Below are 57671 nucleotides of genomic sequence, written 5' to 3' on the forward strand. Positions count from 1 at the left end.
GTCCGATCTGCTCCGCCCGCAGCGCCGGTTCCGGCCGCGCCGGCGGCACGGGGCGCGGCAGCGCTCCCGGCCGCGGCCGACGGGCAGCGTGACCCCGGGGTGCGGTGCCCGGTTCCGCCGGTCACCGCACCCCGTGCCCGTCCTCACAGCCCGGGCGCACCCCCGCGGGGAAGACCCCGGACGTGCCGGTGATCCGGCCGGGGACGATCCGGCGATCCTGAGTGGTACCGCCACCGGCACGTGGCTGCCGCACGGCACGACGAACAGGCCGCAGCGAGCACGGCGCCGTCGAAAACCGCCGGTCGGGCTCAGGCCACGCCGGGGCTCCCGCTGTCCGTCCCGTCCCTCTCGTACTGGGCGAGCGCCCGCGCCGCCGCGTCGGCCGGCGCCGGGGCCGCGGACCGGGTCAGCTCCCGCAGCAGCGGGACCGCCCGGTCGGCGAACGGTCTGCCGCCGGTACGGAAACCGAGCCGCGCCAGGACGTCCACGCCGAACACCTGCCGCAGCGGATCCTCACCCGCCGTCCAGGCGGCCGCCGCCTGGAACGTCTCCTCGTCGCCCCGCAGCCAGAGCGTCCCCACCGCCACCAGCCAGTTGTCCAGCGCCGGGTCACCGCCCCGCAGCGCCCGGACGGCCAGTTCCTCGAACGGGGCCCGCAGGCCCATCTCGTTCTCCAGGAGCGTGGCGATCGCCCCGTGCCCCGTCTGCAGGTCCTGGGCCGCGAACGGCTGCCCGTCCCGGAGCAGTTCGACCGTGACCGTCACCCCGCCGTCCACCGGGTCGCGGCGCACCTCACACTCGTGACCGTCGTCCCCGTGCGAGCGCCGCAGCGACCCCCGCAACTCCTGCTCCACGTCCAGCGTGAGCATGCGCCTGGCCTCGTCCAGCGCGGGGGAGAGGCCGCGGGCCCCGTGCCGGAGCAGGGCCCGCACCGTGTGCACCGATCCCCTCCGGGCCGCAACCACCAGCGGCACCTCACCCCGAGGGCCCGTCAGGTCCGGATCCGCACCATGGGCGAGCAGGGTCTCCGCGACCCGCGCATGGCCGAGGCCCGCCGCCCAGCGCAGCGCCGTGAAGCCGAACTCCTCGCTCAGATCCGGCTCGGCCCCTGCGGACAGAAGCGCCTCGACGGCCTCCGCATGGCCGCCGCACGCCGCCCCGCACAGCGGAAGATCGCCCGCCTCGAGGCCACTCGCGCGGTTCGGGTCCGCGCCCGCGGCCAGGAGCAGCCGGACCGCGCCGGGAAGGTCCTGCACGGACGCCAGATACAGCGCGGTCGTCCCCTCCTCGTCGGCCGACTCGGCGGACGCGCCCGCACGGAGCGCCCGTACGACGGCGTTCTCATCGTCGTACAACGCCTCGAAGAGGCTGCGCGCACCCCCAACCGGACCCTTGGTCATACACCGACCCTACGGCCACCCCGGTCAGGGACGATTCCTCAGGTGTCGCACTCCAGGACCGTGCGGCACAGCCCGCACCGGGCGCGTGTCCGGCCCCGGACCGGGACCCGTACGCGCTGGTGGCAGGTGGGGCAGGCGAAGGAGACCCGTAGCGCGTCCGCCGCCCCCTCGAAGGCGTACGGAACGGAAGGGGCGGGGGTGCTGCCCGGGTGGTCCCCGGCGTAGCGGCGGTCCTTGGCGTAACGGCGCCTGCCCGCCCACCCCGCGGCCGTCAGCGGCGGCCGCTGCAGGTCGCGCAGGGCCTCGGCGCGGCCCTTGGTGTACGCCGTGTACGCCTGGGGGCTGGTGAACCACACGGACGGGTCCTCCCCGAAGGCCAGCGCACGCTTGGCGAGCACGTAACCGAACTCCTCGGGTGTGAGATAGCCGAGCTTCTGACTGGAGACCGCGTCCTGGCGGAAGGCGTCCAGCAGCAGCCAGCCCGCGCCGAGGTAGGCCGTCACCGTGTCCGTGAGGATCTCGTTGTCGCGGGTGCCGGGAAGCTCCAGTCCCAGCCGGTGCAGCAGCACATGGGTGATCTCGTGCGCCAGCGCGGCCCCGATGTCCCTGCGGTGCGTGCGGAAACGGTCGTTCAGCTCGATGAAGTACTCGGGTCCTGCGGTGAGTTCGACGCTCGCGGCGTGCTCCATCCGCCGGAAGCCCACGACGATACGGGCCTGCGGCAGCCGCAGGTGCTGGACCAGGGCGCCGGCCACCCGCTGGGCACCGAGATACAGGTCGTCCACGTCGGAGAAGGCGGCGTCGGCCGGGGCGAGGCTCGTGGCGTAGGCGTGCACACCGTCGGGGGAGATGCGCCGGTAGAGCGAGGTGATCGCGGACCGGACCGCGTCGAGATGCGGGAAGCCATGGACGACCGGACCGCCGCCGCTGCCGTTACTGCCGTCACTCACGTCCGAACCCCCATCAATGGCGCTCAACGGACCTTCACTCTAGGCCGGTCGGAGTGAATTCGGCCGATCGCCGGGAGGTGATCTTGGCCGGAAACCCTGCCTTGTGACAGCGGTGAACGCCTCCCGATAATCGGATCGTTCTTGTCGGGAGCATGCCCAGAATTGCTCGGTCCGTGCCCCTGACCAGCACACGCACGCCCGCACGCCTGCAGCAGCCCCCATGCCGGCCCCCACACGAAAGCAGGCACAACCCGTGAAGCAGCTTCTGCGCACGCTCAAGAGATGCTCCGTCATAGCCGCGGTGGCCCTCGCCACCATCAGCCTCCAGCCGTCGAACGCCTCCGCCGCCCCCGCACCCGTCGTCGGCGGCACCCGCGCGGCCCAGGGCGAATTCCCCTTCATGGTCCGGCTCTCCATGGGCTGCGGCGGTGCCCTCTACAGCCAGACCATCGTGCTCACCGCCGCCCACTGCGTCAGCGGCTCCGGCAACAACACCTCCATCACCGCCACCGCCGGAGCCGTCGACCTCCAGTCGTCCTCCGCCGTCAAGGTCCGCTCCACCAAGGTCCTCCAGGCACCCGGCTACAACGGCGTCGGCAAGGACTGGGCACTGATCAAGCTCGCCCAGCCCATCAACCAGCCCACCCTGAAGATCGCCACCACCACCGCCTACGACACCGGCACCTTCACCATCGCCGGCTGGGGCGCTGCCACCGAGGGCGGCGGCCAGCAGCGCTACCTGCTCAAGGCCAACGTGCCGTTCGTCTCCGACGCCACCTGCCAACAGGCCTACGGCAGCGACCTCGTACCCAGCCAGGAGATCTGCGCCGGATACGTCAGCACCGGCGGCGTCGACACCTGCCAGGGCGACTCCGGCGGCCCCATGTTCCGCAAGGACAACGCCGGAGCCTGGACCCAGGTCGGCATCGTCAGCTGGGGCGAGGGCTGCGCACGGCCCGGCTACCCCGGCGTCTACACCCAGGTGTCGACCTTCGCCTCCGCCATCGCCTCGGCCGCCGCCACCCTCTGACCCGCCCCGCCACACACCCCCGGGGGCGCCCTCCTGACGGGCGCCCCCGGACCCACCCCGCCGACCGGACCCACCCCGCCGACGCCCACCCCACGACCGTTGCGTCTAGGCTCGCTGACCATGACCACGAGCAACACCGACGAGTACGTCACCGCCGAACTGAACCGGCTCCGCGAGAGCATCGACAACATCGATGCCGCAGTCGTCCACATGCTCGCCGAGCGTTTCAAGGCCACCCAGCAGGTCGGACACCTCAAAGCCGAACACCACCTGCCGCCCGCAGACCCGGCCCGCGAGGCCCGCCAGATCACCCGGCTCCGCCAGCTCGCCGAGAGCGCCAGGCTGGACCCCGCCTTCGCCGAGAAACTGCTGAACTTCATCGTGGCCGAGGTCATCCGCCACCACGAGCGCATCGCCGAGGAAACCGCCGGCCCCGACGCCTGACCCACCGCCGCCGTGCCCGACCCGGCGGCCCGCCCGTCCCGGACGCGCGCCCGACCGCCTGCACCGGCCCTGCGCACCGGACCGGGCCCGACGCACCCCCGGCCCGGCGCACCCCACCCCCGCAAGAGAGCGCCGACACCCGGCGAGCGGACACCCCGCCCCCCGCCGTCAGCCCTGCGAGAACCCCGCTGCACAGCCCCCAACCCGTACGGCAGCATGGGCGCCATGTCCGTACTGACGCGCAACGAAGCGCAGACCCGCGCCCAGCTCCTCGACGTACACCGCTACACGGTCGACCTCGACCTCACCACGGGCGACGAGACCTTCGACTCCAGGACAGCCATCCGGTTCACCGCCCACACGGCCGGAGACACCTTCGTCGAGATCAAGCCGGAGACCCTGCGCTCACTCAGCCTCGACGGACAACCCCTCGACCCCGAACGCCTCGACGACAACCGCTACCCCCTGGACCGCCTCACCGCAGGCCCCCACGAACTCACCGTCGACGCCACCATGCACTACTCCCGCACCGGCGAAGGCATGCACCGCTTCACCGACCCCGCCGACGGCGAAACCTACGTCTACACCCAGCTCTTCATGGACGACGTCCAACGCGTCTTCGCCGCCTTCGACCAGCCCGACCTCAAATCCGTATTCGACCTCACCGTCACCGCACCCACCGGCTGGACCGTCCTCGGCAACGGCACCACCACCCGCACCACCGACGGCCGCTGGACCATCGCCCCCACACCACCCATCTCCACCTATCTCGTCGCCGTCGCCGCAGGCCCCTGGCACTCCGTCACCACCCACCACGCCGGCCTCCCCTTCGGCATCCACTGCCGCCGCTCCCTCGCCCCCCACCTCGACGCCGACGCCGACGAGATCCTCGACATCACCCGCGCCTGCTACGACCGATACCACCAGAAATTCGACGAGCCCTACCCCTTCGACTCCTACGACCAGGCATTCGTACCCGAATTCAACGCCGGCGCCATGGAGAACCCCGGACTCGTCACCTTCCGCGACGAATTCATCTACCGCTCCGCAGTCACCGACACCGAACGCCAGACCCGCGCCGTCGTCATCGCCCACGAAATGGCACACATGTGGTTCGGCGACCTCGTCACCCTCACCTGGTGGGACGACATCTGGCTCAACGAGTCCTTCGCCGAATACATGGGCTACCAGACCCTCACCGAAGCCACCCTTCCCCAAGGGGAGGCCCCATTCCCCGACACCTGGGTCGACTTCGGCGTCGCCCGCAAGGGATGGGGCTACGACGCCGACCAACGCCCCACCACCCACCCCGTCGCACCCGACCCCGACGCCGTCCCCGACACCGCCTCCGCCCTCCTCAACTTCGACGGCATCTCCTACGCCAAGGGCGCCTCCGCACTACGCCAACTCGTCGCCTGGCTCGGCGAGAAGGACTTCCTCGCCGGCATCAACACCCACTTCGCCCGGCACAAATTCGCCAACGCCACCCTCGCCGACTTCATCGACAACCTCGCCACCGCCACCGACCGTGACGTCCACACCTGGGCCGCCACCTGGCTCCGCACCACCGGCATCGACACCCTCACCGCCCACGTCGAGAACACCGGTAACAGCTGGAACCTCACCGTCGACCACGCCGGAAACCGCCCCCACCGCATCACCGTCGGCACCTACGACCACAGCCTCGACACCCAGACCGGGGCCGACCACCTCACCCTGCGCGACCGCTTCGACCTCGACATCCCCCAGAACGGCAACGGCACACCCACCACCCAGCCCGGCCGACGCCCCGACCTCGTCGTCCCCAACGACAACGACCTCACCTACGCCAAGATCCGCCTCGACCCCGACTCCTGGAACACCGCCCTCACCCACCTCTCCGGCATCCCCGACGCCCTCACCCGCGCCCTCCTGTGGAACACCGCCCGCGACATGGTCCGCGACGGCGAACTCCACCCCACCGTCCACCTCACCGCCGCCCGCACCCACCTCCCCTACGAAACCGACCTCGCCCTCGTCCAAGGCGTCCTCGGCTTCGCCGCCACCCACATCGCCGACCGCTACCTCCCACCCCAGGACCGGCCCACCGCCCTGACCACCCTCACCTCACTCAGCCGCGACCTCCTGCGCCGCACCGAAGGACTCACCCCCGCGGACTGGGAACCCCACCAGGACGGCACCCGCCCCGACAGCCCGGACCCCGGCCTCCGCCTCACCGCCGTACGCCACTTCATCGACGCCGCCACCCAGCCCGACGCCATCCAGGACTGGCTCCGCGAAGGCACCGTCCCCGGCGGACCCGAACTCGACCCCGAACTCCGCTGGCGCATCCTCACCCGCCTCGCCGTCCTCGGCGCCACCGACGAAACCGCCATCACCCACGAACTCGACAAGGACCCCAGCGCCACCGGCCAGGAAGGCGCCGCCCGATGCCGCGCCGCCCTCCCCACCCCCGAAGCCAAAACCGCCGCCTGGCAAGCCATGTTCACCGACGACACCCTGTCCAACTACCTCTTCACCGCCACCGCGCAAGGCTTCTGGCAACCCGAACAGGCCGAACTCCTCCACCCCTACGTCGCCCGCTACTACCCCGACGTCATCGCACTCGCCGCACGCCGCGGCCCCGCCATCGCCGAAGCCGCCGGGCGCTACGCCTTCCCCGCCCACGCCGTCGACCCCGACAGCATCCGCCTCGGCGACCAAGCCCTCGACAACCCGGCGATCACCCCCGCCCTGCGCCGCAAACTCACCGACCAGCTCGACGACCTCCGCCGCGCCCTCGCCGTACGCAACGCCCACTGACCGAAGCCCACCCACACCCCAACCCACCACCCACCGCCCCGCCACAACCTCCGAAACAACCGAGCACCACCCGCCACCGTGCCCGGCCCCCCACCCACAGGGGCCGGGCACAGCCATGCGAACAACAAACGCCCATACCAGCCCCGCACCCCCCGACACCGCCACACCAGACCCCAATACCCCATTCGGGTCGAGATCGTTGGGCTCTTCGGCCGCACCCTCCGCAATCCGGACAAGCTGGCACCACCGCCCCGCGCACCCGAAGGACCACACCACCCATGCCCACCCCACCCCTCGCCGGAGGCACCGCAGGCCCCACCCACCTGCGCCCCCTCCTCGACACCGTCCTCACCGCACTCCACGACGGAGCCACCCGCCGCAACGGCCCCCTCCCCGCCGGCGGCCCCCACACCGTCACCCAAAACCTCCACCGCACCACCGGCCCCCTCATCCCCGACCACGGCACCGGCGCCCACCACGCCCTCCGCACCCTCGTGACCGCACTCACCGAAGGCGCCGCCGACCCCGCACACCCCCACTGCGCAGCCCACCTCCACACCCCACCCCTCGCACTCGCCGCCGCAGCCGACCTCGCCGCCTCCGCCCTCAACCCCTCCATGGACTCCTGGGACCAGGCCCCCGCCGCCTCCGCCCTCGAAACCGCCCTCACCACCGCCCTCGCCACCGAGATCTACCCCCACACCCCGAAACCCGACGCCCTCGTCACCACCGGTGGCACCGAAGCCAACCAACTCGCCCTCCTCCTCGCCCGCGAACGCCACGGCCCCGTCCAGACCATCTGCGCCGCCAACGCCCACCACAGCATCACCCGCGCCGCCTGGCTCCTCGGCCTACCCCGACCCGTCGTCATCCCCGCCCCCCACGGCGTCATGAACCTGACCGCACTCCGCGACGCCCTCATCCACCACCAAGGCCCCCTCCTCGTCACCGCCACCGCAGGCACCACCGACACCGGACAGATCGACCCCCTCACCGACATCGCCGACCTCACCACCACCCACGGCGCCGAACTCCACATCGACGCCGCATACGGCGGCCCCCTCCTCTTCAGCCCCACCCACCGCCACGCCCTACGCAGCCTCCACCGCGCCCACAGCGTCACCCTCGACCTGCACAAACTCGGCTGGCAACCCGCATCCGCCGGCATCCTCGCCGTCCCCCACCACCACCACCTCGACGCACTCCACCACCACGCCCCCTACCTCAACGCCGACGACGACACCGACGCCGGACTCCCCGACCTCCTCGGCCGCTCCCTCCGCACCACCCGCCGACCCGACGCCCTCAAGATCGCCGTCACCCTCCAGGCACTCGGCCGCGACGGACTCGCCGACCTCATCGACCGCACCATCGCCACCGCCCACCACCTCGCCGACCTCATCGAGAACAACCCCACACTCGAGCTCTACGACCGCCCCACCATCAGCACCGTCCTCTTCCGCCCCACCCACACCGACGACACCACCGTCGCCACCATCCGCCGCACCCTCCTCGACCAAGGCCACGCCGTCCTCGGCCGCGCCCACACCGACCAGGGCCTCTGGCTCAAAGCCACCCTCCTCAACCCCCACACCACCCCCGACGACCTCCGAAGCCTCCTCACCCTCGTCACCCACGCCCACACCGGCGCCACCAAGGAAGGCAGCACCCCCCGATGACCGACCGGACCACCCCCGAAGGCGACCGGCCCCACGACCTCATCGGCATCGGCCTCGGCCCCTTCAACCTCTCCCTCGCCGCACTCGCCCACGGCATCCCCACCACCCCCGGCAGCAGCCCCCTCACCACCGCCTTCTACGAACAACGCCCCGCCTTCCACTGGCACCCCGGCCTCCTCATCGACGGCGCCACCCTCCAGGTCCCCTTCCTCGCCGACCTCACCACCCTCGCCGACCCCACCAGCCCCTGGACCTTCCTCAACTACCTCCGCACCCGCGAACGCCTCTACCCCTTCTACTTCGCCGAGCAATTCCACATCCACCGAGCCGAATACGACGCCTACTGCCGCTGGGTCAGCGAACAGCTCCCCACCATCCACTTCGACCACCGGGTCGACGCCATCCACTGGAACCCCGGCCACTCCCACTACGAAGTCGACTACACCCACCTCGGCCCCGACGGCGAAGCCCAGTCACAAGGACACACCCACACCCGCCACATCGCCCTCGGAGTCGGCACCGCACCCTTCATCCCCGAACCCCTGCGCCCCCTCGCAGAAGCCCCCGCCACCCCCGTCATCCACTCCGCCGACTACCTCCACCACCGCGAGGAACTCCTCCGGGCCGACCACATCACCGTCATCGGCTCAGGCCAGTCCGGCGCCGAAATCTTCCTCGACCTCCTCCGCGCCCGCCCCCGCGGCATCGAGAAGATCCACTGGCTCGCCCGCACCCAGGCCTTCGCCCCCATGGAGTACTCAAAACTCGGCCTCGAACACTTCACCCCCGACTACACCCACTACTTCCACGCACTCCCCGAACACGTACGCGACAACCTCGTCCCCCAGCAATGGCAACTCCACAAAGGCATCGACACCGACACCATCTCCGCCATCCACGACGAGCTCTACCGACGCACCCTCCACGGCGGCTGGCCCGACGCCACCCTCACCCCAGGAGTCAGCGTCCGCACCGCAGGCCGCCTCTCCGGCAACGGCAACCGCATCGAACTCCACCTCGAACACACCCAGCAGACCACCCGCAGCCGCCTCACCACCGACGCCGTCGTCCTCGCCACCGGCTACCGCGAACGCCCCCTCGACACCCTCCTCACCGGCATCGCCCCCCACATCCGCCGCGACACCCAAGGACGCCCCCGCATCCACACCGACTTCCGCCTCGACCTCGACCCCACCCTCACCGGCAACATCTACGTACAGAACGCCGAACGCCACACCCACGGAGTCGGCGCCCCCGACCTCGGACTCGCCGCCTGGCGCAGCGCCACCATCCTCAACCACCTCACCGGCACCACCCCCTACCCCCTCCCACAACGCACCGCCTTCACCACTTTCGGCCTCACCCCCCGCCCCAACCCCGCCATCCCCGGACAGGGCAGCACGGTCACCCCCCTCACACAGGACCACTGACACACGAAGGCGGCCGCTCCCCGACGAGAACGGCCGCCTCGCACCGACCGGCCAGAACAACCAACCGGCCAGAACAACCCACCGGCTAGAACACCGGCACACCATCCCGCGTCAGACGCCAGTCCACCGACGCGAACTCCGCCGGATCCACCGACCCCTTCGCCTGAACCCACCCGATGATCGTGTTCCGGATCTCATCCGAATTCGCCCACAACTGCTTCGAACCCGGCACGTGCGGGAAGTTGCCCCCACCACTCGCCCGATAGTTGTTCACCGCAAACACGAACTGCGCCGCCGCATCCACCGGAGCCCCCTCGAACGACAACCCCACGATCCGCGAACCCGCCGGCTTCGCGATATCAATGTCGTACGACACCCCCGACACCACGTCATAGTTGTAATCCGGAATGTTCTCCGCATTCGTCAGCTTCGACGTATCCACCGGCGCCCCCGCAGCCGTCTGCACGTAGTACCTCGCTGAATACTCCAGATAATCCTTCAGCTGCGCACCCGTCAGAAGCCGCGCCTCCAGCGTGTTCTCGAACGGATACAGCCCCGCCGCATCCTTGATCGTCACCTCACCCGCAGGAATCGCCGCCGTACGCGAGAAGCACGCCGCCTGCGACAGCACCGGCAACGCCGCATACTCCCCGCCCGCCAGCGCCGCCTTCACCGTCTCCGCCTGCACCAGATTGATCAAATCGATGACAGGCTCGTCCTTCCACGGCGCATCCGCGGTCGACATCGCCGCCACCGACGTACCGATCACCTGGTTCACATACGCCACGACCTTCTTGTGCTCGTCCCCGAGCATCGACGTGATCCGCGGGTCCTCCGGCACGGCGTTCGAGTTCAGCACCGAAGCGCCGACCTTCTCGACCACCCAACGCCCCTTCTCCCACACCAGATCGAAGTCGAACAGCGTCAGCCGCTGCCCCCACTTCAACGGCTCCGAAAGAACGACCTGCTTCCCCGTCTCCTTGTTCGTCACGAAATACTCAGGAATCTCCGAGTGCGCGTGACCCACCAGAATCGCGTCGATCCCCGGCACCTGCTCCGCCACCAGACCCGCCGCGTTCTCCACGTACGGCAACTGATCCCCGTACGACGACGTACCCGACGAACCCGAATGCGCCGAGACGACCACCACATCCGCACCCATCGAACGAAGCTTCGGCACCCACTTCGCCGCCTGCTCCTCAAGGCCCGGGAACACCATCTTCCCGCCCACATTCGCCTTGTCCCAGATCGCGATACCGGGATTCGTCAGCCCCAGCACCGCCACCCGGACGTCACGGCCGTGCGGCGTACGCACCCGCTTCATCACATACGGCGCGAAAGCCGGCCGCAACGTCTTCGCGTCCAGCGCATTCGCACCCAGCAGCGGAAAGTCGCACTGCTCCTCGAACTTCCGCAGCACCGGAATGCCGTAGTTGAACTCATGATTCCCGAGCGCCGCCGCGTCATAGCCGATCCTGTTCATCGCCTGCGCCATCGGATGAACCGGGCCACGCTTCGCCGTGATCGGATCGATCTTCGCGTAGTAGTACGACAACTGAGTGCCCTGAATCGTGTCACCCGCATCGATCAGCAGCGTGTTCCGGCGCCCACGCTCCTCACGGATCTGATTCACCAGCGTCGAGATCTTCGCCAGACCGACGTCGTTGTGCGCCTTGTCGTCGAACTCCTTGTCCGTGAAGTAGTCCCAGTTGAAGACGTTCCCGTGCAGATCCGTCGTCCCCATCACCGTGAACGAGTACCGCTTCGGCGGGCGCCCGTGACCATGCCCCTTCGCCTCCGAGGCCACCGCCGGCCCCGATCCGACCCCGCCGGCCAGCGCCACACCCGCACCGGCCACGGCCGAACGGCCCAGAAACGTCCTACGGTTCAACGGCATCCTTGACTCCTCGTGTCTGCGAACAACGCGCGTAGATTCTGGCCCAGCGACCCCCACGCGCAACACCCCACGCAGGTTTCGATCTGATGACCGGCAGCCACCCCCGCCCCACCGGACCACCCCGCACACGCTCATCGGAGCACCCGGCCGCACAATTCAACAGTTAGCAATAACCGTTCACCAAAAGGCCGTTGGACAGTCCCGCAGGGACAAATACCTACCCGCAGGTAAGGTCTAGGCTCGAACCATGCGCCGAGCAAAAATCGTTTGTACCCTGGGACCCGCAACCGACACGTACGAGCAGATCAAGGCACTCGTCGAAGCGGGAATGGACATCGCCCGCCTCAACCTCAGCCACGGCAGCTACGCCGAACACGAAGAGCGCTACCACCACGTACGCAAAGCATCCGAGGAGACCGGCCGCAGCGTAGGAATCCTCGCCGACCTTCAAGGCCCGAAGATCCGCCTCGGCCGCTTCGCCGAAGGCCCCGTACTCCTTGAACGCGGCGACGACTTCACCATCACCGTGGAACCCATGGAAGGCGACCGCACCACCTGCGGCACCACCTACGACGGCCTCGCCGCCGACGTCACCACCGGCGAACGCATCCTCATCGACGACGGCCGCGTCACCCTCGAAGTCACCGAAGTCGACGGACCCCGCGTCCACACCACCGTCATCGAAGGCGGCATGGTCTCCGACCACAAGGGACTCAACCTCCCCGGAGTCGCCGTCTCCGTCCCCGCCCTCTCCGAGAAGGACATCGAAGACCTCCGCTGGGCCCTCCGCACAGGCGCCGACATCATCGCCCTCTCCTTCGTGCGCACCGGACGCGACATCGACGACGTCCACCGCATCATGGACGAGGAGGAACGCCGCCTCCCCGTCATCGCCAAGGTCGAGAAGCCCCAGGCCGTCGACAACATCGACGACATCGTCGCCGCCTTCGACGGCATCATGGTCGCCCGCGGCGACCTCGGCGTCGAAATGCCCCTGGAACAGGTCCCGATCGTCCAGAAGCGCGCCATCAAACTCGCCAGGCGCAACGCCAAGCCGGTCATCGTCGCCACCCAGATGCTCGACTCGATGATCGACAACTCCCGCCCCACCCGCGCCGAAGCCTCCGATGTCGCGAACGCCGTCATCGACGGCACGGACGCCGTGATGCTCTCCGGCGAGACCAGCGTCGGCAAGTACCCCGTCGAGACCGTCCGCACCATGGCCCGCATCGTCGAAGCGGCCGAGGAGGACATCCTCGCCAAGGGCCTGCCGCCCCTCACCGACCGCAACAAGCCCCGCACCCAGGGCGGCGCGGTCGCCCGCGCGGCAGCCGAGATGGGCGACTTCCTCGGCGCCAAGTTCTTGGTGGCCTTCACCCAGAGCGGCGACACGGTCAAGCGCCTCTCCCGCTACCGCTCCCCGATCCCGCTCCTCGCCTTCACCCCGGACGAGGCGACCCGCGCGCAGCTGAACCTGACATGGGGCGTGGAGACGTTCCTCGGACCCCACGTCGAGTCGACGGACGCGATGGTGGCGCAGGTGGACGAGGAACTGCTGCGGATCGGCCGCTGCGAGACGGGCGACATCGTGGTCATCACGGCCGGCTCGCCGCCCGGGGTCGCCGGCTCCACGAACCTGGTACGGGTGCACCACATCGGCGAGGACGACAGCCCGAAGTAACGGTCGTCAGTACTTCGGCCCGACGTGAGCGTCCATGAGAGCCACGGACGCCCGTCGGGCTACGGAGATGTTGTACTCCTTGCCTGCACGGGTGCAGTGCGTCCACTCGATGCCGAGCTTGTCCAGGGTGTCGGTGTAGAGCCGGCGGATGTCGTCGGAGACGTTGGTGAACCAGTAGCGCGGATACTCGTAGCGCTTGCGCTCTCCGCCGACCATGCGAGTCGTCCAATTGGTGATCCGGCAACCGTCGGAGTGGACAAGTCCACGAACGAAGGCCCAAGAGTTCGCGTCGACGAGTTCTTGTTGCCAGGGCTCCAGCGCGATCTCACGTTCGTGCTTTCTGCCTGGACCATGTTGCGGGAACAGGCAGAGAAGGTGCTTCGAGTAGACCTTGATGTTGTGGCAGCCGGGTTTGCGGACCCTGCATGTGGCATTGTCAGGGAATACCTTGTGCAGCGCGGCCTCTGCCTCGTCCTGAATGCCCGGCCAGTGGTCGTCGAGAGTGATCATCAGGTTCGGCACTCTGTGCTCTGAGTAGTGGCTGATGTGGCCGTCACCCAGGTAGAGCCCCAGAAGGTATGCGTAGGCGTGCCTATCGAGCTCAGTTCCGTCGCATCGATGGCATGTAGGCGCGTGGGTGCCAGGGCATTCGCCCCGCTTGGACCGATCCATGTGCAGCCAATACGAGATGGTGCCCCGAGGGATGTTCAGGCGTCGGGCGACTTCCGCACCCGTTGTCCCGGAGCTGAGAAGGTCAAGTGCCTTTTGGCGGACTTCTGTCCCGTGAAAGATCACAGCACCACTTTGAATGCTGGCGTGTGCCGGTGCGCAGCAGAAAGCGGATGTTCACGAGAAGGTGAACATCCGCTTTCCACGGGTGTGCCCAGTGTGGGATTCGAACCCACATGCCCAAAGGGCACGGCATTTTGAGTGCCGCGAGTCTAACCAGTTCCTCCAACCGGGCAGGCCAGGGGCTGGAAGCGAGTATACCGGGTCCCCGCGTGTTGGCGCCGCTAGGTAGGCTGCAAGACAGCAGTGCATGCCCGGCCCGCAACAAGGAGCCCCCGTGACCACCCCCGAGTCGCCCCAGCCCGTAGACGCCGCCGACGACGACAAGTCGCACGTCCCGCCGCTGACGACCCGCGTCGTCATCGCCGAGGACGAGGCGCTCATCCGCCTCGACCTCAAGGAGATGCTGGAGGAGGAGGGCTACTCGGTCGTCGGCGAGGCCGGGGACGGGCAGCAGGCCGTGGAGCTGGCGCGGGAGCACCGGCCGGACCTCGTGATCCTCGATGTGAAGATGCCGGTCCTCGACGGGATCTCCGCCGCCGAGAAGATCGCCGAGGAGTCCATCGCCCCGGTTCTGATGCTGACGGCCTTCTCGCAGCGCGACCTTGTCGAGCGGGCCCGGGACGCGGGGGCGATGGCGTATCTGGTGAAGCCGTTCAGTAAGAGCGACGTGGTTCCGGCCATCGAGATGGCCGTGTCCCGGTTCGCGGAGCTGAAGGCGCTGGAGAACGAGATCGCGGACCTGTCGCAGCGGCTGGAGACCCGGAAGCTGGTGGACCGGGCGAAGAGCATCCTGCAGACGGATTACGGGCTTTCCGAGCCCGCTGCGTTCCGCTGGATCCAGAAGACCTCGATGGACCGGCGTATGTCGATGCAGCAGCTGGCCGAGGCTCTGATCGAGGACGCCGAGGAGAAGAAGAAGGCGGCCGAGTAGGTTCGTAGGCGCAGACGGAGAGAAGCCCGCCCCCGGGATGTCCGGGGGCGGGCTTCTCTTCGGTGCGTGGGTTGCTCAGTCCTCGCCGAGGTAGGCCTTGCGGACCGACTCGTCGTGGAGCAGGTCGGCGCCGGTGCCGGAGAGGACGATCTTGCCGACCTCCATGACGTGGCCCTGGTCCGCGAGGGAGAGGGCGGCCTGGGCGTTCTGCTCGACGAGCAGGATCGTGGTGCCCGAGGCCTTGAGCTCGACGATGGTCTCCATGATCTTCTGCATCATGATCGGGGAGAGGCCCATGGAGGGCTCGTCGAGCATGAGCAGCTTGGGCTGGGACATGAGCGCGCGGCCCATGGCGAGCATCTGCTGTTCGCCTCCGGAGAGGGTTCCGGCGGCCTGCTTCCGGCGTTCCCCGAGGATGGGGAAGAGGTCGTAGGCGCGCTGGATGTCCTTCTCGATGCCTGCCTTGTCGGTGCGGAGGAAGGCGCCGAGCTGGAGGTTCTCCGCGATGGTGAGGCGGGGGAAGATGTGGCGGCCTTCGGGGGAGTGGGCGAGGCCCAGTGCCACGATCTTGTGGGCGGGGATGCCGTTCAGGGGCTTCCCGTCGAAGAGGATCCGGCCGCCGGAGGGCTTGAGGAGGCCCGAGAGGGTGCGCAGGGTGGTGGTCTTGCCGGCACCGTTGGTGCCGATGAGGGTGACGACCTGGCCGGCTTCGACGCTGAAGGAGATTCCCTTGACGGCTTCGATCTTGCCGTAGGCGACCCTGAGGTCCTCGACCTCGAGCAGTGCGGTCACTGGTCTTCCCCTTCTGTGCTGGTGGTGCTGGTGGTGCGCTCCGCCTTGTCCGCCCCGGCGGGGGTGTCGGCCTTCTCGGGGGTGTCGCCTTCGAAGGGCGTGCCGAGGTAGGCGGCGACGACGCGTTCGTCGCCCTGGACGACGGCGGGTGTGCCTTCGACGAGCTTCTCGCCCTGGACGAGGCAGGCGACGCGGTCGCAGAGGTTGAAGATGAAGCGCATGTCGTGCTCGATGACGAGTACGGCGATGCCCATGTCCCGGATGGCGAAGATGAGTTCTTCGGTGACGCGGGTTTCCTGCGGGTTCATGCCGGCGGTGGGCTCGTCGAGGAGGAGGAGGCCGGGGTCGCTGGCGAGGGCGCGTGCGATTTCCAGCTTGCGCTGGTCTCCGTAGGGGAGGTTGCGTGCGAGGTGGTCGGCTTTGTCCTGCAGGCCGATGAACTCGAGGAGTTCCATGGCGCGTGCGTGGGACGCGGCTTCTGCCTTCTTGAATCCGGGGCCGCGCAGGAGGGCGGACCAGAGGCCTTCCTTGGTCCTGGTGTGGCGTCCGACGAGGACGTTCTCCAGGACGGTCATGTTGGCGAAGAGCCGGATGTTCTGGAAGGTGCGGGCGATTCCTGCCTGGGTGACGAGGTGGGGCTTGGGTGGCAGGACGGTGCCCTTGTAGCGGACCTTGCCCTCGGTGGGGATGTACAGGCCGGTGAGGCAGTTGAAGAAGGTGGTCTTGCCTGCACCGTTGGGGCCGATGAGGCCGACGATCTCGCCTGCGTTGACCTGGAGGTTGACGTCACGTACGGCGGTGAGGCCGCCGAAGCGCATGGTGACGCCGCCGGCGTCCAGGACGGGCGTGGTGGTCTCGGTGGTGGTCGTCATGTCGTTCACGCCCCCGCCTTCACGGTGCCGACGCCGGAATCGGGCAGTGTGCCTTCGGGCGTGTCGAGTTGGCCGGTCTCGTGGTACTCGAGCTGGGCCCGCCGGTTGGCGATGAGGCCTTCGGGGCGGAAGCGCATCAGCAGGATGAGCGCGAGGCCGAAGCCGAGGAGCTGGTAGTCCTGGAGGAACTGCAGCTTCGCGGGGATCATGTACAGGAGGGTGGCGCCGATCAGGGGTCCGCTGATCGTTCCCATGCCGCCGAGGATGACGGCGGCGAGGAGGAAGGCGGAGTTGGGCGGCACGGGGCCGGCGAAGACGTACATCTCCGGGACGACGGTGCTCTGTACGTGTGCCTGGACGGTGCCGGCGAGGCCGGCGAGGGTGGCGCCGAGGGCGAAGGCGATGAGCTTGACGCGGAAGCCGTTGATGCCCATGGCGGTGGCGGCGGTCTCGTCCTCGCGGATGGCGACCCAGGCGCGGCCGATGCGGGAGCTGCCGGCGCGGCTGAAGACGAGGACCACGAGGATCATCGCGAGCAGCATGAGCAGGTAGTAGTTGGCGTATCCGCCGAGTTCGATGCCGAGGACGGTGTGGGACTCGCCGAAGTCGTATCCGAAGAAGACGAGGTCGGGGATGTTGGGTACGCCGTTGGGGCCGTTGGTGATCTGGGGTCCGGAGACGCCGTCGAGGTTGCCGACGGTGATGCGGAAGATTTCGCCGAAGCCGAGGGTGACGATGGCGAGGTAGTCGCCGCGGAGGCGGAGTGTGGGTGCTCCGATGACGACGCCGAAGATGAGGGAGACGGCTGCTCCGGTGAGGACCGATGCCCAGAACGGGAACTGGACGTCGAACGCGGATGCGGTGGTGCCGGAGACGAGCGCGGCGGTGTAGGCGCCGACGCCGAGGAAGGCGACGTATCCGAGGTCGAGGAGTCCGGCGAGGCCGACGACGATGTTCAGTCCGAGTGCGACGGTCGCGAAGATGAGGATGTTGACCGCGATGAGGGTGTACTGGTCGGTGTTCTGGGTGAAGGGGAACGCGGCTGCGGCGACGAAGGCTGCTGCCACGGCGATGGAGCGGTATTTGGTGGTGAGTACCGAGAGCCGGGCCATGATGCCGGACTTGAACAGGGCGCCCACGGCGAAGCCTGCGGTGATCATGTAGCCGGTGAAGAGTTCGGCGTATTCGGTGTCGATGCCGTAGGTGACGACGAAGAGGCCGATTCCGAAGGCGAGGACGATGATGAGGATCTCGGCCCAGGAGGGGAGTTCCTTGGGGCGGGAGGCCTTGCGGGTGTCGTCGGGGAGCAGGAAGGCGACGAGTGGGATGGCGGAGGCGACCGCCGCGACGAAGCCGCCGGGTTCGAGGTTGACGACGCCGCCGAGTTCGACGGCGATGGCGATGACGGTGAACCAGGTGGTTGCGAAGGCGCCGAGGGCCAGGAACTGGAGGGCTTTGGTGGTGCCGGTGGGGGCGAGCCAGCGGAGGCCTCGGATGTCGAGGGCTGCGAGTGCGTACAGGAGTACGAGGGCGCCCGCGACGAGGGTGAGGACCTGTAGTCCGCCGGGGTAGCCGTAGACGGTGAGGTCGCCGGGGAACTCGTCGGTGTAGGTCCAGGACAGGAAGGTGGCGGCGATCGTCGCGATGCCGCCGAGGGCGGTGAGGCGGCGTAGGCCGGTGGTGCGGGAGCCGGTGTCGGCCTGGGTGGTGACGGTGGCGGTTTTGGTGGTGTCGGTTGTCATGGCTCTCACGCCCGATCCGCGACGCGCTCACCGAGCAGGCCTTGTGGCCTGACGAGGAGGACGACGATGAGAAGTACGAATGCCCAGACGTTGGCCCAGGCGCCGCCGCCGAGCTGCTGCATGCCGGGGATTTCTTCGATGTAGGCGATGGAGAGGGCTTCGGCGAGGCCGAGGACGACTCCGCCGACCATGGCGCCGTAGATGTTGCCGATGCCGCCGAGTACGGCGGCGGTGAAGGCTTTGAGTCCGAGGATGAAGCCCATCTCGAAGTTGATCTGGCCCTTGTCGAGTCCGTAGGCGACGGACGCGACGGCGGCGAACGCGGCTCCGATGGCGAAGGCCATCACGATGATCCGGTCGGTGTTGATGCCCATGAGCTTCGCCGTGTCGGGGTCCTGTGCGGTGGCCTGCATGGCGCGGCCGCTGCGGCTCTTGGCGACGAAGAGGCCGAGGGCGAGCATGCACAGGGGGGCGAGCACGAGGATGAAGGCGTCGGCGCGCTGGAGGTAGAGGTTGTCGAAGATCTTGAACGACTCGCCCTGGAACTCGGGGAAGCTGCGCGGCTTCTTGGCCTCGGGGTAGAAGCCCCAGACAAGCTGCTGGAGGACGATCGAGAGGCCGATCGCGGTGATGAGGGGTGCCAGCCGTGGCGCACCGCGCAGGGGGCGGTAGGCGAAGCGTTCTGCGGCTGTGGCTACGGCGACGGAGGCGATTGCGCCACCGACGATCATGAGGGGTATGACCACCATGAGCGAGGTTCCGCTGGGGAGCGCCAGGTAGGTGGTGAGGGCGCCGAAGCCCCCGATCATGAAGATCTCGCCGTGGGCGAAATTGATGAGCTGGACGATGCCGTACACCATGGTGTACCCGATGGCTATGAGGCCATAGAGCGCGCCGAGTGCGAGACCGTTGGCCAGCTGTTGCGGCAGTTCGTTCACCGCAGTGCCTCCGATGAGCTTGTCGGATATGACACCGCGCGAGGGCGCTGTTTGCGCCCTCGCGCGGTCAGGAGCGTGTGTTGGGGTGGTGCGGGGTGATCAGTCCTCGAACGTGGCGCTCTTGACGTCCTTCCAGGCGCCCTTCTGGACCTCGTAGACGGTGAGCTGCTTGTTGGTGGTGTCACCGAACTCGTCGAAGGAGACCTTGCCGGTCACGCCGTCGAAGGAGACCTTGGCCATGGCCTCGGTGACCTTGGCGCGGGCGTCCTCGGGGAGCTTGCCGTCGTTGTCGGCGACGACGGCCTTGACTGCCTGGATGATGGCCCAGCCGGCGTCGTAGGAGTAGCCGCCGTATGCGGCGTACGGGTCCTTGTACTTCTCGGCCTCGTAGTCGGCGATGAACTGCTTGGCGGTCGGGAGGGCCTGGACGGGGTAGCCGATGGAGGTGGCGTAGTCGCCGTCGTTGGCTTCGCCGGAGGCGCTGATGAACGCGGGGTCGTAGATGCCGTCGCCGCCCATGGTGGGGATCTTGGCGCCGGTCTTCTTGATCTGGTCGGAGAGGAGGCCGCCCTCGGGGTACTGGCCGCCGTAGTAGACGGAGTCGGCGCCCGAGCTCTTCACCTTGTCGGCGGTGCTGGAGAAGTCGGTCTCCTTGACGGTGACGTGGTCGGTGCCGACGACCTTGCCGCCGAGGCGGGCGAACTCCTTGGAGAAGATGGAGGCGAGGCCGGCGCCGTAGGTCTGCTTGTCGTCGACGACGTAGACCTTCTTCTTCTTGGCGTCGTTGAAGAGGTACTGGGCGGCGAACTTGCCCTGGACGATGTCGGTGGCGCAGGTGCGGAAGTAGGTCTTGAAGACTCGCTGGCCCTTGCCCTTGGCCCAGTCGTCGCCCTGGCTGAGGGCGGGGTTGGTGTTGGCGGGGGAGACCTGTGCGAGGTCGGCCTTCTCGAAGACGCCCTGCATGGACTGGGCGACGCCGGAGTTGAGGGGGCCGACGGCTCCGAGGACTTCCTTGGTGCCGACGAGCTTGGTGGCGTTGGCCTGTCCGGAGGCGGGGACGGCCTGGTCGTCGAGGGCTTCGATCTTGAACTCGATGCCGGGGACCTCGTTGTTCTTGTTCGCGGTCTTGGCCGCGAGGTCCACGGAGTTCTTGATGCCCTGGCCGAGCGCGGAGAGGGATCCGGTCAGCGGGGCGTCGACACCGATGACGACGGTGGTCTTGCCGCCGCCGCCGTCGCTGCTGCCCTTGCTGTTGTCGTCGCGCGATCCGCAGGCGGTGAGGGTGAGTGCACCGGTGGTGAGCACTGTGGTGAGGATGATCAAAGAACGGTGTCGCACGAAAGGTCCTTTCCCTGGCGCGGCCTCCTCTGCATGAGGTGCCGTGACTACGCCGGGCTGTACTGGTCGATACAGGGCCGTGCAGCAGACACGCCCGGCGGCGCGGTGACTGGCCGTGACTCTATGGGCAGGTGGGGGGGTGCGGGATGGGTGCGCTGATGATGTGACTGTCTTGTTATGCCGTGGGGAAGGCTTCTTGGCCGCAGTGTGGAGATGTACGGCTTTTGCCCGGGCCGTGGAAATGACCGCATGGTGAGAACCCGCAGCTCTGCTAAGGGGCTTGGGGTGATCTTGGTGCTGTCGCGCGAATCGGGGCGCAAGGGGCATGAGGGGGGCGGTCGAGTGTGCGGGGGTGAGGGTGCGCGCCGTTTTTCGTGTATTGCACACATGTTACGCAGTGTTACATCTGTGGGGTGTGTGCGGATGTGTCGCAGGGGCGGTGTGGCTGCTGAAGTGGTTCATGTGACGGGGTCTGGTGGTCAGGGGTGTTGACCCTGCGTGTCCGCCAAGTCCGGCCGGAGGCTGTGGACATGGGTCTGCCCGGCCGGTGCGCGGTGCGCGGTGCGCGTTCCGGCCGGGCAGTGGGGTGTCGGGGAGGGTTGTCAGCCCGCGTCGGGGCGGGGTGCGTCGCGGAGCAGGCAGGTGAGGCGGGCGGTGCAGACCCGCTTGTCGTGCTCGTCGGTGATGACGATCTCGTACGTGGCGGTGGAGCGGCCGCGGTGGACGGGGGTGGCGACGCCGGTGACGAGGCCGTTGCGGACGCCTCGGTGGTGGGTGCAGTTCAGGTCGACGCCGACGGCGATCTTGGTGGCGCCGCCGTGGAGCATGGTGCCGACGGAGCCGAGGGTCTCGGCGAGGACGGCCGAGGCGCCGCCGTGGAGCAGTCCGTAGGGCTGGGTGTTGCCTTCGACGGGCATGGTGCCCACGACGCGTTCGGCGGAGGCTTCGACGATCGTGACGCCCATGCGCTCGCCGAGGTGTCCGGCGGAGAAGAGTGCGGGGAGGTCGACGCCGAGTGCCGCGTACTCGTCGATGATCTCCTGGGGGAACGTGGGTGCGGTGTGCTCGCCCATGGGGTCCGGCTCCGATCGTGTGCGGTCGTTCGTTGCTGTGTGCACTGTTCTTATCAGACGGCTGAGCGTGCGCTTAGAGTTCTTGACGGAAGTCACTGGTGACGTGACCTGTCGGGCTTGGACGCTCACCGGGTTGTCCGTGGGGAGGGGAGAGTCGCGTCCACGGAATCGTCTCGGACGAACTGAGGTCGCTGATCGAGCCGTTGTCACGTGAGCCGGGGCCGGAACGGGTGGCCGGCCGAGGGTGCCCGACCGCCGCGCGCCGTGCGGGATGCTGTTCGGTTCCTCCCGGGTGAGGGCCGCTCGGCGCGGACCGGAAGCGGGCCGAGTCCGGTGTCACGGAATGTCTGAGCCTTCGTCCTCCCGCAGTAGCCATTCCCTGACCGGAGCAGCATGTCCGGAGAGCTGACCGACCTGCATGCCTTCTTCGCGTGAGGTCACCTTCGGCAGCGGGGTGAAGTCGTCGGGAAGCACGTCCAGCAGGCTCGTCACGTGGCCGCCCGCCCGCAGAGTGACCAGCAGCTCGCATCGCAGCTGACGTGGAACGTCCGGGCGGTGGGACAAGCTGTGCCACAGAGCCGGCCACAGGTAGTGGGCGCCGTCCGGCGCCGCGTTGGCCCGCACCCACGCCGGGTCCAGCCGCCGGCTCAGGCCGAGGTGCCGTGCCCGCTCCTCCAGCCTGAACAACGAGGCCGAATCGATGACCTTCAGCTCGCGGGGAGGAGGCTGATCGAAGTCCATCACCCCATGCTTCCCAACAGCTCCACGCGCCGGGGAGCCGACCCCAAGGAGTCATCAGGAGTTCCCGGGGTCTGTGGTCCGGAGCGTGCCGGGCCCGCCGGGGGCCCGGCACGCGCGGGTGTTCAGGCCGTTTCGAACCGTACGACGACCGACTTGCTGGCCGGGGTGTTGCTGGTGTCCGCGGTGGAGCCGAGGGGGACGAGGACGTTGGTCTCCGGGTAGTACGCGGCGGCGCAGCCCCGTGCGGTGGGGTAGTGGACGACGCGGAAGCCGGAGGCGCGGCGTTCGACGCCGTCCTTCCATTCGCTGACGAGGTCGGTGTAGGCGCCGTCGGCGAGGCCGAGGGTGTGGGCGTCCTCGGGGTTGACCATGACGATGCGGCGGCCGCCCTTGATGCCGCGGTAGCGGTCGTCGAGGCCGTAGATCGTGGTGTTGTACTGGTCGTGGGAGCGCAGGGTCTGCAGCAGCAGCCGGCCTTCGGGAAGTGCGGGGTATTCGACGGGTGCGGCGGTGAAGTTGGCCTTGCCGGTGGTGGTGGGGAAGCGGCGTTCGTCGCGGGGGGCGTGGGGGAGGGAGAAGCCGCCGGGCCGTGCGACGCGGGTGTTGAAGTCCTCGAAGCCGGGGACGACGCGGGAGATGCGGTCGCGGATCGTGCCGTAGTCCTTCTCGAAGTCCTCCCAGGGTGTGGTGGAGGCGGGGCCGAGGACGGCGCGGGCCAGGCGGGCGACGATCGCGGGTTCGGAGAGCAGGTGAGGGCTCGCGGGGGTGAGGTTGCCGCGCGAGGAGTGGACCAGGCCCATGGAGTCCTCGACGGTGACGAACTGCTTTCCGCCGGCCTGCACGTCCTTGTCGGTGCGGCCGAGCGTGGGGAGGATCAGGGCGCGGGTGCCTGTGACGGCGTGCGAGCGGTTGAGTTTCGTCGAGACGTGGACGGTGAGCCGGGCGCGGCGCATCGCGGCCTCGGTGACGGCGGTGTCGGGGGTGGCGCCGACGAAGTTGCCGCCCATGGCGAAGAAGACCTTGGCGTCGCCGTCGCGGAGTGCCTGGATGGACCGTACGACGTCGTAGCCGTGGTGGCGTGGTGAGGTGATGCCGAATTCCTGGTCGAGGGCGTCGAGGAAGGCGGTGGAGGGCCGTTCGAAGATGCCCATGGTGCGGTCGCCCTGGACGTTGGAGTGGCCGCGGACGGGGCAGACTCCGGCGCCGGGCCTGCCGATGTTGCCGCGCAGCAGGAGGAAATTGACCACTTCGCGGATGGTCGGCACGGAGTGCTTGTGCTGGGTGAGGCCCATGGCCCAGCAGACGATGGTGCGCCTGGACGCGAGGATCATGGCGAGCGCCTCTTCGATAGCGTCGCGTTCGAGGCCGGTGGCGGTGAGGGTCTCGTCCCAGTCGGCCGCGCGGGCCGCTTCGGCGAATTCCTCGTAGCCATGGGTGTGCTCGGTGACGAAGCCGGTGTCGACGGCTCCGTCGGCCTCGATGATCATCTTGTTCAGGAGACGGAAGAGTGCCTGGTCGCCGCCGATGCGGATCTGGAGGAAGAGGTCGGTGAGGGCGGCGCCCTTGAGCATGCCGCGGGCCGTCTGGGGGTTCTTGAACCGCTCCAGGCCGGCCTCGGGCAGCGGGTTCACCGAGATGATCTTCGCGCCGGCGTTCTTGGCCTGTTCGAGTGCCGAGAGCATGCGGGGGTGGTTGGTGCCGGGGTTCTGTCCGGCGACGATGATCAGGTCGGCCTGGTGGAGGTCCTCGAGGCTGACGCTGCCCTTGCCGATCCCGATGGTCTCGGTGAGGGCCGAGCCGGACGACTCGTGGCACATGTTGGAGCAGTCAGGCAGGTTGTTCGTGCCGAACTCGCGGGCGAGGAGCTGAAGGAGGAACGCCGCCTCGTTGCTGGTGCGGCCGGAGGTGTAGAAGAGCGCCTCGTCGGGGGAGGAGAGCGCGGTCAGCTCCTCGGCGATGATCTCGAAGGCGCGTTCCCAGGTCACGGCCTCGTACCGGTCGGCGCCCTCGGGCAGGTACACGGGCTGCGTGATGCGTCCCTGCTGGCCGAGCCAGTAGCCGCTGCGGGTGCCGAGGTCGGCGACGGGGTGGGCGGCGAAGAAGTCGGGGGGGACGCGTCGCAGGGTCGCTTCCTCGGCGACGGCCTTGGCGCCGTTCTCGCAGAACTCGGCGGTGTGGCGCTTGTCGCCCTCTGGCCAGGCGCAGCCGGGGCAGTCGAAGCCGTCCTTCTGGTTGACCTTGAGGAGGGTCTGCGCGGTGCGCCGTACGCCCATCTGCTGCTGGGCGACGCGCAGGGTGTGGGCGACGGCGGGCAGTCCGGCGGCGGAGTGCTGGACCGGGTCGATCTGCGGCGCGTCCTGGACCGGGTCTCCGGTCGGGGGCTTGGTGGCCATGGTGCTCCCCTTCGAGCCTTCGGGCGTCTCCGACGGGTGCGGGCGCGCGCGGCGTCGTCACGTGTCGGGGCGTCCTGTCGCGTCTTCTTCACGCCTTCACAGTCCTTCGATCCTGTCATGCACACCTGCCGGTGTGCCGCGGGGGAAGCGGGGGAGGCCGGGGGAGCGGTCCGGCGGGCGTGATGCCGGGGTCTTGGGGGCGGTGGGGAGGCCGGTCCGGATTGTCAGTGGTCCGTGGCAGGATCGGGGGCGTGGCTGAGACGGCATCGAAGAACACGGCAGACAACCGACCGCGCCTGCTCCTCATGGACGGGCACTCCCTGGCGTACCGGGCGTTCTTCGCCCTGCCCGCGGAGAACTTCACGACGGCGACGGGGCAGCCGACGAATGCCGTGTACGGCTTCATGTCGATGCTGGCGAACACGCTGCGCGACGAGGCGCCCACGCACTTCGCGGTCGCGTTCGACGTGTCCCGCAAGACGTGGCGTGCGCAGGAGTTCCCGGAGTACAAGGCGAACCGCTCCAAGACGCCCGACGAGTTCAAGGGGCAGGTCGAGCTGATCGGTGAGCTCCTGGACGCGATGCGCGCGGACCGGTTCGCGGTGGACGGGTTCGAGGCGGACGACGTCATCGCGACGCTGGCCACGCAGGCCGAGGCGGCGGGCTTCGAGGTGCTGATCGTCACGGGTGACCGGGATTCGTTCCAGCTGATCACGGACAACGTGACGGTGCTCTACCCGACGAAGGGCGTCTCGGAGCTCACGCGTTTCACCCCGGAGAAGGTCCAGGAGAAGTACGGGCTCACGCCGGGCCAGTATCCGGATTTCGCGGCGCTGCGCGGTGACCCGTCGGACAACCTTCCGGGCATCCCCGGCGTGGGTGAGAAGACGGCGGCGAAGTGGATCAACCAGTTCGGTTCGTTCGCGGAGCTCGTCGAGCGGGCCGACGAGGTGAAGGGCAAGGCCGGTCAGAATTTCCGGGACCACCTGGACGCGGTGAAGATGAACCGTGTGCTGACCGAGATGGTCCGTGACGTGGAGCTGCCGAAGGTCCCGGCCGAGCTCGAGCGTGCCCCGTACGACCGTACGGCGGTGACCGGTGTGCTGGACGTCCTGGAGATCCGTAACCCGAGCCTGCGCGAGCGGCTGCTCGCCGTGGACCCGGGCGCGGAGGAGGCCGGTCCGCCGGAGCCGGCCGCGGGTGTGGAGCTGGACGGTGCGGTGCTGGGGGCGGGCGAGGTCGCCCCGTGGCTCGAGGCCCGTGGCGGGAATCCGCTCGGTGTGATGACCGTCGACACCTGGTCGCTGGGCAGTGGCACGGTCACGGAGATCGCGCTCGCCGCGGCCGACGGGGCGGCCGCCTGGCTGGACCCGGCGGATCTCGACGAGGCCGACGAGCAGGCGCTCGCCGCCTGGCTCGCGGACCCGGAGAAGCCCAAGGTCCTGCACAACGCCAAGAACGCTCTGCGGGTCTTCCCCGAGCAGGGCTGGCGGCTGGACGGCATCACCATGGACACCGCGCTCGCCGCCTACCTGGTCAAGCCCGGTCGCCGTTCCTTCGCCCTGGACGCCCTGGCCGTGGAGTACCTGGGCCGTGAGCTGGCCCCGGCCCCCGCGTCCGACGGGCAGCTGGCGTTCGGCGCGGAGGACCGTGCGGAGGCCGACGCGCTGATGGCGCAGGCCCGCGCGGTGCTGGACCTCGGGGACGCGTTCACGACGCGTCTGAAGGAGGTCGGCGCCACCGGGCTGCTGCATGACATGGAGCTGCCCACCTCGATCATGCTGGCCCGTCTGGAGCGGCACGGTATCGCCGCTGACCGGGCGCATCTGGAGGGTATGGAGCAGCAGTTCGCCGGTGCGGTGCAGCAGGCGGTGAAGGAGGCGCACGCCGCGGTGGGCCGCGAGTTCAACCTCGGTTCGCCCAAGCAGCTCCAGGAAGTCCTCTTCGGTGAGCTGGCCCTGCCGAAGACGAAGAAGACGAAGACGGGCTACACGACCGACGCGGACGCGCTGGCCTGGCTGGCCGCACAGACCGAGCACGAGCTGCCGGTCATCATGCTGCGCCACCGGGAGCAGGCGAAGCTGCGGGTCACGGTCGAAGGGCTGATCAAGACGATCGGTGCGGACGGCCGTATCCACACCACGTTCAACCAGACGGTCGCGGCGACGGGCCGGCTCTCCTCGACCGAGCCCAACCTGCAGAACATTCCCGTCCGTACGGACGAGGGCCGGGCGATCCGTCGGGGCTTCGTCGTCGGCGAGGGCTTCGAGACGCTGATGACGGCCGACTACAGCCAGATCGAGCTGCGGGTGATGGCCCACCTCTCCGAGGACGCCGGTCTGATCGAGGCGTTCACCTCGGGCGAGGACCTGCACACGACGGTCGCCTCTCAGGTGTTCGGTGTCGAGAAGTCCGCGGTCGACGCGGAGATGCGCCGCAAGATCAAGGCCATGTCGTACGGCCTGGCTTACGGCCTCTCCGCGTTCGGCCTCTCCCAGCAGCTGAACATCGAGGCCGGTGAGGCGCGCGGGCTGATGGACACGTACTTCCTGCGGTTCGGCGGGGTGCGCGACTACCTGCACCGGGTCGTGGAGGAGGCCAGGTCCACCGGGTACACGGAGACGATCCTGGGCCGCCGCCGCTACCTCCCGGACCTGAACAGTGACAACCGCCAGCGGCGCGAGGCCGCCGAGCGGATGGCGCTCAACGCCCCGATCCAGGGGACGGCCGCGGACATCGTGAAGGTCGCGATGCTTCAGGTGGACCGGGCGCTGACGGAGGCGAAGCTGACGTCACGGATGCTGCTCCAGGTCCATGACGAAATCGTCCTGGAGATCGCGCGGGGCGAGCGTGAGCAGGTCGAGGAGATCCTGCGCCGGGAGATGTCCACGGCGGTCGAGCTCCGTGCGCCTCTGGACGTGTCGGTCGGCGTAGGCACGGACTGGGAGACGGCCGCGCACTAGCAAGTGCCGGTCCCGAGGGGGAGGGGCCTCCCGGCGCCCGGCAGTCCGGCCCGTTCAGCGGACGTCCCGGTCCGCCGGGCTGGGCCGTGCGGTGTCCGTGGGCGGCACGTCCGGCGGCCGGGGTGCGGACGGCCTGCGCAGCAGCCGCATCCACGCCCCGTACAGCACCAGTCCGCCCGTCAGGCCCGCCCCGGCGCCGAAGCACGCCGTCGGGATGATGTCGAGAGGCGTGTCGACGCGCCCGAAGTGGGCGTACCAGCGGGCGCACCGGTGAGCGGTGCCCAGCAGGACGCACAGGGCGAGGAGCGCGACGGCCCAGCCGCGTTCGGTCCGGCCCAGCACCGGCACGGACTTCGGCACGGGGACCGGGCCGGTGCGCCGCAGACCCGTGTACGTGAACCACACCAGGAGCACCAGCGCCACGGCCGAACTGCCGTACTGCACGATCTGGAACACCGGGTGGCCGCCGACGTTCCCGTTCAGGGCGGGGACCAACTCCGTGCCCCACCGGTCGTGATGGGTGAAGGCGTCCCACGCGACGTGGGTTCCCGAGCCGATGACGGCGGACACGACGAACCACACCGCGTCGGAGAGGACCGGGCCGCCGGGCTCCCGGCGCCGCCCACGCACGAAGGCGTGCACGCGCCCCCGCCACGCCGTGGGCAGCAACGCGACGAGCGGTTCGCGCAGCATCAGCCAGAGTGCCACCAGGACGGCGGTGACGAGGACGTCCACGGTGAACACCCCCCACACGGCGTGTGTCACCTCGCCGAACTCCATGGCCCCCGGGACGACCGTGTCCGCGTAGTAGGTCATGTCCGGAGCGAACGACCCGGCGACGAGCGCGGAGGCCACGAGAGGCCCACGGCCCCTGCCGGACCTGCTGATTCCCGGCAGCACCGCTGCGGCATGGCTGAGTGTGAAGGGCATGTGGCAAGTATGGGTGAGTGCGCGTCACCCACCCGGAAAAGCCGGCCGGCTTGAGCGCCGGGAAGCTGAGAAATCGGTAAGAACCGGTTGGGGACCAGTGTTCGGGCGCCGTGAGTTGTCGTAGGGTCGCCTGAGTTCTCGCGCGGGGAGCGCGGACAGCCGTCGACGGGGAGGGACCGACACCCATGGCAGCGCAATTCGGCCGCAGGCTGCGCAGGGGGGCCACCACCACCGCGGTGGCCGCCGCCGCCGTAGCGGCCCTCTCCGCCTCGCAGGCCCCCGCGGCACAGTCCGACAGCGCCGCGGACGCCCGGGCGGCCGGTGAGACACCGCCCGGCGGCAGTGCGGCCACCGGCAACTCGCCCTACTACACCGACCTTCCGCCGCTCAGCACGCCAGGCGGGCCCGGTACGTCGGTGGTTCTTCCGGCGGCCGGAAGCAGCGAGGCCGGCATACCCGCCTCGGTCCTGGCCGCGTACAAGAAGGCGCAGCAGGAGATAGCGGGCACCGACGCCGCGTGCCGTCTGCCGTGGCAGCTGCTCGCCGCGATCGGAAAGGTCGAGTCCGGCCAGGCCCGCGGCGGCAAGGTCGACGCGGACGGCACCACCTTCTCCCCGATCCTCGGCCCGGCGCTCAACGGCCAGGGCTTCGCGCTCATCAAGGACACCGACGGTGGCGCGTACGACGGCGACTCGACCCACGACCGTGCGGTCGGCCCGATGCAGTTCATCCCGTCCACCTGGGCCACCTGGGGCCAGGACGGCAACGGCGACGGACGCAAGGACCCCAACAACATCCACGACGCGGCGCTGGCCGCCGGGCGCTACCTCTGCGCCGGCACCCGTGACCTGTCGCTCGCCGCGGACCTCGACGGGGCGGTGCTGAGCTACAACCACTCGACGGAGTACCTGCGCACGGTGCGCTCCTGGTTCGACTACTACAAGCGCGGCACCCACGAGGTCCCCGACGGCACGGGCGTCCTTCCGGCGGACACGAGCACGACGTCCCCGTCGCCCTCGCCCAGCACCCCGGGCGGCGGCACGACTCCGAGCCCCGAGTCCACGCCCCCGAGGGCCGGTGGCGGCACGACGCCCAGCCCCGACCCCACGCCCCCGCCGACGACGAAGCCACCGACGACGAAGCCACCGACCGCCCCGCCGACCACTCCGCCGACCACCCCGCCCCAGTCCTTCGGCAGGCTCGAGAACGCGGGAACCGGCACTCTGACCGCCACGGCCGGCGAGGCGTTCACCGAGCGCGTCAAGGTCCGGGCGAGGAACACGCTCGGTGCCCCGCTCGCCAAGGCATCGGTCACCTTCACCCTGGTCGGCGACACGGACACCCGCTTCACCGGCGGGAAGCGCACCGTGACCCTGACCACCGGAGCCGACGGCACCGTCACCGCCCCCGCCCTGACAGCCGGTGAGAAGCCGGGCACCTTCAAGGTGACGGCCGTCGCCGGCACCGCCGGGCCCCGCCCCCTCACCTTCTCCGCGACCGTCGAGGCCCGCGTGGCGGACACCATCGCCCGGACCGGCGACACAGCCCTCACGGCCGCCCCCGGCGGTGCGTTCGCCGGCCGGGTCGAGGTCAGGACGACGTACAAGGGCACGGGTGTGGCGGACACCGCCGTCACCGCGACGATGATCACCGACGCCGAGACGCCCGCCGAGAACGACAAGGGCCCGTACTTCGAGGGTGCCGACGGCGAGCCCGTCCGCACCCTGGACCTGAAGGCCGGCGCCGACGGGCTCCTGAAGCTCCCCGAGATCTTCGCCGACGACGCCGAGGGCACGTACGCCCTGCGGCTCACCACCGCGAGCGGCGCCACGCTGACCGTCGAGCTGAAGGTCGAGGCGGCCCCCGCGGCCTGACCCGCACGGGCCCGGGGGTGCCGGCCACCGGATCGGCACCCCCGGGCCCGTAGCTGTGCCGGGGCGCCCCGGGGGAGACTGTCCTACGCCCGGGCGGCCCCTCGGAGGGCGCCCGCTTCCCGCGCCGCGCCGGGCTACGGAACGCCTGCCCGACACTCCGGCACCTTTCGGTGGCTCGGGCACGCGTCATGCCGCACCCCTGAGGCCGTTCGGTGACTCAGGCGGGGGTGTCGCCGCCGCTCCGGCGGTCGGGAGCGAGGAGATAGGCGATCGCCATGTCGCCCAGTTCGTCCGCGTACCGGCGCCGGGCGGCCTCGCCCTCGGCGGCGTCGGGCCGCACGGAGTTGTGGAAACAGGCGCCGAGGATCGCGCGGGCCACGGTGTCCAGCGCCGCCGCCGGGTCGGAGCGCCGGATCTGCCGTATGTGGGGGGCCGCCGCTTCCAGAAGGAGGCGGTGGATCTCGGTGATGGTGAGGGCCCCGCGGTCCAGAGCGCCGGTTTCCCGCGCGCGCAGCAGTTCGGGAAAGAGTGCGCTGTTGTCCGCGAAGGACCGCAGGAGCGCGTGGGCATAGGCGTCGACGACGCCCGAGAGCGAGGGTTCGGCCCCGCGCAGCTGTTCGGCCACGTACTCCTCACGCCGTTCCAGCATCCGTTCCGTCAGGGCCGTGACCAACTGCTCCTTGCCCTCGAAGCGGCGGTAGATCGAGCCGACGGCGACACCGGCGCGTTCCGCGACACCGGTCATCGTCATCTCCGCCAGGCCGTCCGACGAGGCGATCTCCTCGGCCGCCCGCAGCACGCGAGCCAGCGTCGCGGCGCTGCGTGCCTGCCGGGGTTCCCGGTAGTGCGCCCGCCCGTTCGGCTCATCTGTCATGTCCCGCATGGTATCGGCGGCATCGCGGCCGAGGTCTTGACGCGTGGCGCACCCCTCCGGGTAAGGTGAAAATGCGAATGTGAATTCACGTTCGCATTATAGGGAGGTTCCGGAATGACCCACGACCAGACTTCGCCGTCCGCAGCCGTCACGCTCGCCTCGGGGCCCGCCGGTCCCGGGAGCATCGACGACTTCGAGCTGTTCTACGCCCGCCGGGCCCTGGACCGCTTCCGGGTGCGGCTGGGGCGCCAGGGCCTGCTCGACCTCCTGGCCGAGGACATCGAGGAGGGCAACGCCTTCCTGCGGGAGAGCGCCCGCACCTCCGGCGGCGGCTTCCGGGGCGGTACGACGGTGCTGACCACGCGGGGGCTCTCGTCGGGCGAGTTCCTCGCCTGGATGGAAACGGCCTTCGCGGCCGACGAGAGCGCGCTCCTCGCCGCGCACCCCGAGCACTACGTGATGGCTCCGGAGGCCGACGGGTCGTTCCACGTGGTCGAGAACATCGGCCGCCACGTCTGCTCCTTCTACATGGGGGGCTGGGGGACGGACGCGATGGCCTGGGCCGAGGACGCGGACGAGCTGCTCCCGGAGTCCGGATTTCCGCACAAGATGTCCTCGAACCTGTTCCTGGCCGACGGAACGGTCGTCGGGCGGGCGCTGACCCAGTTCGGCGACACCGCCGACGGCTTCACCGCGAGCCTGACGGTCTACGTGCCCACCTCGTGCCCGGAGGACGTCCTGGAGCACCACCTCCGGCATTACGCCGTCGAGTTCAGGAACTGGATCACCGCCGCCGCCGCGGCGGCGCGCACCTGAGGCCCTGTGGGCCGTGCGGCCCGGGGTGAGGTCCACGGCCGGCCGTCGGGCCGCACCGGGACTACTCCCGGCGCAGCCGGGCCGTGGTGAAGCGGGTCGCCTCCGTCGTCGTCGGGTCCTCGGGCCACGGATGCTTCGGATAGCGGCCCCGCAACTCCGCCCGCACGCTCCTGTACCCCTCCCGCCAGAACGAGGCCAGGTCCGCGGTCACCGCGGCCGGCCTGCCCGCCGGTGACAGCATGTGGACCAGGAGCGGCACCCCGGCGACCCGGGGTGTCTCGCGCAGGCCGAACAGCTCCTGGAGCTTTACAGCGAGCACGGGCTGCTCACCGGCGTAGTCCAGACGGATCCTCGATCCGCTCGGCACCTCGATCCGCTCCGGAGCGAGCTCGTCCAGCCGGGCGGCGTCGCCCGTCGACCACGGCAGGAGCCTGCGCAGTGCCTGCCCGGCGTCGATCCGGGCCAGGTCGGCGCGCCGCCCGGCCCTCGAGAGCTCGGGCTCCAGCCATTCGTCGGCGCGCGCGAGCAGCGCCTCGTCGGACACGTCCGGCCAGGGCGCGCCGAGAGCGCGGTGCAGGAACGCGAGCCGCAACCGCAGTTGCCCGCTGTCCCTCGTCCACCGAAGAAGTCCCGGCCCCTCGCTGCGCAGTCCCGCCAGGAGCGCTGTGCGCACCAGTTCGGGGGCCGGCCTCCGCAGGGTGCGCACGGACAGTTCGACCGCCCCGAGGCGCTCCACGGACCGCGCCACGACATCGCCGTCGGCCCAGCGGACCTCCTCGCCGGAGAAGCTGAGGTGTCCCGCGGCCAGTCGCGCGGTGTCCTCGTCGATCACGGCCGCCAGCCGCACCCGCGCGGAGGCTGCGTGGGCGGGACGGTCGGCGACGGCGACGGCCAGCCACGGCGCGCTGCCCAGCCGTGAGCCGGTCCCCAGTTCGGCGCCCGTGCCCGACGCCATGAGGAAGGCCCTCTCGCCGCGGGCCCGGGCCACGCGCTCCGGGAACGCCAGCGCCGCGACCAGGCCCACCGCGGAGTCGTCCGTGACCGCGCCCCTCCCCTTCTCGCCGCCGAGGGACTGCGAGAGCCGCCGTACCTCCTGCCGCCAGCGCGCCGCGTAGGCGTCCCCGCCGCGCCGTGCCGTGCGCAGCGCGTGCGCCAGGTCGTCGCCGTACTCGCGCGGAGGCTCCTCGCTCAGCAGCGCGACGACCTCCGCCGCCCGGCGTCCGCCCACCTCCTGCGCGCCGTCCAGCAGGGCGCGCGCCAGGCGGGGGTGCAGGCCGAGCCGGGACATCCGTACGCCCCGCTCCGTGGCCCGGCCCGCGGCGTCCACCGCGCCGACCGCGCCCAGCACCTCGCGGGCCGCGCCCATGGCCCCGGCGGGCGGGGGGTCCAGGAGCGCGAGTCCCCAGGCGCCCGGATCGCCCCAGCACGCGGCCTGGAGTGCGAACGCCGCGAGATCGGCCACCTTGATCTCGGGGGAGGGGTAGGCGGCCAGCCGCCCGTCCTCGGCCCGGTCCCAGCAGCGGTACACGGTACCGAGGGCCTCACGCCCCGCGCGGCCCGCCCGCTGGCGTCCGGCCGCCCGCGAAGCCCGTACGGTCGTCAGCGCGCCCAGGCCCCGCGCGTGGTCGGTGCGCGGCTCCCTGGCCAGCCCGGAGTCCACGACCACCCGCACGCCCGGCACCGTGAGGGAGGACTCCGCGACGGACGTCGCCAGCACCACGCGGCGCCGCTGCGAGGACCCTGCCAGCACCGCGTCCTGCACGGCCGCGGGCGCCCGCCCGTGCACCTGGAACACCTCCGCGTCCACGCCGGCGAGCTGCCCGGCCACCCGGCCGATCTCCCCGACCCCGGGCAGGAAGCACAGCACGTCGCCCGCCCGCTCGACCAGGGCCCGGCGCACCACGGCGGCCACGTGCGTCAGCAGCGCCGGATCGACCCTCATCCCGTGCGGCGGGCGCACGGACCCCGCCGGCGGTGCCCACACCACCTCCACCGGATGGGCCACGCCCTGCGCCTCGACGACCGGTGCGTCGCCCAGCAGCCGTGCCCAGCCCTCCGCGTCCGTCGTCGCCGACGCCGCGACCAGACGCAGCTCCGGCCTGATCGTCTCCCGTACGTCGAGGAGGAACGCGGCCGCGGTGTCCGCGTCCAGATGGCGCTCGTGGCACTCGTCGATGATCACCACGTCGGTCCGGGCCAGTTCCTGGTCGCGCTGCAGCCGCTGGAGGAGCACCCCCGTGGTGACGACCTCCACCACCGTGTCCGGTCCCACCGCCCGTTCCCCGCGCACCGTGAACCCGACCCGGCCGCCGGTCTGCTCGCCGAGCAGCCACGCCATCCGCCGCGCCGCCGCCCTGGCCGCGATCCGGCGGGGCTCGGCCACGAGCACCCGGCGTGCGGGGCCGCCACCGGTCAGCCCCGCGAGCACCAGGGGTACGAGGGTCGTCTTGCCGGTCCCGGGCGGCGCGCAGAGCACCGCCGCACCCCGCTCGTCGAGCGCCCGTTCCAGGGCGGGCACAGCGGTGCGTACGGGCAACTGGTCCAGGGCGTCGGTACGGATCACGCCCCCAGTCTCGTACGCCGCCCCCGGGAGGGGAGCGGCCGGTTCCTCAGACGGCCCGACGGTCCCGCTCGCACACGAAGATCGCGGTCCCGGGGATCAGGTGGCCGCGCAGCGGGGACCAGCCACCCCACTCCTGGCTGTTCCAGGCCGGCCACTCCGGTTCCACGAGGTCGACCAGCCGGAAGCCGCCCGCCACCACGTCCCGCACCCGGTCGCCCAGCGTCCGGTGGTGCTCCACGTACACGGCGTCGCCCCGCTCGTCCTGCTCGACGTACGGCACGCGGTCGAAGTAGGAGGCTGAGACGGAGAGGCCCTCGGGGCCGGGCTCGTCGGGGAACGCCCAGCGGATCGGGTGAGTCACCGAGAACACCCAGCGGCCCCCGGGCCGCAGCACCCGGTGCACCTCGCGGAACACCTGGACGGGGTCGGCGACGAAGGGCACCGCGCCGTAGGCGGAGCAGGCCAGGTCGAAGGAGCCGTCCCGGAAGGGGAGCCGCCCGGCGTCCGCCTCCACCAGGGGTACGCCGCCTCCGATGCGCAGGGCGTGCTGGAGCTGGCGGTGGGAGAGGTCCAGCGCCACCGGGCTCGCCCCCCGGGAGGCGAGCCAGCGTGAGCACTGGGCGGCTCCCGCCCCGATCTCCAGGACGTCCAGGCCCTTCAGGTCGTCCGCCGGGCCCAGCAGGGCGGCCTCCGCCTCGTCCAGCCCCTCCGGGCCCCAGACGAATCGGTCGTCCCCGAGGAACCCCCCGTGGTCGCTCTGGTACTCGTCGGCGTTGCGGTCCCACCAGCCGCGGCTCGCCCGGCTGCTCTCCGCCTCACCGGCCTGCCGCCGGGTCGCCTCGGGTTCGGGTTCGTGGATCTCTTGGCTCATCGTGCCCATCGTTGTAGTTTTCCTTCACCCGCCTCGCGCGGGTGCCTTCCCGCCGCACCGACGGGTGCGGGTGTCACGTGCGCGACACACCGATGTTGCCGATGTGGCCTCGGCGAACGTGAGTTGTGCCGGGATTGGGGTGTTGTGCCCCGGGTGTGCGCCTTCGCGCATTGACCCTGTCCGGCTGCCCCCGTATGCTACAAGTTGCGCTGCGAGCCTGCGCGCCTCAGACCTAGCAGGCCGCGCTCGCGTCTGTTGCATGTCCCCTCGGTTGTCGAGGCACCCTCCGGTTGCCGGATCAGGTGCTTTCCAGGCTGTCCGGCTTCTGCAGAGGCGATACGGGCTTTCGGCGTAGCAGTACCTACGACTCACTGTCCGTACCGGAGCCCTTTCCCACATGACGAGCAGCACCGAGACCACCGCCACCACTCCGCAGGTTGCGGTCAACGACATCGGCGACGCGGACGCGTTCCTCGCGGCGATCGACGAGACGATCAAGTACTTCAACGACGGCGACATCGTTGACGGTGTCATCGTCAAGGTTGACCGCGACGAGGTCCTCCTCGACATCGGTTACAAGACCGAAGGTGTCATCCCGAGCCGCGAGCTCTCGATCAAGCACGACGTCGACCCGAACGAGGTCGTCAAGGTCGGCGACGAGATCGAGGCCCTGGTTCTCCAGAAGGAGGACAAGGAAGGCCGCCTGATCCTCTCGAAGAAGCGCGCTCAGTACGAGCGTGCCTGGGGCACCATCGAGAAGATCAAGGAAGAAGACGGCATCGTCACCGGTACCGTCATCGAGGTCGTCAAGGGTGGTCTCATCCTCGACATCGGCCTCCGTGGCTTCCTCCCGGCGTCGCTCGTCGAGATGCGTCGCGTCCGCGACCTCCAGCCCTACGTGGGCAAGGAGCTCGAGGCCAAGATCATCGAGCTGGACAAGAACCGCAACAACGTGGTCCTGTCCCGCCGTGCCTGGCTCGAGCAGACGCAGTCCGAGGTGCGCCAGACGTTCCTCACGACCCTCCAGAAGGGTCAGGTCCGCTCCGGCGTCGTCTCCTCGATCGTCAACTTCGGTGCCTTCGTGGACCTGGGTGGCGTCGACGGTCTCGTGCACGTCTCCGAGCTCTCCTGGAAGCACATCGACCACCCCTCCGAGGTCGTCGAGGTCGGTCAGGAAGTCACCGTCGAGGTCCTCGACGTCGACATGGACCGCGAGCGCGTCTCGCTGTCGCTCAAGGCGACGCAGGAAGACCCGTGGCAGCAGTTCGCCCGTACGCACCAGATCGGGCAGGTCGTTCCCGGTAAGGTCACGAAGCTCGTTCCGTTCGGTGCGTTCGTGCGCGTCGACGAGGGCATCGAGGGTCTGGTCCACATCTCCGAGCTGGCCGAGCGCCACGTGGAGATCCCGGAGCAGGTCGTCCAGGTCAACGACGAGATCTTCGTCAAGGTCATCGACATCGACCTCGAGCGCCGTCGCATCAGCCTCTCGCTGAAGCAGGCCAACGAGGCCTTCGGCGGCGACCCGGCCTCGGTCGAGTTCGACCCGACGCTGTACGGCATGGCCGCGTCGTACGACGACCAGGGCAACTACATCTACCCCGAGGGCTTCGACCCCGAGACCAACGACTGGCTCGAGGGCTTCGAGTCGCAGCGTGAGGTCTGGGAGACGCAGTACGCCGAGGCGCAGACGCGCTTCGAGCAGCACCAGGCCCAGGTCATCAAGTCCCGCGAGGCCGACGAGGCTGCCGCTGCCGAGGGCGCTGCCGCCCCGGCCGGCGCTGCCCCGGCTGCCTCCGGCGGCAGCGGTGGTGGCGGCGGTGGCGGCTCGTACTCCTCGGAGTCCGCGGACAACTCCGGCGCCCTGGCGTCGGACGAGGCCCTGGCCGCCCTGCGCGAGAAGCTGGCCGGCGGCCAGAGCTGACGCTCTGACCCCAGCCGCTCATCGGCTGCAGTAGCTGTGGAGCTGTAGGTGAGGCCCGTCCCCTTCGCGGGGGCGGGCCTCACCCATGCCCGGACCGAAGAAGCGCGTGGCCGCCGGAGGCAGCGCGTACACGAGCGGCCCACCCAACAGCCCAGCCGGGCATGCGCACTTCGCAGGTGCCGCCTCGGCCACGCAGGCGCCGGGCGGCACGCGGCGTCCACCCCGCCCGGAGGGCGGTGACCTCGCCGCACAGCCGTGCCCTCGCTCAACCGCGGGGGAGCGGGCGGGAATGCCGCGGACGGGCGGGGTGTTCTTGTCCAGGAACACGAGGAGGAGCGGTAACCGTGCCTGATCCGCAGAGTTTGTACGAATGGGAGCCGAAGGGCCTGGCCGTCGTCGACATGGCGCTCGCCCAGGAGTCGGCCGGCCTGGTCATGCTCTACCACTTCGACGGGTACATCGACGCGGGCGAGACCGGTGAGCAGATCGTCGACGGCCTGCTCGAGACGCTGCCGCACCAGACCGTGGTCCGCTTCGACCACGACCGGCTCGTCGACTACCGGGCGCGCCGCCCGCTGCTGACCTTCAAGCGTGACCGGTGGGCGGGGTTCGAGTCGCCCACCCTGGAGGTGAAGGTCGTCCAGGACGCGACCGGGGCCCCCTTCCTGCTCCTCTCCGGACCGGAGCCCGACGTCGAGTGGGAGAGGTTCGCCGCCGCCGTGGAGCAGGTCGTGGAGCGGCTCGGTGTCCGTCTCGCCGTCAGCTTCCACGGCATTCCCATGGGCGTCCCGCACACCCGCCCCGTCGGCCTCACGCCGCACGGCAACCGCACCGACCTGATGCCGGGGCACCGCAGCCCCTTCGACGAGGCGCAGGTGCCCGGTTCCGCCGAGGCGCTTGTGGAGTACCGGCTCATGGAGGCGGGCCACGACGTCCTCGGTGTCGCCGCCCATGTGCCGCACTACGTCGCCAGGTCGGCCTACCCGGATGCCGCGCTCACCGCCCTGGAGGCGGTCACAGCGGCGACCGGACTGGTCCTGCCGAGCGTCGCGCACACCCTGCGCACGGAGGCGCACCGCACCCAGACCGAGATCGACCGGCAGGTCGGCCAGGGTGACGAGGAGCTCGTCTCGCTCGTCGAGGGGCTGGAGCACCAGTACGACGCGCTCGCGGGTTCCGAGACCCGGGGCAACCTGGTCGCCGAGTCGGTCGATCTGCCTTCGGCGGACGAGATCGGCCTCGAGTTCGAGCGCTTCCTCGCGGAGCGGGAGGGCGATTCCTGAGGGCCGCCGGGGCCCGGCAGCCCGAGGCTGTTCCGTCCCAGGCGGACCGGCGTGCGGACCCGGGCGCGGTAGGCCGCACGATGCGGGGCATCTGCCCACCGGGCCTGGCAGGGCGTTCGGGCGGGGGCGCGTGGCCCCCGTCGCGCACCCACAGGAGATCGCCGTGCGCCCGCGGGAGATCCCGGGAGGGCCGTTCGTTAGGCTCGGCCCATGCTGAAAGTGGGCCTGACCGGCGGCATCGGCGCCGGCAAGAGCGAAGTGTCACGACTGCTCGCGCGCTACGGAGCCGTACTGATCGACGCGGACCGGATCGCCCGCGAGGTGGTCGAACCCGGCACTCCCGGACTCACTGCCGTCGTCGAGATGTTCGGCCCCAAGATCCTCACCCCCGACGGCTCCCTCGACCGTCCCGCGCTCGGGTCGATCGTCTTCGCCGACCCCGCACGCCTGGCGGCACTCAACGCCATCGTCCACCCGCTCGTCGGGGCGCGCTCGGCCGAGCTGGAGCGGGCCGCCGGACCGGGCGCGGTGGTCGTCCACGACGTCCCGCTGCTCACGGAGAACGGCCTCGCCCCGCTGTACGACCTGGTCGTGGTCATCGACGCGAAGCCCGCGACCCAGCTCGACCGCCTCGTACGACTGCGCCGTATGACGGAGTCCGATGCCCGCGCCCGGATGGCGGCGCAGGCCACGCGCGAGGAGCGGCTGGCCGTCGCCGATCTCGTCGTCGACAACGACGGTCCGCTGGAGGACCTGGAGCCCCAGGTCCGCGAGGTCTGGTCGGAGCTCACGGCGCGGGCCGCCGCCGGCTGACCCGTGACCACCGGAATACGGGCGCCCGGACCGATGTTCAGGAGCGGAGAGCGAGGGGAAGGATAGGGCCGTGCCAGAGAGCAACCCGGAAACGCATGTCATCGACTTCCGTGCGGCGGAGCAACTGCTCGCAGCACGGGATCCACGGGGTGCGGTCAAGCTGCTCGACTCGGTGATCGCGGCGCACCCGGAGAACACGGCGGCCCGCCTGCTGCGCGCGCGGGCCTTCTTCGCCGCAGCCCAACTGCGTCCGGCGGAGCTCGAATTCGAGCTGGTCCTGGAGCGCGAGCCGGACAACGCCTTCGCGCACTTCGCGCTGGCCCGCACCTTCCAGCGCGCCGGCAGGCCCGAGCAGGCCACCCGCCACTTCAGGCTGGCCGCAGCCCTCGACCCGAAGCCGGAATACCTGCAGGCCGCCCGCTTCGACGACCGCCCCTGACGGACGAGAGGCCCCGGCGCCTCTCGTCCGGATCGCGCTGGGCCCGGGGGGCCCGGGCGAAGGACCCTAGCGGCGTCGTCCGCCCCGGTCGGGTTCGTACGGAGGGACGTCGCGCCCCGGCTGATAGTGCGGGCCCTGCCGCATGTGGCGGACGACGACGCAGAGGTCCGTGATCGTGACGACCAGCAGTACACCGCAGGCGGTCGCCCAGCCGACGCGTCCGGTCGCCACGAAGGCCACCAGGCCCAGAACGGCCCAGAGCATGCCCCAGACGCTCAGCCAGAGTCGCATCCGCAGGGGGCTCCGTGCGGTGGACGGTTCACTTCCGGTACGCATCACCATCGCCTCCTCTCCAGCATGACCCCAGGCCGAGCCGGACGGAAACCGAGGGGGAACGCCGCCCCGCGCCCGGACGTTGTGGCAGGCATGAGCGGACAACTGGTACGTGAGGGACACACGGGTACAGGTCCTGGCTCGATCACACCGGACGGCTGCGCGGTCGAGCTGTACGCCCGGCTGTCCGTCGGCGACGAACCGGAGGTGATCGCCTCGGCGCTGCCTCCGGGCGCGAGCGTGCTCGAACTGGGCTGCGGGGCGGGCCGGGTGACGCACCCCCTGGTCGAGCTGGGCTTCTCCGTGACCGCGGTGGACGAGTCGGCGCAGATGCTGGAGCGCGTCCGCGGGGCCCGCGCGGTCCTGAGCCCCATCGAGGGTCTTGACCTCGGCGAGGAGCGGTTCGACGCGGTCGTGCTGGGGTCGTTCCTGGTGCACACGAGCGACCACCGGGTCAGGGAAGCGCTGCTGCGGACCTGCGTGAGGTACGTGAAGGACGACGGAGTCGTGCTGATCCAGCGGGAGGGCGCCGACTACCACTCCGATGTGCCCCGGGAGAGGGAGGACCCGGCCGCGGGCTGCACCATACGGATCCTCTCGGCGGACCCCGTCGGTGACGGGGTCGACGAGGTGCGCGCGGAGTACGTCTTCGAGGACGCCCGGTGGACCCAGACCTTCCGGTCGCGGGAGCTGTCCGCGGAGCGGTTCGAGGCGTATCTGGCGGAGGCCGGACTCGTGGCCGACCGCTGTCTCACCCCCGACGGGGTCTGGGTGCTGGCCCGCCCCGATCGGCCCTGAACGAACGCGCGGCGGGCCCCTCGGGCTCCGTGGGGGCCTCGCACGGTGGGTGGAACGGGCGTGCGGGGCGCACGGTCAGTGGACGAAGCGGTAGCTGCGCCAGACCGGGGAGCTCTCGGCGTTGGTGTCGGTGAACGTGGTGGCCACGTAGGCGGTCCCGCGGCCGGAGCAGTCGCGGGTGGTGTAAAGGGTCATGTCGATCAGGGTCCGGTTCTCGACCTTGCTCGCTCCGTCGGGCGCCATCTCGTGGCAGCCCTTCACCGACGGACTGTGCACGGTGACTACGCCGTCCCGCCCGGTGGTGTAGGAGACCGGTCCGACCGCCGTGCGCCCGAGGCCCGAACAGCCCGCGACGGCCAGGGTGAGCAGTGCGGCGCCGGTGGCGGTGACGGCACGTCGGCGGAGAACGGTGGGGGTCGCGGTGACGGACATGGGCGAGTCCTCGTCTGCTCGTACGGCTCATCGGTACGTCCCGGAGACGTGCTGGCGCTGGCCACCCTGCCCGGTCCCCGGGGCGTCGGCATCCGGGGCGCGGCCGGCCGGGGCCATTGGCACCCGGGCGGAGGTTCAAGGTGTGCGTATCGGGCATATGGTGTTAATAGGGCGTGATGGGCGGGTGCGGATGCGCACCCCCGGAGGCAGGGGGCCGTGATGGTCCAGGTTCTGTTGATCGTGTTGGTGGCGGTACTCTCGGGTGCCTTGATGTACGCCATGGCCGCGGCCCGGGTGGTCAAGCAGTACGAACGGGGCGTGGTGCTCAGGCTCGGCCGGCTCCACGACCAGGTGCGCTCTCCGGGGTTCACCATGATCGTTCCGGGCGTCGACCGGCTCCGCAAGGTGAACATGCAGATCGTGACGATGCCCGTGCCCGCCCAGGACGGCATCACACGTGACAACGTCACGGTGCGGGTGGACGCCGTCATCTACTTCAAGGTGGTGGACGCCGCGAGCGCGGTGATCCAGGTCGAGGACTACCGTTTCGCGGTCTCCCAGATGGCGCAGACCTCCCTCCGGTCGATCATCGGCAAGAGTGACCTGGACGATCTGCTGTCGAACCGCGAGAAGCTCAACCAGGGACTGGAACTGATGATCGACAGTCCCGCGGTGGGATGGGGCGTACAGATCGACCGCGTGGAGATCAAGGACGTCTCGCTGCCGGAGACGATGAAACGGTCCATGGCCAGGCAGGCCGAAGCCGACCGTGAGCGGCGCGCCAGGGTCATCAACGCTGACGCGGAGCTGCAGGCGTCGAAGAAGCTCGCCCAGGCGGCACAGCAGATGTCCACCCAGCCGGCGGCGCTGCAGTTGAGGCTGCTGCAGACGGTCGTCGCGGTCGCGGCCGAGAAGAACTCCACACTGGTCCTGCCCTTCCCGGTGGAACTGCTCCGCTTCCTGGAACGCGCGCAGCAGGGGCCGCCGCCGCCCGTCGAGGCCGGTCGGGCGCAGGGTTCGTCCGGGCAGCCGGCCACGGACCAGCCCGAGGACGGGCCTGCGGAACGGCCCGCAGGCGGTGCGTCCGCCATGGACCCGTCGGCCGCCCCGGTTTCCCCGCCCCCCTCGGTCACGGAGCAGACCTTCACGGACCAGCCGCTTCCGGACGCGCCGCTCCCGGGGCCGGGGCCGGAGCCGGACGGGGTGCCGGAATTCGATCCGGAGACGCTCCCCGAGTTCGATCGGGAACAGCCCGCCGGCCCCTCCCGCATCAAGCCCTTCACCCGTCACTGACGTGCTTGCACGCCCGCTCCGCCCGTGGGATCACGGCCGGGGCGGGCGCTGTCACACCCCCCGCCTAGACTCGCGATGAGCAGGAGAGCGCAGGCGGACCGAGGCATGAGGGGGCGGTGGGACATGGAGCGGCAGGCACAGGACGTCGCCTCCGACCGGCTGCTTCGGTGCGCCGCGGTCTTCCTGCCCGCAGAGCCGCCCCGGGACGGCCGGGTCGCCTTCTGGGACCCCGAGGGGACCGCCGGACCGGCGGGCCCCGGCGCCGTGCTCCCCGATGGGGCGTCCCGCGCCGAACCGGGGCACCCTTCCCGTACGGACGCGGTGCTCGCCGCCACCGGTGCTTCGCACCCCGGGGCGGGGTCCGCGTACACCCTGACCGAGCTCGAGGTCGTCCGCCGCGGGACGGAAGACGTCGAGACCCGCACCGTGCCCGCCGTGGTGCTTCCCGTCGCGGACGCGGTGCCCCTGCTCGCGCGTGCCCGGCACCGGGCCGCGGCCCATCCCGCCACCCGCGCGTGGGGAGCGGCGGCTCTGCACGCCCTCACCCTCGTCGCGCGAGGCGGACTGCTGCCCGGGCTGACACCCGGCGACCACGACGCCTGGCGGGCCGGGCCGCGCGACGCGGAGGACATCGCCCATCTGAGAGCCGTCGCCGCATCGATGCCGCCCGAGGGGCACGCCGTCCCACTGGACGGCACACCCCTGCGCGTCCCCGATCCCCGTGCCCTGCTCGGCGCCTTCCTCGACGCCGTCGCCGACACCCTGCCCCGGACGCCCGCCGCCGCCCACGCCATGGGAGCACCCTTCGCCGCACGTGAGGCACAACACCTGCCCGAGGCCCGGGCCTGGGCCGTAGAGGTGGCTGCCGGGCTGGACGCGGGGGTGCGCGTCTCGCTCCGGCTCGACCTCTCCGCGTACGACCTCTTCGACGCATCGGATGCCACCGGGGAGCCGGCCGGGGGCGAGGAGGCGCCCGCGACCACGTCCGCCACGCGCCATGCCGCCGCCGCGGTCACCCAGGTGCACAGCCTGGCCGATCCGACGTACGTCACCGACGCGGCCACGCTGTGGAGCGGCGGTGCGGGCGACCCCTTCGGGCCGAGGGCCCGGATCGACGCCGTGCTCGCCCTGCGTCGCGCCGCCCGCGTCTGGCCGCCGCTGGAGCGGCTGCTGGAGCAACCCGTCCCCGACGTGCTCGCCGTCACCGAGGACGAGCTCTACGAGCTGATCGGCGCCGCCGGAGCGCGGCTCGCGGCGGCCGGGGTGGCGCTGCACTGGCCCCGCGAGCTCGCCCGTTCGCTCAGCGCGACGGCCGTCGTCCGGCCCGCGCCGGGTTCCGCCACCGACGGCACCTCCTTCTTCGACGCCGAGCAGCTCTTCGCGTTCGACTGGCAGCTCTCCCTCGGCGACGACCGGCTCACCGAGGCCGAGATGGACACCCTGGCCGAGGCGCACCGGCCGGTGGTGCGGCTGCGCGACCAGTGGGTCGTCGTGGATCCCGCGCTCGTCCGCAAGGCGCGCAAGCGGGAGCTCGGCCTCCTGGACCCGGTGGAGGCGCTCGCCGTCGCCCTCACCGGCAGCGCCGAGGTCGAGGGTGAACACGTCGAAGCGGTTCCCGCCGGAGCCCTCGCCGCACTCCGGGCGCGCATCCTCGACGAGGACGCCACCCTCCCCGCGCCGCCCGGCCTCGACGCAACCCTCCGCGACTACCAGCTCCGCGGCCTGGCCTGGCTGGACCGTATGACCTCGCTCGGCCTCGGCGGCTGTCTCGCCGACGACATGGGCCTGGGCAAGACGATCACCGTCATCGCGCTCCATCTGCACCGCGCCCGTGCCGCCCCCACCCTGGTCGTCTGTCCCGCTTCCCTCCTCGGCAACTGGCACCGCGAGATCAACCGCTTCGCACCCGGCGTCCCCGTGCGCCGCTTCCACGGCGCCGACCGGACCCTCGGCGGCTCCGACGGCGGCTTCGTCCTCACCACCTACGGCACGATGCGCTCCGGTGCGGAGCAGCTGGCCGGGCACACCTGGGGGCTCGTCGTCGCCGACGAGGCACAGCACGTCAAGAATCCGCACTCCTCGACGGCCAGGGCGCTGCGTACCATCCCCGCCCCGGCCCGCGTCGCCCTGACCGGCACCCCGGTCGAGAACAACCTCTCCGAGCTGTGGGCGCTGCTCGACTGGACCACCCCCGGCCTGCTCGGCCCGCTCAAGGCCTTCCGCTCCCGGCACGCCAGGATCGTCGAGAACACCGGCACCGCCGCCGGCCTGGGCAACGAGGAGGCGGTCGAGCGGCTCTCCCGGCTGGTCCGTCCCTTCCTGCTGCGCCGCAAGAAGTCCGACCCGGGCATCGCGCCGGAGCTGCCGCCCAAGACCGAGACCGACCACCCCGTCTTCCTCACCCGGGAACAGGCCACGCTCTACGAGGCGGCCGTCCGCGAGACGATGGCGTTCATCGAGCAGTCCGAGGGCATCGCACGGCGCGGACTGATCATGAAGCTGCTCGGCTCGCTCAAACAGATCTGCAACCACCCCGCGCAGTATCTGAAGGAGGAGCCGACCCGGCTGACGGGACGCTCGGGCAAGCTCGCGCTGCTCGACGAGCTGCTCGACACCATCCTGTCCGAGGACGGCTCCGTCCTGATCTTCACCCAGTACGTGTCGATGGCCCGGCTCCTCTCCGCCCACCTCGCCTCCCGCGCCATCCCCTCCCAGCTGCTGCACGGCGGAACACCGGTGCCCGAGCGGGAGCGGATGGTGGACGGCTTCCAGTCCGGCGAGGTCCCGGTCTTCCTGCTCTCCCTCAAGGCGGCGGGCACCGGGCTGAATCTGACCCGGGCAGCCCACGTCATCCATTACGACCGGTGGTGGAACCCGGCGGTCGAGGAACAGGCCACCGACCGTGCGTACCGCATCGGCCAGACCCAGCCCGTGCAGGTGCACCGGCTCATCGCCGAGGGCACCGTCGAGGACCGGATCGGTGAACTCCTGGAGTCCAAGCGGGCACTCGCCGACGCGGTGCTCGGTTCCGGCGAGGCCGCTCTGACCGAGCTCAGTGACCGTGACCTGGCCGACCTCGTCTCTCTCCGGAGGGCGTCATGAGCCCCGGTGCCCGCCCCGCGGCCCGCCCGGGCCCCGACGACCTGCGGCGTACCTTCGAAGCGGTGCCCGCCCGCGCCTCGGACGCGGACGGGCCCTTCGCGGACAGCTGGTGGGGCCGCGCCTGGGTGGACGCCCTCGAATCCCTGTCCATGGACGAGGGCCGTCTCGCCCGCGGCCGTACGTACGCCGACGGCGGCCATGTCGCCGCGGTCACCGTCACCCCCGGCCGGGTCATCGCCTACGTCCACGGCAGCCGCCCCCGCCCCTACCGCGCGGAGCTGCGCCTGCGTACGTTCTCGGCGTCCGACTGGGACACGTTCCTGGACGCCGCCGCCGCCCGGCCGGGACATCTGTCCGCGCTGCTCGACAAGGAGATGCCGCACTCCCTGGTCGACACGGCGGGCGAGACCGGCATCCGGCTGCTCCCCGCCGCCGGTGATCTGGACCCCGACTGCTCCTGCCCCGACCGGGGCTGGCCCTGCAAGCACGTGGCGGCGCTCTGCTTCCAGACGGCACGACTCCTGGACAGCGACCCGTTCGTCCTGCTGCTGATGCGCGGCCGGGGTGAACGCGAGCTCCTCGACGAGCTGGGCCGCCGCAACGCCGAGCACTCCGCGCGCGAGCGCCCCGAGCCCCCCGCCATGCCCTCGGTCGCGGCCCGCGACGCCCTCGCCGACCGCTTCCTGCCGCCGCTGCCCGCACCCCTGCCCGTGCCGCCGTTCCCCGGCGAGCCGCCGTCCTACCCGGAGCTGCCCGGCGCCCGCGACCCGCTCGGCCTCGACCACCTCGCCACGGATGCCGCGGCCCGTGCCCACGCGATGCTCACCACCGGCGACGACCCGCTCTCCGGCCTCAGCACCTGGCAGGACGCCGTACGCATCGCCGCGTCCCGACCGACCGCAGGGCTCACCGCCACGACCCGGGCGCTCTACCGTGAGCTGGCCTTCGCCACCGGCCGCAGTACGACGGACCTGGCCCGGGCCGTTGCCGCCTGGCGGCAGGGCGGCGCAGAAGGGCTGGAGGTGCTGGAGACCCCGTGGGACCCGCCGGCCGGCCCCTTCGACCGGGCGCGGCCCGCCCTCGCCGCGGCGGACTTCCCGCGCTTCCTGCCCTGGCGTAACCATCTGACCAACACTCCGGGCACCCTCCAGCTCCGCTTCGGTCACGACAGCCGCTGGTACGGCTACGAATCCGATCCGGGCGAGGACGACTGGTGGCCCCGGGCCACCCCGGACCCCGACCCGGTCGCCGCTCTCACGGCCCTGAGACGCTGACCCCGCCGGTGGGCCCGTCAGCTCTGCAGGACCACCAGCAGTGCGATGACCAGGACCGCGCACAGCGGAAGCATCACCCAACGGGCCTTCCTGAAGGACTCGTTCTCCTGATCGGTCCGTCCGGCGGTGGCATCGTGGGACCCGGCCAGGTGCTCCCAGGCCATGGCGTCGATCCTCTGCGTGGTGAGCAGCGACGGAGACCAGCCGCAGTGCGCGCAGACGAGGAAGTCGCGGTAGGGGTCGTACCGGAAGTCACGCTCGATGTTCACCGTGAACACCTGGCCCCCGGGGTTGGTGGCGGTGAGATGGCGTATTGCCGCACCCATGTCGATTGCTCCCTGTTCGGCTTCGTCCGTGACGGTCTGCTGCGACGTCGGAACGGTGGCCGGGCATTCCCCGACGACGGCGGAACAGTAGCGAACACCGTGAGGGAGGGGCCGGTCCGAGGCCGGTAACGATCAGGCGTCGGGCAGGAGTTGATCTGCCCCGGCCCTCCTGCACGGTCGGGCCGTCCGGGAAGCGCGGTGTGACCGCGGGGCCGAGGGACGAGTGGAACCGCGCGCCCGTGAGAGCGGGTGCGCCGCCCGGAGTGCTTCATGGGCAGCGCGGCGTGTGTGCGCGGACGCGGGCACGGCGGTCTTCCGGGAGCGGTCGGAGAAGGCCGGCGCCCACCGTGGCGCGGGAGCCGAGCGCCCGTGCGCCGGGGCGCCCCGGTCCCGGGCTGACCACTCGTAAGAGGGGCTCCCTATCGCTCCGTTGACGGGAGGCCGGGGAGAGAGACCCCTCGGCCTGCGAAGAAGCGCTCGAAGTCCGGCAGCGGTAGGCCTGCCGCGCGGGTCGCGGCCGTGATCCCGGAGGGGTTGTGGAAGTGGACACCGGCCCCGTCCGCCGTTCGGGAGGTCAGCAGCACCAGATGGCCACCGCGCCCGGGGGCCGGCTGTTCGGGGTGCCGGATCCCGAAGTGCACGGAGGCCATCACTCTTCGGCCCTCGTCCAGGAGGTTCAGGATCCCGGCGGGGGAGAGGTCCCGGTGGACGACCGCGTCGAGGCCGTGCACCTCGGACACGTACCGGGCGAAGGGGGCGTAGACCAGTCCCCTGATCTCCCCGTCGGCGTCCTCGGTGTACGCCTCGTACCCCGACGCGCCGTCCCGCAGCTCGAACAGGGGCGGAGCCCCTGCGCCGAGCGCCATGCGCAGGCAGGCCATACCGCACAGATGGCCTGCCCAGCGTGCGTACTCCGCGGGTGACGCCGCACCGGAGTCCGCCCAGCGGGGGTCCTCCGCCGGATCGAGCCCGCCCTCCACGATCGCCCCCACCAGGCCGGGCGAGGCGAACTGCGTCACCACAGGGGTGCGGCAGGCCCGGCAGGTCACTGACGGTATCCGTTCAGGAAACGGCCGATGCGGCTGATGGCGGCGTCCAGGTCGTCGGCGTGCGGAAGGGTCAGGATGCGGAAGTGGTCCGGGCGCGGCCAGTTGAAGCCGGTGCCCTGGACCACCTGGATCTTCTCCTGAAGCAGCAGGTCCAGGACGAAGCGCTCGTCGTCGACGATGGCGTGGACCTTCGGGTCGATGCGGGGGAAGGCGTACAGCGCGCCCTTCGGCTTCACGCACGACACCCCGGGGATCTCGTTCAGCCGTTCCCACGCCCGGTCGCGCTGCTCGTGGAGCCTGCCGCCCGGGGCGACGAGGTCCCGGATCGACTGGCGGCCGCCGAGTGCCGCCTGGATCGCGTACTGCGCCGGGGCGTTGGGGCACAGCCGCATGGAGGCGAGCATCGTGAGCCCCTCCAGATAGCTGCGGGCGTGCTGCTGCGGTCCCGACACCACCATCCAGCCCGAACGGAACCCCGCGACGCGGTACGTCTTGGACAGCCCGCTGAAGGTGAGACAGAGCAGATCCGGGGCCAGCACCGCGACGGAGTGGTGCTCGGCGTCGTCGTACAGGATCTGGTCGTAGATCTCGTCGGCGAACACCATCAGACCGTGCCTGCGGGCCAGGTCGAGCATGCCGTCGAGGACCTCGCGGGAGTAGACGGCTCCCGTCGGGTTGTTCGGGTTGATGATCACCATGGCCCTGGTGCGGTCGGTGATCTTCGAGGCCATGTCGGCGAGGTCGGGGTTCCAGTCCGCCCCCTCGTCGCAGGTGTAGTGCACGGCCTTGCCGCCCGCGAGCGTGGTGACGGCGGTCCACAACGGATAGTCGGGACTCGGGATCAGGATCTCGTCCCCGTCCTCCAGGAGCCCTTGCACCGCCATGGAGATCAGCTCGGAGACCCCGTTGCCGAGGAAGACGTCGTCCACGTCGACATCGGCCAGCCCCATCGCCTGGTAGCGCTGCGCGACGGCGCGGCGCGCGGAGAGGATGCCGCGTGAATCGGTGTAGCCGTGCGCCTGGGGGAGCATCCGGATCATGTCCTGGACGATCTCCTCCGGCGCCTCGAAGCCGAAGAGCGCGGGATTGCCCGTGTTGAGGCGGAGCACGCTGTGGCCCGCCTCCTCGAGGGCGTTGGCCTGTTCGATGACCGGGCCCCGGATCTCGTAACAGACCTCGTTGAGCTTGCTGGACTGCCGGAACTCCATGCGGTGCCTCCCCTACCCCGAATTGCGATACTTGGTTTTACCAAGCTCGGGCTTGGAAAGTCCAACAACATGTCTAGACTGCGTCGCATGCCACGTCAGCAGCAGCCCGCACGCCCCGTCCGCCGCCGGAGCTACGACCAGTTCTGCGCCACCGCCCGTGCCCTCGACTCCGTCGGCGACCGGTGGACCCTGCTGATCGTCCGTGAACTGCTGGCCGGCCCGCGCCGCTACACGGATCTGCACGCCGATCTGCCGGGAGTCAGCACGGACGTGCTGGCCTCCCGGCTCAAGGACATGGAGCAGGGCGGCCTGGCCGTCCGCCGCCGGCTGCCGCCCCCCGCCGCCGCGGCGGTCTACGAACTGACCGAGCGCGGCCGCGGCCTGCTCCCGGTCCTCACCGCGCTCGGCCGGTGGGGTGCGCCCGCGCTCGCCGAGCGCCGTCCGACCGATGCGGTCAGGGCCCACTGGTTCGCCCTGCCCCTGCTGCGCGCCATGGACGGCCTCACCCGCAGCGGGGTCGTCGAAGTCAGGCTCGCCGAGGGCGAGTTCCACATCCGGACGGGTGGTGATGACGCGGGGGGAGAGGTGTACGGATACGGCCCCGCGGCGCACCCGGACGCGTGCCTCGTCCTGGACGCGGAGGTGGTCCTGGCCCTCGGGCGCGGTGAGTGCACCCTCGCGGAGGCGGTCGAGCAAGGCCGGGCGGAGGTGCTCGGGGAAGGGCCGCTCGCCGCTGAACTCCGCGGTGGCCGATCCTCGCGCACCTGACGCTTTCCGCCCAACTCATCGGTAGCGTGGTCGCGTTCACTGGGCGGATGCTGAGGAGTCGTTCATGAGGTTCGACGGCGTGGTCGGTGCGAGGAGCGGGAAGAGCACGAAGGGGCGGGGGACACCGCGCAAGGCACTGCTCGTGGGCGTCTGCGTGGCGGCGCTGGGCCTCCTGCCGGCGGCGGCGGTCGCCACGCCGGGCAGTGGGGTGAGCGGCACCGTCGTCGCCCAGGGCACCTCCGAGGGCAGGCTCGGCATCAAGCCTCCGAAGGGCCGTACGGACGTGACCTTCCGGGAGATCACCGTGCAGCCCGGAGGCTCCACCGGCTGGCACACCCACAGCGGTCAGCTGATCGCCGTCGTCAAGTCCGGGACACTCACCCGGACCCTCGACGACTGCTCGGTCGAGGTGACATCCGCGGGAACGTCCTTCATCGAGCCGTCCGGGACCCGGCACCGGCACATCGGACGCAACCTCGGGACGGAGCCCGTCGTGCTGTGGGTGACGTATCTGCTCCCTGAGGGCAGTGCGCTCTCCGACGACGCCGACGCGGTGGACTGCCCGGCGGTGAGGTAGGCGGGCGGGCGGACCGGCCGCGCGGGGGGCGGGGACCGGCTGACCGCCGATCGTGGAGCGGCCAGATGATGACGGACGCCCGCGGGCAGGGCGATGATGGACGCGTGCGATGTGAACCCATCACCTGGGAACGGCTGGCCCGCGCCCTCGCCGCCCACGCCGACGGACTCGAACCGGCCGACGGCGGGGCCTGGCTGAGGATCGGCGTCGACGGCGCTCCCGCCGCCCGCCCCGAGGAGCCCGCCGTTCACCTCGCCGAGGCGCTGCGTGCTCGCGGGCGCCAGGTGCTCACCGTCTCCACGAATGGCTTTCTGCGTCCGGCCAGCCTGCGCTACGAGTACGGCAAGGAGGACCCCGACTCGTACGCCGACGGCTGGTTCGACACCGGGGCACTGTGGCGCGAGGTGTTCCGCCCGCTCGAGGCGGGCGGCAGCGGACGGGTGCTGCCCGATCTCTGGAACCCCGCCACGGACCGCGCGACCCGCAGCCCGTACCAGGTGCTTCCCGAGGGCGGGGTGCTGATCCTGCACGGACCGCTGCTCCTCGGGCAGTGGTTCCCGTTCGACCTCGGAGTGCATCTGAGCCTCTCACCGGGCGCACTGCGACGCCGCACGCGGGAGAGCGAGCGGTGGACGCTGCCCGCCTTCGCGCGGTACGAGGACGAGGTCGCCCCGGCGGGACGCGCGGACGCGGTCGTACGCGCCGACGACCCGCACCGCCCCGCATGGACGGGGATCGTCGGCCGACGCCTGTAGCGGTTCGCCGGGGGAGCGTTCAGCCCTTCGCCGGATCCCGGGCCGGACGTGTCACCGCTCTGCGGAGCACGAGCGCGGCCATCGGCAGGAGGAGACAGGCGACGACCGCGTTGAGCCAGCCGTAGCCCATCCAGGAGACGATCATGCCGGCGACAGCGCCGCCGACGCCGGCCGCCGCGTTCATCGAGAGGTCGGAGAGCCCCTGCACGGCCGCCCGCGCATCCTGGGGTACGGAGTCGGTGAGCAGCGCCGAGCCGGCCACCAGGCCCGCCGACCAGCCGAGGCCCAGGACGAACAGACCCGCGGCAGTCCGGGCGTGGCCGTCACCCGACGTGCCCGCCAGCAGTGCCGCACAGCACAGCAGTCCGGCGGCCAGCCCGATGACGGAGAGCCTGCCGACCCGGTCGGAGAGCCAGCCCATGACGGGGGAGAACGCGTACATCCCCGCGATGTGTCCGCTGATGACCAGACCGATCAGCTGGATGTCCGCGCCGTGGTGCCCCAGGTGGACCGGGGTCATGACCATGATGGAGACCATCGCGGTGTGGGACACACTGACGGTCAGGAGCGCCAGCCGGGCCATCGGCGACGCCCGGACCGCCGCGACTCCCGCCCGCAGCGAGCGGCTCGCGGCGGACGTCCCGGTCGGGGACGCCAGCGCCCGCGCCGTCAGCAGCGGATCGGGACGCAGGAGCACCGCGACCAGGGCTCCGGCGAGCAGGAAGATGACCACGGCCCAGGCGAAAGGGCCCGCCGTCTCCGGCACGAACGTGCTCCGGAACACGCGGCTCGCGGGAGCAGCGATGTTGGGGCCGAGCACCGAACCGATCGTGGTGGCCCAGATGACGGTGGAGATCGCCCGGCCACGCCGCTCGGGCTCCGCGAGGTCGGCCGCCGCGAACCGCGCCTGGAGATTGGCCGACGATCCCGCGCCGAAGCCGGCCATCCCGAGCAGCAGCAGCGGAAAGCTGTCCACGACCGCGGCGGTCACCACGAGCAAGGCTCCCAGCGCCCCGATCAGATAGGCCAGGACGAGGCCGGCGCGCCGCCCCCGCGAGGTCATCAGGGCGGCCAGTGGCAGCGAGAGCAGTGCCGTGCCCGTCACGGAGGCGGTCGGCGCGAGCCCCGAGAGGGCTTCCGTCCCACTCACCTCGGCCGCCAGGACCGGGGCGAGCGCGATGCCGACGGCCACGCCGAGTCCGCCGAGTATCTGACTGCCGATGAGTACGGCGGATATCCGGCGCCGAAGGGCCGGAAGCTCGGCGGCCGTGATCCGGGATACGGAGAAAGCTGACGTCACCGCCGCAGTGTGCCAGCTCGTACCACCGGGCGGCATCGAACGGACGGATCCGGATGTGGGCGCGGAGGGCGAGGTCCGGCGCCGAGGTGTGCGGACCGGCGCGGTGACGCCCCCGTCGGCGCCGGACCGCCCGTGTCTCCGGAGATCGGGCGGTCCGGCGCCATCGGGTCGGGCAGTCCACTTCCTCGGATCAGAAGAGGGGCTGCGGGAGTATCCCCTCGAGTGCCAGCAGCCGCCGCTTCGTCTCAAGCCCGCCGCCGAACCCGCCCAGGCCTCCGCCGCTCTCCACCACCCGGTGGCACGGAACCACCACGGGCAGCGGGTTGGACCCCATGGCCGCCCCCACGGCCTGGGCGGCGCCCGGCTGGCCGACCCGGCTCGCCAGGTCCCCGTAGCCCACGACCGTCCCGTAGGGCACGCCGGACGCCAGCTCGCGGAGCACCTCGCGGTGGAAACCGGAGCTCAGCGACCAGTCCAGAGCCAGCGAGAACTCCCGCAGGTATCCGGCGAAGTAGGCCGCGAACTGACGGACGGGCTCGGCCAGCAGCGGGGAGTCCGGGGCCTCCACCAGCTCCGCACCCAGCCGTGTCCGCACCTGTCCGAGTGCCTTGTCCCGGACGTCGGGGCGCGCGTGGAAGGCCACGGTCACCAGGCCCGCGCGGGTCGCGGCGAGCAGGAGCGGTCCGATGTCGCTCGGCACGACGGACCACTCCACGACCTGCTCGTTGCTCTCCATGTGAACCACGGTACGGCCGGTCGCTGACAGCGCCGCCCCGTGCGCCTGCTCAGCGGGTGGCGTCCCGGACGGTGTCGGGGTTGTTGGTGATGATGCCGTCGACGCCGAAGCCGGCCACCTCCGCCGCCTTCGCCGCGTCGTTCACCGTCCAGGTGTTCACCCGGAGCGGCTTGCCGTGGGCGCCCTTCAGCTTCTGCACCGCGGCGACGTAGTCGGCGCCGATGGTCGTGTACGACGGATTGATCTGATCGGTGAACGCGGCGTACGACGGCAGATCGGCCACCGCGGGGGTCCCCAGGAAGCCGGTGACGACGTCCGGACGCCGGGCGTGGACAGTTTTCACACTCTCTGCACCGAAGCTCTGGATGATCAGCCTGTGCCGCACGTGACCGCGGTCGAGCCAGCCCTCCCTGCCGAGGACGCGCAGGGTCTCCCGCTCGATCCCCGGGTAGGCCTCCGGGCTCTTGATCTCCAGGAGGAGCTTCTGGCGGTTGCGCTCCAGCCGGTGCAGGAACTGCGTGAGCGTGGGCACCCGGGCCCCCGCGAAGCCGGCGCCGAACCAGCTGCCCGCGTCCAGCTTCGCGATCTCCGCCGCGGTGAAGTCCTTGACGGCCCAGGGCGCGCGGCCGGGGAAGACCTCCTCGGCGTCGGTGGTCCTGCTCAGGGTGGTGTCGTGCACGACGACCAGCACCCCGTCCTTGGTGAGCTGCACATCGTTCTCCACCCACGCGATGTCCAGATCGTCGGCCGCGTCGACGGCGGCCAGGGTGTTCTCCGGGGCGTAGGCGGAAGCGCCCCGGTGGGCGTAGACGACAGGGCTGTCCTGCCCGCCCGAGGCCTGGGCCTGGGTGGCGGGCAGCAGGACGCAGGCGCCGAGCAGGGCGGCGACGGCACCGGAGGCGGTTGCTGTGCGTACGGACACGTGTGCTCCTCGCGTCGGGAAGCGGACAGGCAGCAGCCTCGCACCCGAGCGCCAACGGAGGGGAGGGTGATGATGGCCATGTTGTGAACGGAATTTCGGGTGCCGGATCCTCGGAGGGTCCAGAGGGGGATAAAATGCCGCTCTTATGTTTGCTTGCCGGGCCTTGCCCCTTAGGGTCACCCCCGAACCCGGGCACAGCGCGAAGGGCGTACCAGCATGCAGGGCACAGTCGACGGATTCAGCTACGGCCTCGTGACGCCTGTCACGGCGTTCCTCCTGGCATGCCTCGGTGCCGCTCTCGGCCTTCGTTGCACCACCCGGTCGTTGCGCACACGGGGCGTCTACAGAGCCGGCTGGCTGGCCCTCGCCGCGACCTCCATCGGATCCGGCATCTGGACGATGCACTTCATCGCGATGCTGGGCTTCTCCGTCCGGGAGGCACCGGTGAGCTACGACCGGCCCCTCACCTACGCCAGCCTCGCCGTGGCGGTCGTGATGGTCGGGGTCGGCATCTTCCTCGTCGGCTACCGGGGCGCCACCCGGATGGCGCTGGTCACCGGTGGGACGATCACCGGCCTCGGGGTCGCCTCCATGCACTACCTGGGCATGGCCGGAATGAACTTCGAGGGTGTGTTCGAGTACGACACGCTCACCGTGTCGCTCTCCGTCCTGATCGCCGTGGTGGCCGCGACCGCCTCGCTGTGGGCAGCCGTCTCCATCCACGGCTTCCTCCCCAGCCTCGGCGCCAGCGTCGTCATGGGCGTGGCCGTGAGCGGGATGCACTACACGGGCATGGCCGCGCTCCAGGTGCACCTGCACCCCTCCGCGGCCCCGTCACCGCCCGGCGAGGCACCCGCCTCGCTGCTCCTGCCGATGATGATCGGGCCGGGCTGCTTCCTGCTGCTGGCCGCGGTGGTCGTGATGGTCGACCCCCTGGTCGTGACCGGCGGCGGTCGCGCGCGGTCCGCCGGGCTGCCCGGACCCGCTTCCCGGCGCGGCGGGCCGTTGAGCTCGATCCCCGTCCAGCGCCGTCCCGCACCCACCTACGAGACCGCCTCGCGCCGGTCCTACCGGGAACAGCGGGACCGCTGATCACCGGCCGTTGTCAGTGCGGGGTCGTACGGTGGTTCCATGCGGCCAGTCTCGAAGATCGAACGTTCCGTGGCACCTTTCGAGGTCGTCAGTCCCTACCGGCCCAGCGGTGACCAGCCCGCGGCCATCGCCGAGCTTGACCGGCGCATCCGCGCGGGCGAGAAGGACGTCGTCCTGCTCGGCGCGACCGGCACGGGCAAGTCGGCGACGACCGCCTGGATGATCGAGAAGCTGCAGCGCCCCACCCTGGTGATGGCGCCGAACAAGACGCTGGCCGCCCAGCTGGCCAACGAGTTCCGCGAGCTCCTCCCGAACAACGCCGTGGAGTACTTCGTCTCGTACTACGACTACTACCAGCCCGAGGCGTACGTCCCGCAGTCGGACACCTACATCGAGAAGGACTCCTCGATCAACGAGGAGGTGGAGCGGCTGCGGCACTCCGCCACCAATTCGCTGCTCACCCGGCGCGACGTCGTCGTGGTCGCCTCCGTCTCCTGCATCTACGGCCTCGGCACCCCGCAGGAGTACGTGGACCGGATGGTCCAGCTCAAGGTCGGCGACGAGGTCGACCGCGACCAGCTGCTCCGCCGCTTCGTCGAGATCCAGTACACCCGCAACGACCTGGCCTTCACCCGCGGCACCTTCCGGGTGCGCGGCGACACGATCGAGATCTTCCCGGTGTACGAGGAGCTCGCCGTCCGCATCGAGATGTTCGGCGACGAGATCGAGGCGCTCTCGACCCTCCACCCGCTGACCGGCGAGGTCATCAGCGAGGACGACGCGCTCCACATCTTCCCCGCGAGCCACTACGTGGCGGGCCCCGAGCGCATGGAGAAGGCGGTCGGCGGCATCGAGCAGGAGCTGGAACAGCGCCTCGCCGAGCTGGAGAAGCAGGGCAAGATGCTGGAGGCCCAGCGGCTGCGCATGCGCACCACCTACGACATCGAGATGCTCCGCCAGATCGGCAGCTGCTCCGGCGTCGAGAACTACTCGATGCACTTCGACGGCCGTCTCCCGGGCACCGCGCCCAACACCCTCCTCGACTACTTCCCCGAGGACTTCCTCCTCGTCCTGGACGAGTCGCACGTCACCGTGCCTCAGATCGGCGCGATGTACGAGGGTGACGCCTCCCGCAAGCGGACCCTCGTCGACCACGGGTTCCGGCTTCCGTCCGCCCTGGACAACCGTCCGCTGAAATGGGAGGAGTTCCTGGGCCGGATCGATCAGACGGTCTACCTCTCCGCCACACCCGGGAAGTACGAGCTGTCGCGGGGCGACGGTTTCGTCGAGCAGATCATCCGGCCCACCGGGCTCGTCGACCCGGAGGTCGTCGTCAAGCCCACCGAGGGGCAGATCGACGACCTGGTGCACGAGATCCGCAAGCGGACCGAGAAGGACGAGCGCGTCCTGGTCACCACCCTCACCAAGAAGATG

The 57671-nt window shown here is 70.6% G+C and carries 47 protein-coding genes and 1 tRNA gene (1 of these 48 running past the window's edge); 23 read left to right on the forward strand and 25 right to left on the reverse strand.

Translation table 11 applies throughout. The features are described from left to right. Window positions 1-308: 308 nt before the first annotated feature. Together ABZ441_RS16760 and ABZ441_RS16765 are read right to left on the reverse strand one after the other, a co-directional pair. On the reverse strand, window positions 309-1400 hold the full coding sequence (locus tag ABZ441_RS16760; RefSeq protein WP_358973921.1) for an ankyrin repeat domain-containing protein: 1092 nt from the start codon (window positions 1398-1400) through the stop codon (window positions 309-311). 38 nt (window positions 1401-1438) lie between these two features. Then, entirely contained in the window at window positions 1439-2350 is a 912-nt protein-coding gene (locus ABZ441_RS16765; RefSeq protein WP_358973924.1) for a hypothetical protein, read from the reverse strand. Window positions 2351-2603: 253 nt separating this feature from the next. On the opposite strand from ABZ441_RS16765, the gene ABZ441_RS16770 reads away from it, so the two are divergent. From ABZ441_RS16770 to ABZ441_RS16790, 5 genes are all read left to right on the forward strand, one after another. Further along, entirely contained in the window at window positions 2604-3380 is a 777-nt protein-coding gene (locus ABZ441_RS16770; RefSeq protein WP_358973926.1) for a serine protease, read from the forward strand. Between the two features lie 120 nt (window positions 3381-3500). Further along, a complete protein-coding gene (locus ABZ441_RS16775; RefSeq protein ID WP_358973930.1) occupies window positions 3501-3824 on the forward strand; it encodes a chorismate mutase in 324 nt (107 codons plus the stop codon). A 225-nt stretch (window positions 3825-4049) separates the two neighbouring features. Then, window positions 4050-6626 (forward strand): aminopeptidase N, encoded by a 2577-nt coding sequence (gene pepN, locus ABZ441_RS16780; RefSeq protein ID WP_358973933.1) that lies wholly within the window; start codon window positions 4050-4052, stop codon window positions 6624-6626. A 278-nt stretch (window positions 6627-6904) separates the two neighbouring features. Further along, window positions 6905-8305 carry an aminotransferase class V-fold PLP-dependent enzyme gene (locus ABZ441_RS16785; protein ID WP_358973936.1) on the forward strand — a complete coding sequence of 467 codons (1401 nt, stop codon included), beginning with the start codon at window positions 6905-6907 and terminating at the stop codon, window positions 8303-8305. Continuing rightward, complete coding sequence (locus tag ABZ441_RS16790) at window positions 8302-9735, forward strand: SidA/IucD/PvdA family monooxygenase (protein ID WP_358973940.1); 1434 nt, start codon at window positions 8302-8304, stop codon at window positions 9733-9735. Before ABZ441_RS16785 ends, ABZ441_RS16790 begins: the two co-directional genes overlap by 4 nt. Before the next feature lie 85 nt (window positions 9736-9820). On the opposite strand, the gene ABZ441_RS16795 is transcribed toward ABZ441_RS16790, so the two are convergent. Continuing rightward, a complete protein-coding gene (locus ABZ441_RS16795; RefSeq protein WP_358973943.1) occupies window positions 9821-11632 on the reverse strand; it encodes a 5'-nucleotidase C-terminal domain-containing protein in 1812 nt (603 codons plus the stop codon). 247 nt (window positions 11633-11879) lie between these two features. On the opposite strand from ABZ441_RS16795, the gene pyk reads away from it, so the two are divergent. After that, the gene (gene pyk / locus ABZ441_RS16800; RefSeq protein ID WP_358973946.1) at window positions 11880-13313 is read left to right on the forward strand and encodes a pyruvate kinase; all 1434 of its coding nucleotides are present in this window, start codon (window positions 11880-11882) and stop codon (window positions 13311-13313) included. A gap of 6 nt (window positions 13314-13319) precedes the next feature. On the opposite strand, the gene ABZ441_RS16805 is transcribed toward pyk, so the two are convergent. Together ABZ441_RS16805 and ABZ441_RS16810 are read right to left on the reverse strand one after the other, a co-directional pair. Further along, window positions 13320-14108 (reverse strand): helix-turn-helix domain-containing protein, encoded by a 789-nt coding sequence (locus ABZ441_RS16805; protein ID WP_358973949.1) that lies wholly within the window; start codon window positions 14106-14108, stop codon window positions 13320-13322. A gap of 85 nt (window positions 14109-14193) precedes the next feature. Beyond that, a tRNA-Leu gene (locus tag ABZ441_RS16810) sits at window positions 14194-14277 on the reverse strand. Window positions 14278-14379: 102 nt separating this feature from the next. Between ABZ441_RS16810 and ABZ441_RS16815 the strand changes: the two genes are divergently transcribed. Continuing rightward, window positions 14380-15036 carry a response regulator gene (locus tag ABZ441_RS16815; RefSeq protein WP_031094407.1) on the forward strand — a complete coding sequence of 219 codons (657 nt, stop codon included), beginning with the start codon at window positions 14380-14382 and terminating at the stop codon, window positions 15034-15036. Window positions 15037-15111: 75 nt separating this feature from the next. Here ABZ441_RS16815 and ABZ441_RS16820 read toward each other — a convergent pair whose 3' ends face one another. From ABZ441_RS16820 to ABZ441_RS16855, 8 genes are all read right to left on the reverse strand, one after another. Continuing rightward, the gene (locus ABZ441_RS16820; protein WP_358973953.1) at window positions 15112-15828 is read right to left on the reverse strand and encodes an ABC transporter ATP-binding protein; all 717 of its coding nucleotides are present in this window, start codon (window positions 15826-15828) and stop codon (window positions 15112-15114) included. After that, complete coding sequence (locus ABZ441_RS16825) at window positions 15825-16700, reverse strand: ABC transporter ATP-binding protein (RefSeq protein WP_358974267.1); 876 nt, start codon at window positions 16698-16700, stop codon at window positions 15825-15827. Before ABZ441_RS16825 ends, ABZ441_RS16820 begins: the two co-directional genes overlap by 4 nt. 5 nt (window positions 16701-16705) lie before the next feature. Further along, on the reverse strand, window positions 16706-18442 hold the full coding sequence (locus ABZ441_RS16830) for a branched-chain amino acid ABC transporter permease (protein ID WP_358973956.1): 1737 nt from the start codon (window positions 18440-18442) through the stop codon (window positions 16706-16708). 5 nt (window positions 18443-18447) lie between these two features. After that, entirely contained in the window at window positions 18448-19380 is a 933-nt protein-coding gene (locus ABZ441_RS16835; protein WP_205019538.1) for a branched-chain amino acid ABC transporter permease, read from the reverse strand. Window positions 19381-19479: 99 nt separating this feature from the next. Next, complete coding sequence (locus ABZ441_RS16840; RefSeq protein WP_358973960.1) at window positions 19480-20718, reverse strand: branched-chain amino acid ABC transporter substrate-binding protein; 1239 nt, start codon at window positions 20716-20718, stop codon at window positions 19480-19482. A 602-nt stretch (window positions 20719-21320) separates the two neighbouring features. Then, entirely contained in the window at window positions 21321-21791 is a 471-nt protein-coding gene (locus tag ABZ441_RS16845) for a hotdog fold thioesterase (protein ID WP_205019536.1), read from the reverse strand. A gap of 336 nt (window positions 21792-22127) precedes the next feature. Beyond that, entirely contained in the window at window positions 22128-22532 is a 405-nt protein-coding gene (locus ABZ441_RS16850) for a hypothetical protein (RefSeq protein WP_358973964.1), read from the reverse strand. Between the two features lie 122 nt (window positions 22533-22654). Next, window positions 22655-24925, reverse strand: coding sequence for an FdhF/YdeP family oxidoreductase (locus ABZ441_RS16855; protein WP_358973968.1), 2271 nt, complete (start codon window positions 24923-24925; stop codon window positions 22655-22657). Between the two features lie 251 nt (window positions 24926-25176). Between ABZ441_RS16855 and polA the strand changes: the two genes are divergently transcribed. Then, window positions 25177-27888, forward strand: coding sequence for a DNA polymerase I (gene polA / locus ABZ441_RS16860; protein ID WP_358973971.1), 2712 nt, complete (start codon window positions 25177-25179; stop codon window positions 27886-27888). Between the two features lie 54 nt (window positions 27889-27942). Here polA and ABZ441_RS16865 read toward each other — a convergent pair whose 3' ends face one another. Continuing rightward, window positions 27943-28818 (reverse strand): DUF4184 family protein, encoded by an 876-nt coding sequence (locus ABZ441_RS16865; protein ID WP_358973974.1) that lies wholly within the window; start codon window positions 28816-28818, stop codon window positions 27943-27945. Between the two features lie 185 nt (window positions 28819-29003). Here ABZ441_RS16865 and ABZ441_RS16870 point away from each other — a divergent pair, with 185 nt between their 5' ends. After that, window positions 29004-30692, forward strand: a complete 1689-nt coding sequence (locus ABZ441_RS16870; protein WP_358973977.1) for a lytic murein transglycosylase — start codon at window positions 29004-29006, stop codon at window positions 30690-30692. Window positions 30693-30909: 217 nt separating this feature from the next. On the opposite strand, the gene ABZ441_RS16875 is transcribed toward ABZ441_RS16870, so the two are convergent. Continuing rightward, window positions 30910-31566: a TetR/AcrR family transcriptional regulator gene (locus tag ABZ441_RS16875; protein ID WP_358973980.1), complete on the reverse strand. Its 657-nt coding sequence runs from the start codon at window positions 31564-31566 to the stop codon at window positions 30910-30912. A 114-nt stretch (window positions 31567-31680) separates the two neighbouring features. On the opposite strand from ABZ441_RS16875, the gene ABZ441_RS16880 reads away from it, so the two are divergent. Beyond that, the gene (locus ABZ441_RS16880) at window positions 31681-32382 is read left to right on the forward strand and encodes a hypothetical protein (RefSeq protein ID WP_358973983.1); all 702 of its coding nucleotides are present in this window, start codon (window positions 31681-31683) and stop codon (window positions 32380-32382) included. Between the two features lie 61 nt (window positions 32383-32443). On the opposite strand, the gene hrpB is transcribed toward ABZ441_RS16880, so the two are convergent. Then, on the reverse strand, window positions 32444-34945 hold the full coding sequence (gene hrpB, locus ABZ441_RS16885; protein ID WP_358973985.1) for an ATP-dependent helicase HrpB: 2502 nt from the start codon (window positions 34943-34945) through the stop codon (window positions 32444-32446). Between the two features lie 46 nt (window positions 34946-34991). Next, window positions 34992-35816, reverse strand: coding sequence for a class I SAM-dependent methyltransferase (locus ABZ441_RS16890; protein ID WP_358973988.1), 825 nt, complete (start codon window positions 35814-35816; stop codon window positions 34992-34994). A gap of 397 nt (window positions 35817-36213) precedes the next feature. Here ABZ441_RS16890 and rpsA point away from each other — a divergent pair, with 397 nt between their 5' ends. From rpsA to ABZ441_RS16910, 4 genes are all read left to right on the forward strand, one after another. Next, the gene (gene rpsA / locus ABZ441_RS16895; RefSeq protein ID WP_356533707.1) at window positions 36214-37737 is read left to right on the forward strand and encodes a 30S ribosomal protein S1; all 1524 of its coding nucleotides are present in this window, start codon (window positions 36214-36216) and stop codon (window positions 37735-37737) included. 344 nt (window positions 37738-38081) lie between these two features. Next, the gene (locus tag ABZ441_RS16900) at window positions 38082-39020 is read left to right on the forward strand and encodes a PAC2 family protein (protein WP_358973991.1); all 939 of its coding nucleotides are present in this window, start codon (window positions 38082-38084) and stop codon (window positions 39018-39020) included. A gap of 210 nt (window positions 39021-39230) precedes the next feature. Then, window positions 39231-39833, forward strand: coding sequence for a dephospho-CoA kinase (coaE, locus tag ABZ441_RS16905; RefSeq protein ID WP_358973994.1), 603 nt, complete (start codon window positions 39231-39233; stop codon window positions 39831-39833). Between the two features lie 70 nt (window positions 39834-39903). Then, window positions 39904-40272, forward strand: coding sequence for a tetratricopeptide repeat protein (locus ABZ441_RS16910; protein ID WP_205019525.1), 369 nt, complete (start codon window positions 39904-39906; stop codon window positions 40270-40272). A gap of 66 nt (window positions 40273-40338) precedes the next feature. Here ABZ441_RS16910 and ABZ441_RS16915 read toward each other — a convergent pair whose 3' ends face one another. Next, a complete protein-coding gene (locus ABZ441_RS16915) occupies window positions 40339-40608 on the reverse strand; it encodes a DUF6343 family protein (RefSeq protein WP_358973998.1) in 270 nt (89 codons plus the stop codon). A gap of 90 nt (window positions 40609-40698) precedes the next feature. On the opposite strand from ABZ441_RS16915, the gene ABZ441_RS16920 reads away from it, so the two are divergent. Next, a complete protein-coding gene (locus tag ABZ441_RS16920) occupies window positions 40699-41403 on the forward strand; it encodes a class I SAM-dependent methyltransferase (RefSeq protein ID WP_358974001.1) in 705 nt (234 codons plus the stop codon). Window positions 41404-41478: 75 nt separating this feature from the next. On the opposite strand, the gene ABZ441_RS16925 is transcribed toward ABZ441_RS16920, so the two are convergent. Next, on the reverse strand, window positions 41479-41835 hold the full coding sequence (locus ABZ441_RS16925) for a hypothetical protein (protein ID WP_358974004.1): 357 nt from the start codon (window positions 41833-41835) through the stop codon (window positions 41479-41481). Window positions 41836-42054: 219 nt separating this feature from the next. Between ABZ441_RS16925 and ABZ441_RS16930 the strand changes: the two genes are divergently transcribed. From ABZ441_RS16930 to ABZ441_RS16940, 3 genes are all read left to right on the forward strand, one after another. Then, window positions 42055-43128 carry an SPFH domain-containing protein gene (locus ABZ441_RS16930; RefSeq protein ID WP_358974007.1) on the forward strand — a complete coding sequence of 358 codons (1074 nt, stop codon included), beginning with the start codon at window positions 42055-42057 and terminating at the stop codon, window positions 43126-43128. Between the two features lie 123 nt (window positions 43129-43251). Continuing rightward, window positions 43252-46230 carry a DEAD/DEAH box helicase gene (locus ABZ441_RS16935; protein WP_358974270.1) on the forward strand — a complete coding sequence of 993 codons (2979 nt, stop codon included), beginning with the start codon at window positions 43252-43254 and terminating at the stop codon, window positions 46228-46230. Then, the gene (locus ABZ441_RS16940) at window positions 46227-47504 is read left to right on the forward strand and encodes an SWIM zinc finger family protein (RefSeq protein ID WP_358974012.1); all 1278 of its coding nucleotides are present in this window, start codon (window positions 46227-46229) and stop codon (window positions 47502-47504) included. Before ABZ441_RS16935 ends, ABZ441_RS16940 begins: the two co-directional genes overlap by 4 nt. A 17-nt stretch (window positions 47505-47521) precedes the next feature. On the opposite strand, the gene ABZ441_RS16945 is transcribed toward ABZ441_RS16940, so the two are convergent. The 3 genes from ABZ441_RS16945 to ABZ441_RS16955 form a co-directional block, all read right to left on the reverse strand. After that, window positions 47522-47830 carry a hypothetical protein gene (locus ABZ441_RS16945; RefSeq protein ID WP_358974015.1) on the reverse strand — a complete coding sequence of 103 codons (309 nt, stop codon included), beginning with the start codon at window positions 47828-47830 and terminating at the stop codon, window positions 47522-47524. Between the two features lie 419 nt (window positions 47831-48249). Further along, window positions 48250-48879: a peptidase gene (locus ABZ441_RS16950; protein ID WP_358974018.1), complete on the reverse strand. Its 630-nt coding sequence runs from the start codon at window positions 48877-48879 to the stop codon at window positions 48250-48252. After that, window positions 48876-50087, reverse strand: coding sequence for a pyridoxal phosphate-dependent aminotransferase (locus ABZ441_RS16955; RefSeq protein WP_358974021.1), 1212 nt, complete (start codon window positions 50085-50087; stop codon window positions 48876-48878). Before ABZ441_RS16955 ends, ABZ441_RS16950 begins: the two co-directional genes overlap by 4 nt. 69 nt (window positions 50088-50156) lie before the next feature. Between ABZ441_RS16955 and ABZ441_RS16960 the strand changes: the two genes are divergently transcribed. From ABZ441_RS16960 to ABZ441_RS16970, 3 genes are all read left to right on the forward strand, one after another. Beyond that, window positions 50157-50855, forward strand: coding sequence for a winged helix-turn-helix transcriptional regulator (locus ABZ441_RS16960; RefSeq protein WP_358974023.1), 699 nt, complete (start codon window positions 50157-50159; stop codon window positions 50853-50855). 64 nt (window positions 50856-50919) lie between these two features. Continuing rightward, window positions 50920-51432 (forward strand): cupin domain-containing protein, encoded by a 513-nt coding sequence (locus ABZ441_RS16965; protein WP_358974026.1) that lies wholly within the window; start codon window positions 50920-50922, stop codon window positions 51430-51432. Window positions 51433-51536: 104 nt separating this feature from the next. Further along, window positions 51537-52187: a uridine kinase gene (locus ABZ441_RS16970; RefSeq protein WP_358974030.1), complete on the forward strand. Its 651-nt coding sequence runs from the start codon at window positions 51537-51539 to the stop codon at window positions 52185-52187. Window positions 52188-52206: 19 nt separating this feature from the next. Here the strand turns inward: ABZ441_RS16970 and ABZ441_RS16975 are convergent, their stop codons facing one another. The 3 genes from ABZ441_RS16975 to ABZ441_RS16985 all read right to left on the reverse strand — a co-directional run bounded on the left by ABZ441_RS16975 (window position 52207) and on the right by ABZ441_RS16985 (window position 55145). Then, window positions 52207-53523, reverse strand: coding sequence for an MFS transporter (locus tag ABZ441_RS16975; protein ID WP_358974033.1), 1317 nt, complete (start codon window positions 53521-53523; stop codon window positions 52207-52209). A 154-nt stretch (window positions 53524-53677) separates the two neighbouring features. Beyond that, window positions 53678-54223 (reverse strand): methylated-DNA--[protein]-cysteine S-methyltransferase, encoded by a 546-nt coding sequence (locus tag ABZ441_RS16980; RefSeq protein WP_358974036.1) that lies wholly within the window; start codon window positions 54221-54223, stop codon window positions 53678-53680. A 49-nt stretch (window positions 54224-54272) separates the two neighbouring features. After that, window positions 54273-55145, reverse strand: coding sequence for a glycerophosphodiester phosphodiesterase family protein (locus ABZ441_RS16985; RefSeq protein ID WP_358974039.1), 873 nt, complete (start codon window positions 55143-55145; stop codon window positions 54273-54275). A gap of 216 nt (window positions 55146-55361) precedes the next feature. Here ABZ441_RS16985 and ABZ441_RS16990 point away from each other — a divergent pair, with 216 nt between their 5' ends. Continuing rightward, window positions 55362-56237 (forward strand): MHYT domain-containing protein, encoded by an 876-nt coding sequence (locus ABZ441_RS16990; protein ID WP_358974043.1) that lies wholly within the window; start codon window positions 55362-55364, stop codon window positions 56235-56237. Window positions 56238-56276: 39 nt separating this feature from the next. Then, window positions 56277-57671 carry the 5' portion of an excinuclease ABC subunit UvrB gene (gene uvrB / locus ABZ441_RS16995; RefSeq protein ID WP_358974047.1) on the forward strand. 726 nt of this gene lie beyond the right edge of the window, so 1395 of the gene's 2121 nt are visible here — the first part of the coding sequence; its start codon is at window positions 56277-56279; the stop codon falls past the right edge of the window.

Source organism: Streptomyces sp. NPDC005752 (assembly GCF_040630715.1).
Classification (GTDB): Bacteria; Actinomycetota; Actinomycetes; order Streptomycetales; family Streptomycetaceae; genus Streptomyces.

What these genes read in the sequence shown, in the direction of transcription:
- ABZ441_RS16760 (WP_358973921.1), bottom strand. Translation starts at nt 1,400, where the DNA reads ATGACCAAGGGTCCGGTTGGGGGTGCGCGCAGCCTCTTCGAGGCGTTG.
- ABZ441_RS16775 (WP_358973930.1), top strand. Translation starts at nt 3,501, where the DNA reads ATGACCACGAGCAACACCGACGAGTACGTCACCGCCGAACTGAACCGG.
- pepN (WP_358973933.1), top strand. Translation starts at nt 4,050, where the DNA reads ATGTCCGTACTGACGCGCAACGAAGCGCAGACCCGCGCCCAGCTCCTC.
- ABZ441_RS16785 (WP_358973936.1), top strand. Translation starts at nt 6,905, where the DNA reads ATGCCCACCCCACCCCTCGCCGGAGGCACCGCAGGCCCCACCCACCTG.
- ABZ441_RS16790 (WP_358973940.1), top strand. Translation starts at nt 8,302, where the DNA reads ATGACCGACCGGACCACCCCCGAAGGCGACCGGCCCCACGACCTCATC.
- ABZ441_RS16795 (WP_358973943.1), bottom strand. Translation starts at nt 11,632, where the DNA reads ATGCCGTTGAACCGTAGGACGTTTCTGGGCCGTTCGGCCGTGGCCGGT.
- pyk (WP_358973946.1), top strand. Translation starts at nt 11,880, where the DNA reads ATGCGCCGAGCAAAAATCGTTTGTACCCTGGGACCCGCAACCGACACG.
- ABZ441_RS16825 (WP_358974267.1), bottom strand. Translation starts at nt 16,700, where the DNA reads ATGACGACCACCACCGAGACCACCACGCCCGTCCTGGACGCCGGCGGC.
- ABZ441_RS16830 (WP_358973956.1), bottom strand. Translation starts at nt 18,442, where the DNA reads ATGACAACCGACACCACCAAAACCGCCACCGTCACCACCCAGGCCGAC.
- ABZ441_RS16845 (WP_205019536.1), bottom strand. Translation starts at nt 21,791, where the DNA reads ATGGGCGAGCACACCGCACCCACGTTCCCCCAGGAGATCATCGACGAG.
- ABZ441_RS16850 (WP_358973964.1), bottom strand. Translation starts at nt 22,532, where the DNA reads ATGGACTTCGATCAGCCTCCTCCCCGCGAGCTGAAGGTCATCGATTCG.
- ABZ441_RS16855 (WP_358973968.1), bottom strand. Translation starts at nt 24,925, where the DNA reads ATGGCCACCAAGCCCCCGACCGGAGACCCGGTCCAGGACGCGCCGCAG.
- ABZ441_RS16865 (WP_358973974.1), bottom strand. Translation starts at nt 28,818, where the DNA reads ATGCCCTTCACACTCAGCCATGCCGCAGCGGTGCTGCCGGGAATCAGC.
- ABZ441_RS16870 (WP_358973977.1), top strand. Translation starts at nt 29,004, where the DNA reads ATGGCAGCGCAATTCGGCCGCAGGCTGCGCAGGGGGGCCACCACCACC.
- ABZ441_RS16875 (WP_358973980.1), bottom strand. Translation starts at nt 31,566, where the DNA reads ATGACAGATGAGCCGAACGGGCGGGCGCACTACCGGGAACCCCGGCAG.
- ABZ441_RS16880 (WP_358973983.1), top strand. Translation starts at nt 31,681, where the DNA reads ATGACCCACGACCAGACTTCGCCGTCCGCAGCCGTCACGCTCGCCTCG.
- ABZ441_RS16890 (WP_358973988.1), bottom strand. Translation starts at nt 35,816, where the DNA reads ATGAGCCAAGAGATCCACGAACCCGAACCCGAGGCGACCCGGCGGCAG.
- rpsA (WP_356533707.1), top strand. Translation starts at nt 36,214, where the DNA reads ATGACGAGCAGCACCGAGACCACCGCCACCACTCCGCAGGTTGCGGTC.
- coaE (WP_358973994.1), top strand. Translation starts at nt 39,231, where the DNA reads ATGCTGAAAGTGGGCCTGACCGGCGGCATCGGCGCCGGCAAGAGCGAA.
- ABZ441_RS16915 (WP_358973998.1), bottom strand. Translation starts at nt 40,608, where the DNA reads ATGCGTACCGGAAGTGAACCGTCCACCGCACGGAGCCCCCTGCGGATG.
- ABZ441_RS16920 (WP_358974001.1), top strand. Translation starts at nt 40,699, where the DNA reads ATGAGCGGACAACTGGTACGTGAGGGACACACGGGTACAGGTCCTGGC.
- ABZ441_RS16925 (WP_358974004.1), bottom strand. Translation starts at nt 41,835, where the DNA reads ATGTCCGTCACCGCGACCCCCACCGTTCTCCGCCGACGTGCCGTCACC.
- ABZ441_RS16930 (WP_358974007.1), top strand. Translation starts at nt 42,055, where the DNA reads ATGGTCCAGGTTCTGTTGATCGTGTTGGTGGCGGTACTCTCGGGTGCC.
- ABZ441_RS16935 (WP_358974270.1), top strand. Translation starts at nt 43,252, where the DNA reads ATGGAGCGGCAGGCACAGGACGTCGCCTCCGACCGGCTGCTTCGGTGC.
- ABZ441_RS16940 (WP_358974012.1), top strand. Translation starts at nt 46,227, where the DNA reads ATGAGCCCCGGTGCCCGCCCCGCGGCCCGCCCGGGCCCCGACGACCTG.
- ABZ441_RS16945 (WP_358974015.1), bottom strand. Translation starts at nt 47,830, where the DNA reads ATGGGTGCGGCAATACGCCATCTCACCGCCACCAACCCCGGGGGCCAG.
- ABZ441_RS16955 (WP_358974021.1), bottom strand. Translation starts at nt 50,087, where the DNA reads ATGGAGTTCCGGCAGTCCAGCAAGCTCAACGAGGTCTGTTACGAGATC.
- ABZ441_RS16960 (WP_358974023.1), top strand. Translation starts at nt 50,157, where the DNA reads ATGTCTAGACTGCGTCGCATGCCACGTCAGCAGCAGCCCGCACGCCCC.
- ABZ441_RS16965 (WP_358974026.1), top strand. Translation starts at nt 50,920, where the DNA reads ATGAGGTTCGACGGCGTGGTCGGTGCGAGGAGCGGGAAGAGCACGAAG.
- ABZ441_RS16975 (WP_358974033.1), bottom strand. Translation starts at nt 53,523, where the DNA reads ATGCCGCCCGGTGGTACGAGCTGGCACACTGCGGCGGTGACGTCAGCT.
- ABZ441_RS16980 (WP_358974036.1), bottom strand. Translation starts at nt 54,223, where the DNA reads ATGGAGAGCAACGAGCAGGTCGTGGAGTGGTCCGTCGTGCCGAGCGAC.
- ABZ441_RS16990 (WP_358974043.1), top strand. Translation starts at nt 55,362, where the DNA reads ATGCAGGGCACAGTCGACGGATTCAGCTACGGCCTCGTGACGCCTGTC.